Consider the following 57,085-nt stretch of genomic DNA (forward strand, 5'->3'; position numbering starts at 1 on the left):
ACCGCGTATTTGGTGCCCTTGTTTGTTGCCGTCGCAGGTTTCAGCCTGTTGTTCGGCGCGCTTGTGCTGATGCGGATGCGCGCTGCATTGGCGGAGATGCGGATTGAAGCGCGGATGCGCCGGATGGCGCAAGGCTAATGCCCCACGCACCTTTCATCATCGCGTCATTCGCGGTCACGGGCGTCGCTATGATTTGGCTGATCGTTTCTAGCTATCTTTCCATGCGCCGTGCGGAAGCGTCGGCAGATGCATTTAGGGAACAGTCATGAAGCCCAAGCATCAGCGTTGTTGTTGGCCCTAATTGCCGTTGTGGCACTGGTCAGCGCTGGCCAACCGGCAACTCGCCGATCCCGCAAAGGAAGCAGAAGCCATGCGTCTGATGCACGGGCTGCGCTGCATTCAATGTCAGGGGCAATCTATTGCAGATAGCGATGCCGATATGGCCGGCACTATGCGTGCCGAGGTGCGTCAACAAATCACCGCGGGTCAGAAACCACAAGCCATTCGCAGCTGGATGATCGACCGTTATGGTGAATGGGTCAGTTTTGAACCGGATATGAAGGGTGCCGGACTTTTGCTCTGGATCGCGCCCTTTTTGATATTCTTCGCTTCAATTTGGCTTGCCCGCGGATTGTTTCGGAGGCGCACATGAACGGTTGGCTTGCATTAGCGTTGTTATCGCTCCTCAGCCTGTCTGTGCTGGTATATTGCGTGCGGTCGTCAAAGGGATTGTGGCAAGTTGCTGCGGCAGCAGTTTTGTTGGGAATGACCGGCTATGCCCTGCAGGGGCGTCCGTCTTTACCGCCCGCGCCAGCACAGCCGCTGGAGGCCAGTGCAGCCGGCGCAACGCAGCTGGTCGAGATCCGTGCGGATATGGACGAGAGCTTTGGCAGTGCGAAGCGCTGGCTTGTGACGGCGGATTCCTTTGCCAAGCAGGGTGATTATCCTTTGGCTGCGTCTTATATCCAGTCAGGCTTACGCACTGAGCCGCAGAATGCCGATTTATGGTCCGCACTTGGCCTGCAATTGATGCTGGCCAGCGAGGGGCAAATGTACCCGCCCGCAGTATTGGCGTTCGATAAAGCGCGGGCCATTCGGCCTAACTATCCTGCGCCTTATTATTTTGCGGGGCTCGCGCGTTTGTTTGCAGGCGACCTTGATGGGGCGATTTTGCACTGGGAGAAAACCGTTTCACTGGCAACACCGAAAGCCAAATGGAAAACACGGATTGAGTCGCAACTGCAGGCGGCTAAGGCCTTGCAAGCGCAGGCGACAGAATCAGAGTTAAATATCAATTCCAAGTAATTGATTATAAGTTAGTTTTATAGATTTCGAACACAGAATTGCTGTGTTGTGAAGGGCAGTGCTCCATGCTATTGACCGCGCCCCAGTCACGGGAAAGGTGGCGTTTGGGGCATAAGCCGGGGAAACAATATGGTTGGACCGCAAGCAGACGATTTCGGTCATAGCGATCAGGATCACCATCACAGCCATGCCCCAAAAGGGTCGCTGTTGGCCTTATGCGTGGGCACTGTTGGCGTTGTCTTTGGCGACATCGGCACCAGTCCGATTTACGCATTCCGTGAAACCTTTGCTGGCCATCACCCGATAACCCCCGACCCGATGCACATCAAGGGTGTGTTGAGCCTTGTGTTCTGGTCGATGATGATCGTGGTGACATTCAAATATGTCTTCACCATTATGAAAGCCGACAATAAGGGCGAGGGCGGAAGCCTTGCCCTTTTGGCGCTGATCAACCGGCAGACGGCTGGCGCGAAATGGACAGCGCCTTTTGTCATGCTTGGGGTGTTTGCAACCGCGCTGTTTTATGGAGATTCCATGATTACGCCCGCCATGTCGATCTTGTCGGCGGCGGAAGGTCTGAAATATGTGAACGAAGGCTTTAGCGCATGGATATTGCCGATAGCTGTTGTGATTATCGGCGCGTTATTTGCATTTCAGTCACGCGGGACGGCGAAGGTGGGGGCTTGGTTTGGGCCAATCATGCTGGTCTATTTCGCGACATTGGCGGGCTTGGGTCTCATGCATCTGGTTAAGATGCCGTCGATCATCTTCGACGTTTTGAACCCCATGAATGCGTTTTATTTTTTCTATATTGATGGTTTTCGGGCCTTTGTGGCAATGGGCACCGTCGTTCTTGCCGTGACGGGTGCGGAGGCGCTTTACGCCGATATGGGGCATTTCGGACGGCGGCCCATTAAGTTTAGCTGGCTGTTCTTCGTTCTGCCTGCGCTGATGCTCAATTATATGGGGCAGGGGGCAATGATATTGTCCATGACCCCCGAAGAGGCGCAGGTTGCTATCCGCGACCCGTTTTTCCTGATGGTGCCAGAACTGATCAGCACGCCAGTCATTTTTCTCACGATCATGGCCGCCATCATCGCCAGCCAAGCCGTTATTTCCGGCGCGTTTTCGTTAACGCAGCAGGCAATTCAGCTCGGCTTCATGCCGCGCCTCAGCATATTACACACCAGCGAAAAGGCCGCGGGGCAGATTTACATTCCGGCGATTAACTGGGGCCTTGCGGTGATGGTTTTGTTGCTGGTTTTATTCTTCCAGTCATCGTCCAACCTTGCCGCAGCTTATGGTATTGCGGTGACCGGCGCGATGTTCATTGATACCTGTTTGATTGCGGTGGTCCTGCTGTCATTGTGGAAATGGCCAAAGTGGAAAGCGCTGCCGATCCTCGCTTTGTTCTTCATCGTCGACTTTGCCTATTTGGGCGCCAATTTGTTGAAGGTGCCATCGGGCGGATGGGTGCCCTTGGTAATCGGCTTAGTCATCTTCACATTATTGACGACGTGGTCGCGTGGCCGCGCTTTGATGCGCGAACGCATGGCAGAAAGCACGATGCCAATGGAGATTTTCATAAAGTCTGCTGCCAATAGCGCGACCCGCGTGCCAGGCACGGCGATATTTATGGCGTCGGCAGCGAGCGGTGTTCCTTCGGCTTTGCTGCATAACATTAAGCATAATCGTATTTTGCACGAGCGCGTCATCATCCTGACGGTGCAGATTGAGGATGTGCCTTATGTTGTGAGCTCTGATCGCATCATCTGTAAGGATTTGGGTGAAGGTTTCTACCGCGTAAAAATGCGCTTTGGCTTTTTGGAAGAGACCAATGTGCCAGCGACGTTGGACTTAGTTGATTTGTGCGGGCCTAAATTTGACATGATGCACACCAGCTTTTTCCTGTCGCGTCAGACATTGATTGCATCCAAAATGCCCGGCATGGCGATCTGGCGGGAAAAGATATTTGCGTGGATGTTGCGCAATGCCGCCAATGCGATGGAGTTTTTCAAACTGCCCAGCAATCGGGTGGTGGAGTTGGGTAGCCAAGTCGAAATTTAACGCAGCTTGCTGCACCGCTTTTACGGGGCAGCATTTTGCAACAAAATAGATGCTATGCATTTTTGCACTGGACGGATGTTGTTGCAGTTGGCTATCGCAGGACCATAATGAATGTGGCTTTCGACCTTTCGCTTCTACTTCGACTTACACGCCCTTAGGCGTGCCTGTTTTGCTGACCTCGTTCGGCAACCCGCCTAAGGGCCACACCACCGCAAATTTTACCACCGCAAATTTTAATAGCCCGTGAACCGGGCGTCTTAGCGAAGTTGCCACTTATCATGATGCTTTCTGACCCATCACGTAAATACCGCCCTTTTCCCCAAGTTGATCTGCCCGACCGTATATGGCCGACGCGGACTATCGACCGCGCGCCACGTTGGCTTTCCACCGACCTGCGCGATGGAAACCAAGCGCTCATCGACCCCATGGGGACGGAGAAGAAAAAACGCTTTTTTGACCTGTTGCTGAAGGTCGGCGTAAAAGAGATTGAGGTTGGCTTCCCAAGTTCGGGTGCCACGGATTTCGACTTTATTCGCGGGCTCGTCGACAGCGGATGCATTCCGGATGACGTTACGATCCAAAGCCTGACCCAGTCGCGGCGCGACCTGATTGAAAAAACGTTCGAGAGCATGGCTGGCGCGCCGCGCGCAATTGTCCATCTCTACAATGCGGTCAGCCCGGCGTGGCGCGATATCGTCTTCAACCTCGACAAGGCGGGCGTGAAGGCGATCGCTATCGAAGGCGCGCATATCCTGAAAGAGCAAGCGACGAAATATCCGCAAACCGACTGGCATTTCGAATATAGCCCGGAAACATTTTCGACGGCGGAACTCGAATTCAGCCTTGAGGTGTGCGAAGCGGTGATGGACGTGCTGCAACCCACGGCGGCAAAGCCACTGATCCTCAATCTGCCAGCGACGATTGAGGCCGCCATGCCCAATGTCTATGCCGATCAGATCGAATGGATGTGCCGCAACATCAGCGCGCGCGATCATGTCGTCATCAGCCTGCATCCCCACAATGATCGCGGCAGCGGCATCGCCGCCGCCGAGCTGGGCTTGCTGGCAGGCGGTGACCGCATCGAAGGTTGCCTGTTCGGCAATGGTGAACGCACCGGCAATGTCGATTTGGTGACGCTGGCGCTGAACATGTATACCCAAGGATTGAATCCTGGCCTGGATTTTAGCGACATTGACGAGGTCATTCAGACGGTCGAATATTGCAACCAGTTGCCCGTACACCCGCGCCATCCTTATGCTGGCGAATTGGTATTCACCGCCTTTTCAGGGTCGCATCAGGACGCGATTAAAAAAGGGTTCGCGGCACAAGAACGGCAGAATGACGAAATCTGGCGCGTGCCCTATTTGCCCATTGATCCCGCCGATTTGGGCCGCAATTATGAAGCCGTCATTCGCGTCAATTCGCAAAGCGGCAAGGGCGGCGTGGCTTGGGTGATCGAGCAGGACCAAGGTTTGAAGCTGCCCAAACGGATGCAGGCGAATTTTTCGACTACCGTTCAAGCATTGTCCGACAGTACCGGACGCGAACTGACCAGCGGTGATATTTGGGAGGCGTTTGAAAAGCGTTATTATCTAAAGGGCGATGGCCGGTTCCTGTTAATCGATTTCCACGAAACCCAAAGCCAGCGGCAAAAGGACGAACGCATATTTGCGGGTAATATCCGCATAGATGGCGTCGAACAAAGCGTCAGCGGACGTGGTAACGGCCTGATTTCCAGCCTTGCCAACGCATTGGAGGACGCGCTGGGCGGGCGGCTGGATATCATCGACTATAGCGAGCATGCTATTGGCCATGGCACCGATGCCCGCGCCGCTGCTTATGTCGAATGCCGCGTGGGTGACGGACCGATTATATTTGGCGTCGGTATCAGTCAGGATGTGGCCACAGCGTCCGTCAGGGCCATTCTGAGCGCTGCTAACGGCGCTTAGGACAAAATCCACCGCAGCGATGCAGTGTATCTGCGCTGGAGCGCTCCGGTGGTATTTGCCTTCAGGCCTTGCATCTGCAGCTATGGCAAACATTGGGGCGGGGTAAAGCACGCGCGCCGGAGCACCTTACCCTACGGCATAGCCCGTTCAAAAAGGTGGGTTTGACAGCCGCTACGCGCTGTGGCTAACCCGCATTTAATTGATGATTTAACAAGGGATTCGACGCATGGCACTTCCGGCAATTTTTGATAATCTTCGGCTTCCAGTGATCGGCTCACCGCTGTTCATCGTGTCCGGGCCAGAACTGGTCATCGCACAGTGTAAGGCGGGTGTTGTCGGGTCGTTTCCGGCGCTCAATGCACGTCCTGCAAGCCAATTGGACGAATGGCTGCATCAGATTACCGAAGAGCTGGCGGCCCATAATCGTGACAATCCTGATCGTCCCGCCGCGCCTTATGCGGTGAACCAGATTGTCCATAAGTCGAATAACCGGCTGCAGGAAGATATTGCCATTTGTGCCAAATGGCAGGTGCCAATCACCATCACCTCGCTGGGCGCGCAGGAAGAATTGAACAAAGCCGTGCATAGCTGGGGCGGGATTGCGTTGCATGACGTCATCAATGACCGGTTCGCACGCAAGGCAATCGAAAAGGGCGCCGATGGCCTCATTCCAGTTGCCGCTGGCGCTGGCGGTCATGCCGGCGTGACGTCGCCTTTCGCGTTGATGCGTGAAATCCGCGAATGGTTTGACGGGCCTGTCGCTTTGTCCGGCTCTATCGCGCATGGTGCCTCGGTCCTTGCAGCACAGGCCATGGGCGCAGATTTTGGCTATATCGGCAGCGCTTTCATCGCGACCAAGGAAGCGAACGCGGTTGACGGTTATAAGGAAGATATCGTGGACGCGAAGGCCGCCGACATTGTCTATTCCGACCTGTTCACCGGCGTCAGCGGCAACTATCTGCGCCAATCGATTGAGCGCGCTGGGATGGATCCTGACAACCTGCCCAAGGGCGACATTTCTACGATGGACTTCGGTTCCGGCGGCAACAGTGAAGCCAAGGCGTGGAAAGACATTTGGGGCTCGGGCCAAGGCATTGGCGCGGTTAAAGCTGTCAAAACCGTTGCAGAATTCGTTGACCAGCTTGAGGCGGAATATCGCGCAGCGAAAGCCAGCCTTGATACTCGCTATTTGGGGTAAGTGCGCTCCAGCAGTTTAATCACCTACCACTGTCATCCTCGCGCATGGGGATCCATGGCCTGCGGCGGAAGTTTAAAATGACGGGTCAGACCATGGACCTCCGATCACGTCGGGGGTGACAATGTTTTGGGCTGGGATTTCGCTCGGCGATGCAGTCGCCAGACTGCTGCCTGTTTTGTTCTGCCCAATTTTCTCACGCAAAGCCGCAAAGACACAAAGAAGGAGATTCTTCAATTTCCTTATCTTTGCGCCTTCGCGGCTTTGCGTGATGATATTTAGACCTTAGCTGGCTTTTTCAAAGGTGGATTTACGCAGTCCCGGCCCTAATTCTCTTGGATATATTCCACCATTGCACCTCTGAGGCGCTTTTGCTGCTGCCAAATAGGCCTGTCTGGCGCAATTTTATACAGCGCATGCAAATACGCACGATCCCAGATGGTCAGGTTACGTAGCGCCTCTATTCGTGGCTTATCATTGTTAAACATGCCCAAAATCGATGAATTGCCGATAGCTTCCTGCGTTGCGCCGTTAATTTGGGCAAATGCGATCATGGAGATGTAGCTCGCCACAGATTCCAACGGATATCCGTTGGACTGACTTATATCGACGATGATAACCGTAGATTTAAGATCAATCTCGTAGCCGGTGGAAATCAAGCTGGCGACGTTTCCTGTTCGTCTACCCTCTGTAGCGTACCACCATCGCACAGGCTTTTTTGACTGCATAAGCTCGTCAATTTTCCGGATTGGTTGCGCGCCGATTATGGCAGAATATCTGCGTTTCAAAGCCGCCATAAGTGCATCGCCGTCCTTTGAAAACATAACATGTATATTGGGCCGACATCCCTCCGATGCCTCTTTGGGTGCTCTTGCTACTGTTGCAGTTTCCCGAATTTTTTTTCGTATCAAGTCATGATATGCAAGATCAATTCCCACGATCTTGATGCAAAACGGATCATCACGGCGGGAGAATTGGTTTTGTTCTGCTGTATCTGAAATAGTTCTTACGAAATTCAGCGTTTGTTTTTTGAGTTCTTTATGTGCACGCGCTGGCGCAGTGACGATTATGTCAGTCGGTTTTTGATCCGGCGGGGTATTTCCGAGCAAAAGAAACAATAGGGCTGTTCCACGAAATGCGTAGGGCATTGATCGCTCCCAAGACCGTGCGCACGTTATTGCAATACCCGATTGCAATACCCGCTGCGATATTGCCCCGCGAACGTCGGATGCCGAATGGCCATATCCTTGCGAGACCGGGTTTGTTTCGGCTTCACCCAACACAATCATAGGTTTCCCTCTCTGATTAGGCGTTTTGTGGACCGGATGACTAAAATGTTGTTATTTTGGGTTATTGTCAATTTTTTTCTGTAGGGGGAGGACGACGTAGCGCATTTCTTGCGCTTCTTTTGCGGCAACCGACCACTCAATATTTTTATCACGCAAAGCCGCAAAGACACAAAGAAGAAGGTTTTTCAATTTCCTTCCCTTTGCGCCTTCGCGGCTTTGCGTGATAATATTTAGACCTTAGCTGGCTTTTTCAAACGCAACGCTGATGTCCAATGTCACGTCATCCGAGATCATCGGGACGGCATAGCTTATGCCGAATGCGCTGCGTTTGATGACGGAGGTGGCGTGAAAGCCGACGGTGGCTTTCTTGTTGAACGGGTTATTGCCGGCCCCTGAAAATGTGGCGTCCAGAACGACTGGCTTAGTGACGCCGTTCAGCGTGAGGTCGCCCGTGATTTTGGCGCTGGTGCCCGATGCCACCACGCGGGTTGAGACGAATTTGGCATCGGCTGGGGCCGGGCCAAAAAAGTCTGCCTTGCCGCCGTCCTTGCCTGCGCGCAGCAGATGTCCCGTCAGGCCAGCACTTGCGGTCGTGACCTTGCCGACAGGAATAGTGATATCCACCTTGGCAGCATTCGGATTGGCGGGGTCAAGTGTCAGCGTTCCCGTCGCATCGCCGAAAATGCCGAAATAATCATTGAAACCAAAATGGCTCACGCGCCAGCCGATCAATGTATGGCCGGGGTCGGTGTTGTAGGTTCCAGCGGTAACGCGGGCGACGTCCATTGTTCCGGGCATTTGCGGGGCGCTTTGCGCGATCAATGGCACAGCGAACAAGAGGGGAAGGGCACATAAAAGCTTACGCATGAGTCTGCTCCAGATAGCAAAAAGGGGAAGCATCAGTGTCGATGCCTCCCCCAAATGAGTCAAGCTAGGAAAAAGCGATTAGTTCTTCGCCTGATCCACCAACTTATTCTTTGCAATCCATGGCATCATTGCGCGCAGCTGTGCGCCCGTTGCCTCAATGGGATGCGCTGCCGCTGCCTTGCGTGCGGCCTTCAGTTCTGGCTGACCAGCGCGGTTATCGAGCACGAAATTCTTGACGAAACGACCCGATTGAATGTCGGCAAGAACGCGCTTCATTTCCGCCTTGGTTTCGTCGGTAATGATCCGTGGCCCTGTAGTGATGTCGCCATATTCTGCGGTATTCGAAATCGAATAACGCATGTTTGCAATGCCACCTTCATACAAGAGGTCCACAATCAGCTTGGTTTCATGCAAGCATTCGAAATAGGCCATTTCTGGCGCATAGCCCGCTTCGGTCAACGTCTCGAAACCGGCTTGGATGAGGTGCGTGATCCCGCCGCACAACACGGCCTGCTCACCGAACAAATCGGTTTCACATTCTTCACGGAAGTTGGTTTCGATGATGCCGCTACGTCCGCCGCCAACGCCGCTGGCATAAGCAAGCGCAATGTCATGGGCGTTGCCGCTCGAATCCTGTGCAACGGCGATTAGGCAAGGGACGCCGCCACCTTTTTGATATTCGCTGCGCACGGTATGGCCGGGGCCCTTGGGTGCGATCATGATAACGTCAATGTCGGTGCGCGGTTCAATCAGGCCAAAATGGATATTGAGGCCATGGGCAAAAGCCAAAGCCGCGCCGGGTTTCATATTTGCGTGCAGATCATCGGCGTAAATCGCGGCCTGATGTTCGTCAGGCGCAAGCACCATGAGGATATCGGCCCAAGCGGCCGCGTCGGCATTGGCCAAGACTTTGAAGCCAGCAGCTTCCGCCTTTTTGGCTGTTGCCGACCCAGCGCGCAGGGCGATAGCGACATCCGCCACGCCGCTGTCACGCAGGTTTTGTGCGTGGGCATGGCCCTGGCTACCATAGCCTATAATCGCGACCTTTTTGTCTTTGATAAGGCCCAAGTCGCAATCTGCGTCATAATATACTTTCATTCTTCCGTCCTTCTTCGTTGCCGTCACCCTGAACGTGTTTCAGGGTCTTACTTTCAACGGCGTATTTTCAAAACCCTAGAACGCGTTGTGCTTTGCACGGCTTCGGTTCCGGGGTGACGATATCTCCATTAACTCGCGTCGGCTCCGCGCATTAGGCCGACAATGCCAGTCCGACCAACCTCGACCAGCCCAACTTCGCGCATCAACTTTACAAAAGTGTCGATCTTTTCAGGGCCACCCGTGATTTCGAAAATGAAGCTGTTGACCGTGGCGTCGATGACGCGTGCGCGATAAATGTCAGCAAGGCGCATCGCCTCAACACGTTGGTCACCAGTGCCGTGGACTTTTACCAATGCAAGTTCCCGCTCCACATGTGGCCCGGCTTCGGTGAGGTCAGTGACTTTATGCACGGGAATGAGGCGTTCGCATTGCGCAATGATCTGGTCGATCACGGGCGGCGGTCCCTTTGTGACAATCGTGATCCGGCTTGTCGTATGGTCTTCGCTGATATCGGCCACGGTAAGACTATCGATATTGTAGCCGCGCGACGTGAACATGCCGGCGATGCGGGCCAATGTTCCCGCTTCATTATCGACCGTGAGCGTCAGCACATGCCGCTCGGTAAGTTCTTGCTTGATATGCATTATACGAGCGCCTTTGCTTCGTCATCCATGGTGCCCGATACTTGGTCTGCACTCAGGATCATGTCCGTATGGGCTGCGCCCGATGGAATCATAGGGAAACAGTTCGACGTTTTGTGCACGCGGCAATCGAACATTACGGGCCCGTCATATGCCAGCATTTCGGCAATGGCATCATCGAGCTTGGCGGGGTCATCGCACCGAATGCCTTTCCAGCCATAAGCTTCGGCCAAAGCGACGAAATCAGGCAGGCTGTCCGAATAGCTTTCGGAATAGCGGCTTTCATAGGTCAGCTCTTGCCATTGGCGCACCATGCCCATCCATTCATTGTTGAGGATGAAGACCTTCACCGGCAAGCGATACTGCGTTGCTGTTGCCATTTCCTGAATGTTCATCTGGATCGATGCCTCGCCGGCGATATCGATCACAAGCGCGTCCGGATGGCCCATTTGCGCGCCAATTGCGGCAGGCAGGCCATAGCCCATGGTGCCAAGGCCGCCGCTGGTCAGCCACTTGTTTGGCGCATCAAAATGGAAATGCTGCGCCGCCCACATCTGATGCTGGCCAACTTCGGTCGTGATGATCGGCGCTTTATCCTTTGTGGCTTCAAACAGGCGCTCAATCGCATATTGCGGCATGATTTCCTGCGTGCTGCCGGGATAATTGAGGCAATTAACGGCCCGCCAGCCCGTGATGCGTGCCCACCATTCGGTCAGCGGCTGTTTTTTGGTTTTCCGGCCTTTCCAGACATCGATCATCTGCTGCATGGCCGTGCCAACGTCAGCGACAATAGGCAGGTCAACGCGCACAGTTTTATTCATCGAACTGCGGTCGATATCGACATGGATTTTGACGCTATCGGGTGAAAATGCGTCCAAGCGGCCCGTTACGCGGTCGTCAAAACGTGCGCCAAGGCAAACCATGACGTCGCATTGGTTCATGGCCATATTGGCTTCATATGTGCCGTGCATGCCCAACATACCCAACCAAGCGTCACCAGAGGCGGGATATGCGCCAAGGCCCATCAGGGTGGATGTCACGGGCGCACCGGTCAGTTCGGCCAGCTCGCGCAGTGCGGCACTTGCGGCGGGGCCCGAATTGATGATGCCGCCGCCTGTGTACAATATCGGCGCCTTGGCATTGGCAATCAATTCGACCGCGCGGTTGATTTCGGCATAGTCGGCTTCGCCCGCATAAGTGAAGCGCGATCGGGCAGGGCGCTTTACATCGGTACTCGCCGTCGCGACCTGCACGTTTTTGGGAATGTCGATGACAACCGGGCCGGGACGTCCTTTGGTGGCAATGGCAAAAGCCTCTCGCACGACCGTTGCGAGTTCGGCAGGATCTTTCACCAAATAATTATGCTTGGAACAATGGCGCGTTATGCCAACGGTATCGGCCTCCTGAAAGGCGTCGGTGCCGATTAAATTGGTCGCAACCTGACCTGTCAGGACGATCAACGGGATGGAATCCATGAACGCATCTGCAATGCCGGTAACAGCATTGGTGGCGCCGGGGCCGGATGTGACAAGCACAACGCCGGGTTTACCCGTTGCGCGGGCATAACCCTCCGCCGCATGCGCAGCGCCCGCCTCATGCCGGACGAGGACATGTTTAATTTTCTTCTGCTGAAATAAAGCATCGTAAATGGGCAGGACTGCACCGCCGGGGTAACCGAATACGGTGTCCACGCGCTGTTCAACCAGGATATCAATCAAAATTTCGGCGCCGGATTTTTCGGGCACTGGAGAATCCTTATATGTTAAGCCGCTTGCCTATGTTGCACTGCAATAGGGTAAGCAAGAGCGGGCTAGCTAATGATTAGAAAATGACTTGTCAAATACAATCATTGAAATAATATTTCAAAATTATCGATATTTGAATCATTTATTGTGGTTATCTGCTGCCAATCCGCTGGGGCCTGATTGCGGAACCACGTAAACTGCCGCTTTGCATATTGCCGCGTGGCGATTTGGCCGCGCGCAATCGCCTCCGCTCGCGACATCGTCCCTTTCAGATAGGCCGAAATCTCAGGCACGCCGATGGCGCGCATAACGGGTGCATCTTGCGGCAGATTGCGGGCAAGCAATGCTTCTACTTCATCAATTGCCCCGCGCTCCATCATCTGTTCAAAGCGTGTGTCGCAACGGTCGTATAGCCAATCGCGCGGGGGCAAGAGCAGCAACGGCCGCAAACGGATGTCATTGGATATCCCCCCAGTCTTGGTTGCGCGCCATGCCAATATGCTGCGCCCGGTGCTTTGCACGACCTCAAGTGCGCGGGTGATACGGCTGACATCAGTGGGGGCTAAGGTTGCGGCGACTGGCGCATCATATGTTTGAAGCGCAGCATAGGCCTGATCCACCGGCATCGCGCGTATCTCAGCGCGCAATGCAGGATCGACCTCCGGAATGGGCGCAATGCCGTCAAGTAAGGTGCGGATATAAAGACCGCTACCGCCCACCAATATAGGGGTCGCGCCGGCGGCATGGGCCTGCGCAATAATGTCCTTAGCATCTTGTGCCCAGCGCGCGGCGGAGCAGGGTGTGACGCCATCGATATAGCCAAAAAGATGGTGCGGAACGCTGCGTTGCTCGTCGGCTGTGGGCTGGGCGCTCAATAGGGGTAGATCAGAATATACTTGCGCGCTGTCGGCGTTGATAATCTCGAAATTACCGGATTGGGCGAGATGCAGCGCTAATGCCGTCTTGCCGCTCGCTGTCGGACCCGCAATAAGCGCGACCATATTTTGAGGATTCGATATGCCCATTTGCACTCTGATAGCAGCAGACATTCTGGAAAGCGGCAACTTTTCCGAGGCTAAGGATCGATTGGCTGAAGCTGGCTGTATCCCCAAGGCTTTTGACTGGCTCGCAGCGGGTAAAGCCGTCGATATATCGTTTGACGGCGACCTATCTGATGCACGCCTAGCCCTAGAGGGTCTTGAGGACCGCTTCGATATTGCCTTACAAGATGGGGGCACCCGCCGCAAAATGTTGTTGGTGTCCGATATGGACAGCACCATGATTACGGTCGAATGCATTGACGAACTGGCGGACTATGCGGGCATTAAGCCGGAGATCGCCGCGATTACCGAACGTGCAATGGCTGGCGAGCTCGATTTTGCCGACGCGTTAAAGGCGCGGGTCGCTCTGCTGGCGGGGCTGGACGAGAACGTCATTGCACAGTGCCTTCGCGAACGTGTGCAGCCAATGCCGGGGGCCGAAATCCTTGTGCGTACGATGACCAGATGGGGCGCGCATGCGGTGCTTGTGTCGGGCGGTTTTACCAGCTTTACGGGCCCTGTGGCCGATATGCTGGGCTTTCATGAAGTGCATGCCAACCTTCTGGAGATTAAAGACGGCCGACTGACCGGCGCATTAGCGGTTGATATAGTCGATGCGTCGACAAAGCGTGTGGTGTTGCACGCCGCCGCGCAAGCATGCGGTGTTGCCCTCGGGTCGGCGTTAGCGGTTGGTGATGGCGCGAATGACCTGCCGATGATCGCTGCGGCGGTGTCCGGCGGCGGCCTTGGTGTTGGCTATCATCCGCGTCCGCAATTGGCGCAAGCCGCCAACTTTTCCGTGCGGCACAATGATCTGACAGCGTTGTTGTTTGCACAAGGCGTTAAGCCCGACGAATGGGCCGATTGAATGCATGAAACAAATTGAGTGCCGCTCGGTTGATGTTATGCTTTGCCCACCCATCTGGAATCAGGAGAAGAATATGCGTAAGATTTTGCCGATTTTCATCATTCCGATCCTCGCCAGTTGCTCTACCCTGCAATCTATAGAGACAGCCGAGGTGTCCGAAGTACTGACGGCTGATCTCGCCCGTGCCGACGGCAGCTGGGCTGGCGTTGCGACCATTTCGCAGCGGCGCGATGGCGTGTTTTTGATCCTGTCTGCCCAAGCGCCTGCCGCCGGAACATATGGCATGCATCTGCATGCTGTTGGAAAATGCGAAGCACCCGACTTCGCCAGCGCGGGGCCGCATTGGAACCCTGATATGAAGCAGCATGGCCGCGAAAACCCTACGGGCGCGCATGATGGCGATTTGCCGAATGCGAATGCGGGCGCTGATCTTAAAATCACGCTGAAGTATAAATTGACGGATATTACGCTGTCAGGGCCGACCGGTCTAATGGATGCTGACGGCGGCGCGCTTGTCATTCACGAGAAAGCCGATGATTATAAAACCGACCCAAGCGGCAATAGCGGGAAACGGATTCTGTGTGGCGTATTCAAATCAGGCAACCGGAGCTGAGATCACACCTTATCAGCGTATAACAGGCATCCGGGGGCCACACGCTCGAGGATTATGTTTATGTCATCCTTGGCAAAGGCGAAGCAGCCTTGGCTGCGGCCAATCTTGCCTTGGTCGTGAATGAGCGACTGGTTCACATACCAAGCAGGGTGAATGACGATCGCGCGGGCCTCGGCTTGGTCATTCTGCGCATCAAGCCCGATTAACCGGCGGGATTCGCCATATTGACCAAAATAGGTCTCACCGACGAGATAGCTGCCCGCTGAGGTCGCTTCCGACCCATGCACATTGGAGAATTGTTGCACCCAGCCGCTATGGCTTGGGTCCGAACCCTTGCCATGGGCGACGAGGAACGTTTCGGATTGACCGCTGCGCAGATCGACAATGTAAAAGCGTGGGTCGCGCGATGGCTTGGAAAAGTCAGCTATTGCAAGCAAATCATGGTTACGAATGCGCGCCTTATGCGCGGCCAATGCCGCCTTTGCGCGGCCAAGCAATAAAGGCGATGGGCCGCCCGTTTCGGTGCCTATGCCTGGCCGAAAGACGATGTCGGCCGCCTTTGACGGGACGGTGAGCAGGCTCGCGCCTAAAACTGCGGAATGAATGAATTGCCTGCGACCTATTTCCATGCCCTTCAGATAAGGACCAAATCTTTACATAAACAGGCCTCCAAAAGCATTTGAGCGCAAAAGGAGGACGGTTAGGCGCATCATGTCGGAACTTATGAGCCGCAACCTAATTTATACAGCTGCGGGAAAATTGACGTCGAATTTTCATGTTGATGATGGTATGCTGCACCGGCTGCTGTTTTGTGCGGCACATTATCCGGTAGTTAGGGCAATTTCATGGGTTTCGGCGCGGGCATCCGCAAAATGCAGGGCATAATTGCGCTTTTGTTGATGAGTGCGGTGCCGGCCACGGCTGGAGCGCAAATATTGGGGCAGGCGCAATCTGCGCCTATCCAGCAAGGTCCATTGCCTGAAGTAGGTCCGGCGGATGCGGCGTTGGCCACGCCACCAGCGCAAACGCAATCAGGCGCTGTGCCGCCTACGGCAACACCACCCACAGTGAATCCTCCGATTCCAACGCCGGCAGCAAAGCCCCGCAAAAAAGGACCCGTTGATGCGCTCAAGCCTGGACAGTTTTTTTGGGTGAAGCAGGACGTTTATGAAGGACCAATGAAAATCGTCATCGTGCTCGATACGCAGCGGATCTATGTGTTTCAGAATGAACAGCTTATTGGTTTTAGTACGATTTCGTCAGGGAAAAAGGGCAAGGAAACGCCGACGGGTATTTTCAACATTTTGCAGAAAAATGTCGACCATAAATCCAACCTCTACAGCAATGCACCAATGCCTTTCATGCAGCGCCTGACATGGGATGGTATTGCTGTCCACGGGGGTGATTTGCCGGGATATCCAGCGTCGCATGGTTGCATCCGTTTGCCCATTGTCTTTGCCAAGGCTTTGTTTGGCGTCACGCAAATGGGACAGGAGGTCGTCGTTCTTCAAGATACGTCAACTCCGGTTAAGCGGCCAGCACCGCAGCCGCCCTCAGATTCTGTGGCAGGGTCAGCGGATGCGACCGCTGACCCCGCGCTGGCCCCGCCGGTACTTGCGCCAAACCCCGCAGAAGCATTTCCGCTCGAGCCATCCGTTTAACCTGCTATATTTCCTACCGCAGTTGTAACTTCCCCGATTGACGTTTACGCTAACGTAAACTAGTGACCTTAGGGCAATCAAGAGGGAAGGCGCTATGGAATCTGGAACGCGCGACGAAAGGCGGACCGATGCCACTATTGACACGCCCGACGCACATAATCGGGATTCGTTTACGATATCCGACCTATCAGTCGAATTTGAGGTAACCGCGCGGGCATTGCGTTTCTACGAGGATCAGGGTCTGATTTCGCCGGAACGTATGGGCTTGGCGCGCATTTATTCGAAGCGCGACCGGGCCCGGTTGGCGTGGATATTACGGGCAAAGCGCGTCGGGTTTAGCCTGGCCGAAATCCGCGAGATGATCGATCTATATGACCTCAATGACGGCCGCAATATTCAGCGCCGCGTGACTATTGAAAAATGCCGCGACCGTATCAATCTTTTGAAGGCCCAGCGCGACGATATCGAAAGCGCAATCAACGAGTTGACCGAATTTGTTTCAACGGTGGAACAGGTCGAAGCGGCGGAAAAATCCGCTGCGGCCTGAGACCACTTCACTGCTATTTTAAGGACCGAAAATGCCAAGCTATACCGCCCCCGTTCGCGATATGCAGTTCATCCTCAACGAAGTTCTGGGTATCGAGCGCTATGCCAATCTGCCCGGGTTTGAAAATGCCAGCGCTGACATGATCGATGCGATCCTGACCGAAGGCGCAAAGTTTGTGGAAAACGTGCTTTTCCCCCTGAACCAAGTCGGTGACCTGCAAGGCTGCACCCGCCATGAGGATGGCAGCGTGACCACTCCTGATGGTTTCAAGGAAGCCTATAAGCTATATTGCGAAGGTGGCTGGGGCACATTGTCTGGCCCCGTGGAGTTTGGCGGGCAGGGCATGCCGCATATCGTTTCCATGGCCTTTGAAGAGCTGATGTCGAGTTCCAACATGGCGTTTGGTATGTACCCCGGTCTGACGCAGGGCGCTGTATCCGCGATTTTGGTCAAGGGCAGCGAAGAACAGAAGGTCAAATATGCGACGAACATGATTTCGGGCAAATGGGGCGGGACAATGAACCTGACCGAGCCGCATTGTGGAACCGACCTTGGCCTTATTCGGACCAAGGCTGAACCCAATGGAGATGGCAGCTTTGCCATTTCCGGGACCAAGATTTTCATCTCGTCGGGTGAGCATGACCTTACTGAGAATATCATTCATCTGGTGCTCGCAAAAACACCAGGTGCACCGGACAGCGTGAAAGGTATATCGCTGTTCATCGTACCGAAATTCCTTGTAAATGACGACGGATCGCTTGGTGCACGCAATGCATTATCCTGTGGTTCGATTGAACATAAAATGGGCATTCACGGCAACGCCACCTGCGTCATGAATTATGACGGTGCCACCGGCTATTTGGTTGGCGAAGAGCATAAGGGCCTTGCGGCGATGTTTATCATGATGAATATCGCGCGGCTTGGCGTCGGGCAGCAGGGCTTGGGCATTGCAGAAGTCGCTTACCAAAATGCGGTTCATTATGCCCAAGACCGCCGTCAGGGCCGTGCACTGACTGGCCCGCAGGATTTGGACCAAAAAGCGGACACGTTGTTCGTCCACCCCGATGTGCGCCGCATGTTGATGGATGCAAAGTCGTTTACCGAGGGCATGCGCGCTTTGTGCCTGTGGGGCGCGTTGCAGGCCGATTTGCTGCATCATGCGCAAACCGAAGAAGAGCGGCAGACCGCCGACGATTTACTGTCTTTGCTGACACCCGTGATCAAAGGGTACGGCACGGACAAGGGCTATGAAGTCGCGACCAATGCGCAGCAGGTCTATGGCGGCCATGGCTACATCGCCGAATGGGGCATGGAGCAATATGTCCGCGATGCCCGCATTGCGATGATCTATGAAGGCACAAACGGTGTTCAAGCCATGGATCTCGTTGGCCGGAAACTCGCGCAAAATGGTGGCCGCGCCATTCAGGCGCTTTTCAAGATTGTGGATGAGGAATGCGCTGCTGCCAAGGATGGGCCGCTGACGGACTTGGCCATTCGTCTTGAGAAGGCCAATGGCGATTTGAAGGCGTCAACCATGTGGTTCATGCAAAATGGCATGGCCAATCCGAACAATATCGGCGCGGGCGCGCATCATTATATGCACATCATGGGCATCGTTGCGCTTGGCCTGCAATGGCTACGTATGGCGCAAAGCGCGCAAAAGGCATTGGATGCAGGCACAGGAAACGCGTCATTTTACCAAACCAAGCTGGTGACGGCGCGTTATTTTGCGGAGCGTCACATGCCGGATTGTGGCGCGCTGCGTCGCAAGATTGAAGCGGGCAGCGAAGCGATCATGGCGCTAACGCCGGAAATGTTCGCTGCGGCGTAAACACGCACTGCACCGTCAGAAAACAAAATGCCGGGAAGCTGTGTCCCGGCATTTTTGGTTTATTCAACCGGCAAGAAATCCGGAACTGATAGATAGCGTTCGCCGGTATCATAGTTGAAACCAAGTATGCGGCTTCCGGCGCGGAGTTCGGGCAGTTTCTGGGCAATCGCAGCCAGCGTTGCGCCCGATGAAATGCCCACCAACATGCCCTCTTCGCGCGCGGCGCGGCGGGCGGTTTCTTTGGCATTTTCGGGATCGACCTGAATGACCCCGTCAAGCAAAGCCGTATGTAAGTTTGCCGGTATAAACCCTGCGCCAATTCCTTGGATCGCATGTGGACCCGGTTGCCCGCCGCTGATGACGGGGGACAATGTTGGCTCAACCGCAAACACTTTCAGATTTGGCCACGCCTTTTTCAAAACTTCTGCGCAACCCGTGATATGCCCACCTGTGCCGACGCCCGTAATCATGACGTCGATGGGGGTGTCGGCAAAATCTTCTAATATCTCCAGCGCGGTTGTGCGCACATGGACGTCGATATTGGCGGGGTTTTCGAATTGCTGTGGCATCCATGAATTTGTGGTTTGTGATACCAGTTCAAGCGCGCGTTCAATCGCGCCCTTCATGCCCTTTTCACGTGGGGTGAGGTCAAACGACGCGCCATAAGCCAGCATCAAGCGGCGACGCTCCAGCGACATGGATTCGGGCATGACGAGGATAAGTTTGTAACCCTTGACCGCTGCCACCATGGCAAGGCCAACGCCCGTATTGCCGGAGGTCGGTTCAATGATTGTGCCGCCGGGTTTAAGGCTACCGTCTTTTTCGGCTGCTTCTATCATGGCCAAGCCAATGCGGTCCTTAATCGACCCACCGGGGTTTGACCGTTCCGATTTAATCCAGACCTCTGCATTCGGGAACATACGTCCCATGCGAATATGCGGACTATTCCCAATGGTTTCGAGGATCGATTGTGCTTTCATGGACTTTTTCCTCTATATTGTGGTTCGAAACTGCGGGCGTTTTTAAGCTCGGGGAATAACCCTGCCCAAATGGCTGTAACGAATATGGCACCAGCGCCACCAAATACAACTGCGCCGACGGGACCAAGCACCGCTGCGGCCAAACCGGATTGTAATTCGCCCAATTCGTTGGACGCGGAAATGGCGAGGCCGGACACTGAACTCACGCGGCCGCGCATTTTGTCCGGTGTGTTGAGTTGCACGAGGGATGAGCGCACATAAACGGACAGCATGTCCGACGCGCCAAGCACGATGAGCATGACCAAAGCGACTGCCATGCCGGCCCCCATGTTCAAGAAGCCAATTTCAGCATTGCCAAACACGCGCGCGCCGATTTCATGGCTCAGGCCGAAGCCAATGGTCGCAATCCCGAATATGACCACGGCCCACAGCATTTTAGCGCCAACATTATGGCGCAGCGGGCGGAAGGTGAGCAGGAGTGCCACCACTGAAGCGCCTATAGCAGGTGCCGCGCGCAATTGGCCAAGCCCGTCCGGTCCCACCATTAATATGTCGCGCGCATAGACGGGAAGCATGGCCGTTGCGCCCGCCAGCAACACCGCAAACAGGTCAAGCGTTATGGCCCCCAATAAGAAGCGTTCCGACCACGTATAACGTATGCCATCGATCATTTGGCGGATGGGGTGGATCTTCTTTTCCATCGGCGGCGGGTAGACTGGCCGAACGCAGCTGAGGCTGATGGTCGCCATCAACATGAGGCCAGCCGATGCAAAATAGGGCAGTGACGGATGTGCGGCGAACATCAGGCCGCCTGCCGCAGGGCCGATCACGGAACCGATCTGCCAAGCAATGGAGCTTAAGGCAATCGCGCGCGGTAGGGATGCGGGCGGCACGATGTTGGGGCCAATCGCCGACATGGACGGCCCGACAAAAACGCGTGCGACGCCGTGCAAGGCTGCAAATAGGAAGAGGAGTGGCAGGGTCAGTCCGTCAATGAAGGTGAACCAACCCAAAGCAAGCGCGACCATCATATCTATGCTATTGGCGAGCCGCGCCACAGTCCGCCGTTCCCAGCGATCTGCGGCCCATCCCGCCACCGGCGTCAGCAGCGCCAGCGGAACGAACTGCACCAGCCCCAATAGGCCCAGTTGCAACGAAGCCTCGCGAATGGACATGCCATAATCGCTGCGTGCGATATCATAGGCCTGATAACCGATGACAACGACCATCCCCATCGTCGCAAGCACCGCCATAAACCGCGCCATCCAGTAAAAGCGGAAGTCCGCAATTTTAAGCGGGTGGATTTCAGCAGGTGTGTCGGACATGTTCTGAGCGCCTATCGGCTTGCGCAAGCAAGTGCAAGGCGCGGACGTTTATTCGCTGACAAAGCTGTATTTATATGCTGCGCCGACTAACCCGCATCTTCCGGAACGCCGTGATAATCATTGATCGTTTCGAATATCGCCGTCAGCGCGGCGCGTTCGTCCAACGATATTTCAGGACGCCAAATTTCGAACAGCAAAATGACCCGCGTTTCGTCGCTTTTATTCCATGCCTCATGTTCAAAACTGTCATCGAAAATCAACGCTTCGCCTGCACGCCAGCTTCGTGTCTCATTGCCGACGCGAAGGGCGCAACCCTGCGGGACGATTAACGGAATGTGGCAGATGAGGCGGGTGTTCAACAGGCCATGATGCGGCTGAATATGCGTGTCTGGTTTCAGTAAGGACCATAATGCAATCGGTGACCTCTGGTCGATCAGCGGCATCGGCGCATGTGCCAAAGCCTGCATAGTAACGGGACAGCGCGCAGCGTTTTCGGGCACAATTGCGCCATTACGCCAAAAATAATACGCCCCCCATTTGGGATCGTTCATCAGCGGATTGGCCGCAAGCGGCCGGTCCGCATGTGCCTCCACATAAGGTGCAAAATCATTGCCATCCGCCAACACAGCGCGCAGTTCAGCTTGCATTTCTGGCACGGCGGCCTCGATTTCCGTCAGCCACGGGAATTCATCGCGCTCGTAAAATTGCCGTTGCGGCAGTCCTGGAAAATAAAAGCTTGAAGGCTGCTGCAGATAAAGCTGCTTTCGGCCCAGCAGCATATCGACGGCAGTTCCGACCCTGCCATCGCGCGTGAGGCCAGCCTGTTCCAGCCCGTCAATCAAATGCTGTTCAAACTTGACCTGCACTTGCCCGATAAAATCGCGCGCACGGTTGAGCATTGGGTGGAAAGCGGTCGGCACGTTCGGGGTGGTTGCCGCTTGATTGAGCGCGGCTTGAAAGAAGGCATTCGCCGCGCGGTCATCGCCCATCCGCGCCTTTAACTCGCCCGACAAGATCAATGCAGGCAGGTTGCGTGGTTCCAATAGCAGCAGGCGCTGTAATGCTGCCTCTTCGTCTATCACGTTGCCGAGTAGGTTGCATGCCTGCGCCAGCAGCAACCAAGGCATTTCACTTTCCGGAAGCTCCGCCAGCAAGCGTTGCGCACGCGCGCCGTCGCGCCGCTGAACCGCCGCTCTGGCGTCATTGATGAGATTGGAATTCCCTGCCATGCGTCACTTTAACCGCAAGCAACGCGCCTTTACCAGCCTTATCATGGACCTATTCACCCCAAGCTGACAAAGCTGTCCATTACCCGCTTACGGCCAGCTTGTTCAAAATCGATCTCCAACTTGTTGCCCTCAATCAAGATAATTGCGCCATAGCCGAATTTTTCGTGGAAAACGCGCAGACCAATGCCGAGGTCGCTTCGGCCCATGTTCCCAAGACTGACGGCGCTGCGGGTATTTTCGGCTATGCGCTGCGGGCGGGGGTTGAAGCCACCCGAGGTAGCGGCGCGTTGCCAGCCTGGGCCGCGCGCATTGCTTCGCCCTTGGTTGGCGGCGGCCAGATGCGCGAACGGGTCGGTCTGTTCGCTCCAGTTCGCCCGCCATAAGGATGCGCCGCCCGTCATGGTCTGTTCAGCTTCGATATGGTCGATCGGCAACTCTTCAATAAAACGGCTTGGGATGCTGCTGGTCCATTGGCCATAAATCCGGCGGTTTGCGGCATGGATGATGGTGCATTTGCGCTTGGCGCGGGTGATCGCGACATAAGCCAAGCGGCGCTCTTCCTCCAATGACGCAAGGCCGCCTTCGTCCAACGCGCGTTGCGATGGGAAAATGCCTTCTTCCCACCCGACCAAGAAGACATTGTCATATTCAAGGCCCTTGGCGGCGTGGATGGTCATGATGGTGACACTGGCGCCTGTGTCGCCGCGATCATTGTCCATGACAAGGCTGACATGTTCAAGGAATTCGCCCAGGGTCTCATATTCTTCCATCGCGCGGGCAAGTTCGTTCAGATTTTCTAGGCGGCCCGATGCCTCAACGCTGCGTTCAGCTTGCAAGACGGCGGTATAGCCGCTCTCGTCCAATATTAGCCGTGTCAGATTGGCCGGCGACATCGTCGCGGCCTCGTCCCGCCAGCGGGCAATGTCGACCACAAGGTCCGCAAGCGATTTGCGTGCCTTGCCCGTCAGTTCGTCGGTTCCGACCAGACGCGCGGCAGCAACCGACAAAGGCGCACGTTCTGCGCGGGCCACGATATGGATTTTTTCGACCGCCTTGTCGCCAATGCCGCGCTTGGGCACGTTGACGATCCGTTCGAACGCAAGGTCGTCGGCGGGCTGATTAACGATGCGTAAATAGGCAATGGCATCGCGAATTTCGGCACGTTCGTAGAAACGAAAACCACCGACGATCCGGTAATTAACGCCAATTTGTATGAAGCGGTCTTCAAATTCACGGGTCTGGTGCTGCGCGCGGACGAGAATGGCGATGCTGTCCAGACTTTCGCCCTTATACTGGATGGCCTCAATTTCTTCACCGACGCGGCGGGCCTCTTCAGGGCCGTCCCAAACGCCGATGATCCGAACCTTTTCGCCATCGTCCAATTCGGTCCATAACGTCTTGCCAAGCCGTGTGCTGTTGGCATCGATCAGGCCTGATGCAGCCGCAAGAATATGCGGTGTGCTGCGGTAATTCTGTTCCAGCTTGATTGTCTTTGCGCCCGGGAAATCCTTTTCAAAGCGCAAAATATTCGCAACTTCCGCGCCGCGCCATGAATAGATGCTTTGGTCATCATCGCCGACACAGCAGATATTTTTGCGCTTCTGCGCCAGCAATCGCAGCCAGAGATATTGGACGGCGTTTGTGTCCTGATATTCGTCGACGAGGATATATTTGAACTGCGCCTGATATTTTTCGAGAATGTCCCGGTTGTTCTTCAACAGGTTCAGGCCATGCAACAACAAATCGCCAAAGTCGCAGGCATTCAATGCCAGCAACCGCGCCTGATATAGCGCATATATATGCTGCCCTTTGCCGTTGGCGAAAGCTTCATTATCGGCGGCATCCAAATCAGCAGGGGATTTGCCCGCATTCTTCCATTTGTCGAGCAAGCTCGCAAGTCCGCGCGCGGGGAAGCGTTTCTCGTCCAAATCCTCAGACTGAATGAGCTGCTTTAACAGCCGAAGCTGATCATCTGTATCGATGATCGTAAAGTTGCTTTGCAGGCCAATGACTTCGGCGTGGCGGCGCAGCAGTTTTGCGCCAATGCTGTGAAAGGTGCCAAGCCACGGCATCCCCTCGACTGCGGAACCCACCATTGCGCCAATGCGCTCCCGCATTTCGCGCGCTGCCTTATTGGTGAAGGTGACGGCAAGGATTTCCGACGGCCATGCTTTGCGTGTATATAATATCTGAGCGATACGAGCGGTCAGCGCGGCCGTTTTGCCCGTGCCTGCGCCCGCCAGCAGGAGCAGTGGGCCTTCGGTCGTCAGCACAGCTTCACGCTGCGGCGGGTTTAACCCGCGCAACCAAGGTGGTTCCGTTTGCGGCGGCTCAGTCTGGACCTCAATTTCGGACATGTGCGAACAGGTAGGGAACAACGCGACGAACTGCAAGCGCTGTTCGATTAGCTGGCTGAACTATAATGCGCCGCAAGGCGCGCGCGCCGTTAAATGGCCGCAGGCCGCAATAATGTTAGTTTTGCCTTGCCGACATTGCGAACGGTGTCGATCGTGAAACCCTTCACATCAATTTCTTCTTTTATGCTGGTTTCGACGCTGATCCATGCAGATGGGGCAAACCAGCCAAAGCGGACCAATTTATCGAGCGCGACTGAACCCGCGCCGCTCAAATAAGGCGGATCCATCAGGACAATATCAGCTGGCTTTATTGCGGTGCCGAGCGACAATACCGAGGATTTACGCACGTCGCTTTGGTCTTTTGCGCCAAGTTTGTTGATATTTACGGCAAGCGCGTCGAGTGCGAGTGCATCCTGCTCCACAAAGGTGCAGTGTACCGCGCCGCGCGACAATGCTTCAAGCCCGAGCGCGCCAGACCCGGCAAATAGGTCCAATACACGCAAATCTTCAAAAGACCCCAGCCGACTGGTCAGCATGGAGAATAATGTCTCCCGCGTGCGGTCTGCGGTTGGGCGGGTGGTATCGCCCTTTGGTGCTATCAATGGGCGAGAGCGCCACTGGCCGGAAATGATCCGCATGTTTATGCCTCCCTATCGACTTGCGATGGGGAGGTGGCAGCCGGAGCGGAAGCTCCGGATGACGGAGGGGCGCTCTTCCTACGCATTTCAAGGAAAATCACTTCAACGTCTTTCGAAATTCAATCAGGTCCACGCGGCGCACTTCGCCGACGGTGCCCGGCGCAAGCTCGCCCAGCACGAACGGGCCATAACGCGTGCGGATCAGGCGGCTGACTTCAAGTCCCAAATGTTCCAGCACGCGGCGGACTTCGCGGTTCTTGCCTTCCGTCAACGTCATTTCGACCCAGCCATTGCGGCCCGTACGGCGTTCCAGATTGGCGTCGATCTTGCCATATTTCACGCCCTCAATCTCGATACCGTGAATGAGTTCCTCAAGCTGTTCCTGACTGACATCGCCAAAGCAACGCGCGCGATAGGTGCGTTCAACACCGGTGGACGGCAATTCCATCTGGCGTTTGAATTCGCCATCATTGGTCAGCAACAATAAGCCTTCGGTGTTGAGATCGAGCCGGCCAATCGGCATCAGGCGCGGCAAGTCTTTTGGCAGAACATCATAGATCGTCTTGCGCCCGCTAAAGTCACGTTCGGCGGTCAAGCAGCCTTCGGGTTTGTGGAACATGTAAAGCTGCGTTGGCGCAGGCTGACCCACGGCCTTGCCATCCACCGCAACCCCGTGCAGCGATTTCAGCAGGGTTGCGGGCGTTTCCACCTTTTCATTGTTCAGCGTGACACGGCCATCGGCAATCATGCGTTCGATTTCGCGCCGCGACGCAACGCCCGCGCGCGCGAGCAGCTTTGCAATGCGTTCCTCACCATCCTTACGTTCCAAAGCGCCCTTGCTAGGGCCAGCATTTGGGTTGGGTTTACGCGACGGTTTACTGTCCCAACGCAGACGCGGTGGCTTGGCGGGACGGGCAGGTGCTTTTGACGGAGGTTTAACCATGTCCGCGCCTTTGACGCATATTGCGTCAAAAGTCACTGGCCATTCAGGAAAATGCCGTTAGTCATCGTCGCAATAATTTCGGAGGGGCCAAATGTCAGTCGATTTGCTGCGGTTTATCATTTTTGCGGCTATTTTGCTCGCTCTGCCATTGATCGCGCTGACTGTTCCGGCTTTCCGGCCCTATTTACGCAAAAACCCCGTCATTACGTTTCTGCTGGGCATTTCCAGCGGCTTTCCGTTGACGTTGCTTGTCGCGACAATGACATTTTGGTTGGCAAAGGTTGGCATTGACACCGCGACCATCGGTTTTGCGGTGGCATTGGGCATTCCGTACACGATAAAATTCCTGTGGGCGCCGTTGGTCGACAAGCTGCATCTTCCGGTTTTGACCAAATTGTTCGGTCAACGTCGTAGCTGGCTGTTTTTCATCCAAGCGTTGCTGTTCGTTTCGATCTGGCAGTTGGGTGCGACTAACCCACAACCGGGTGACATGGGGATGTTCGCGATTTGGGCGCTGATCACCGCGTTTCTATCGGCCACGCAGGATATCGTGATTGACGCCTATCGTATTGAAATTTTGGAAGAAGAAGAATTCGCGCACGGCACGGCGACAAACCAGTTTGGGTATCGCACGGGCAATTTGATCGCGGGCGCAGGGACCATCTATTTTGCCTCGCAAGAAGGGCTGGGTCTTGGCTGGTCAACGGCTTATGGCCTGACCGCATTTTGCATCATTCCGGCCATCATTGGCGCGTTATGGGCGGGGCCTGGCAAGTTTGTGGATCGTTTCGCCCATGTGGAGGGCATGAAGCCTAAGCAATGGCTGACCGAGGCGGTAGTCAATCCGTTCCGCGAATTTTTAACGCGCCATGGCGCGTTCCTCATCCTTGGCTTTGTCCTTGTGTATAAGGTGGGCGATGCGATGGGGCAGGCGATGTTAAGCCCGATGATTGTCGATCTGGGCTTTTCCGATCTGGATTATATTTCCGCCAATAAATTATGGGGCTTCGGCGCGTTGATTGTGGGTTCGGCCTTAGGCGCGCCTTTTATCTTGTGGCTCGGCATGGGCCGCGCTTTGCTGATTTCGGGCCTGTTGATGATGTTCTCCAACATCATGTTCATGATCTTGGCCGCCACGGGCAATAATTACTGGATGATGGTCGCCGCAATTTGCACGGAGAATTTAACAAGCGGTATTGGCCTCACCGTGTTCGCAACCTATTTGTCTGGCTTGTCGAGTATCGCTTATACCGCGACACAATTTGCGTTGCTGTCGTCCTTTGCTGGGGTTGGCCGGACGTTCATGGCCGGGCCTGCGGGCATTGTTGCGGAAAATATAGGTTGGGTTGGCTTTTGGGGCTTCACCGTTGTTGCTGCGATCCCAGGCATGGTTTTGTTATGGCTGTTGTGGAGCAAGGGCTATGTGGTCCAAAGCATCCATCAGGTTAAGGCTGTCGATGAAAAGGCGATGAAGGATCCGGTCGGGCCGATACGCATCCTTGGCTTCTTGCTCGTGGTGGCGGGACTGATTGGGTTGCTGCTGGCCAAGCCGCTGGAGTTTGCAACCAATCTCACATGGGCTTTTGCTGGTGTGTTCGTTGCTGGTGGACTGCTGGCATGGAAGGGACAGCCCAAAAGGGTAGCACAAGGCTGACTAAGTCTCGTAGAACCCTTGTCATCCCCGACTTGATCGGCGATCCATGGTCTGACCCCAAGTTTTAAGGTGGGTAGCGGATTAGCTGAACACGTAGACCATGGATCCCCGCCTTCGCGGGGATGACAAAATCTAGTCAGGGACCTGATCGTTCAGCCGTAACACTTCGCCAGCCAAATATAGCGATCCGCAGATCAGGACATTGGCGGGCGCTTGCTGCCCCGCCAACTGCCCGAGCGCGGTTACAATGTCGCCTGCTGTCCGTGCGTCCGTGATGTGCAATTTGGAACGCGCGAGGTCGCACAATTCGCTTGGCGTATGATGTTCATGCCCCGCTATTGGCACTGCAATCAGCGTTTCAATTTTGTGCGCAAATGGGGTGAGGAAACCAAGCGCGTCCTTATTCTGCAACATGCCGATGATGACAATCACGGGCGCGCCGTTTTCCAGTGTTTTGGCAATCGCTGCCCCTGCGTCGGGGTTATGGCCACCGTCCAACCAAATATGTGAACCATCGGGCAATAATTCGGTCAGGGGGCCTGCCGCCAGTAATTGCATCCTTGCGGGCCAGCGCGTCCACTCCATCGCGGCGGACAAGGCGGCTTCGGGAACCGAAATTGCCGTTTGATGCCGCAGCATCGCCACCGCCAAGGCCGCATTATCGACCTGATGCGCGCCCGGCATGCGGGGCAGGGGCAGGTTCAACTTTCCAGCCGCGTCACGATAATGCAGGCGGCCATCATATACCGCCGCATCCCAGCCTTCGCCGCGCGCATGTAACACGGCCTTGTGCAACGATGCTTGCGCGGCAACGGTGTTTGCCATGGATGCGCTATATTTCTGCGTTACTAAAGGCGAACCGGACTTGGCAATGCCCGCCTTTTCAAAGGCGATCCGGTCCAGCGGCGGCAACTCGGGCACGCCGTCCTCTGCCGCCAACAAAAATGCCTCATGATCCAACCCCAGTGAGGATATGCCGCACGCTACGGGCTTGGTCAGAACATTGGTGGCGTCCAACCGTCCGCCAAGGCCAACTTCGACAATGCAGGCATCGGCCTTCGTCCGCGCAAAGGCGCAGAAGGCAACGGCGGTGGTGACTTCAAAAAAGCTCGCCTCCAACCCTTCTGCATGGTCGAGAACTTCGGACAGGAGTGCAGACAAAGTAAAATCATCAATCAACCGCCCTGCCACCCGGATACGTTCGTTAAAGCGCACCAGATGCGGGCTGGAGTAAACATGCGCAGTCAGCCCCGCCGCCTCAATCGCGCCACGCAGAAAGGCACAGGTCGAACCTTTGCCGTTGGTGCCAGAAACATGGAAAACGGGCGGGAGATGATGATGCGGGTTGCCAAGCCGATCCAGCAAGGTTGCGATGCGTCCAAGGCCCAATATGTCCTTGCCTGGCGACAGCATCGTCAACCGGTCAAGCTGCGCCTGAACGGCAGGGTCAGTGGAGGTCGCGTGGTCAGGCATGCGCTTGTCCTTTGTCATTCCCGCGCACGCGGGAATCCATGGTCTGCTTTATCGGTTCAAATCGAACCATAAGTCGCGCCATTGGGGGTTGCTTCGTTCAATGAGTTCTATTTTCCATGCGCGGTTCCACTTTTTCATCTGCTTCTCGCGCTTGATTGCCTCTCGGACATCGGCATATGGTTCAAAATGTACCAGCCTTTTGGTCCGGTTGCGCGCGGAAAAGCCGGGGCGTAAGTTTTCCCGATGCTCGTAAGCTCGACGCACTAAGTCGTTGGTCACACCGATATATGTGGTGCCGTTTCGCTGACTGGCCATGATGTAGACATAGTAAACGGGTGACATATTTCAGACCATGGATTCCCGCTTTCGCGGGAATGACAAAAGTGGTTTTTGCGAGTTTGGGTCAAGCCGCCTTTTTCTCCGGCGCGAGATAGCCGATGAGTTGCGACAACACACCGCGTAGGTCGTGGCGATGCGTGACCATGTCGATCATGCCATGCTCCAACAAATATTCGGCGCGCTGGAAACCTTCGGGTAGTTTTTCACGGATGGTCTGTTCAATCACGCGCTGTCCAGCAAAGCCAATCAAAGCGCCGGGTTCGGCAATCTGCACGTCGCCCAGCATCGCATAAGATGCGGTGACGCCGCCCGTGGTCGGGTCAGTCAGCACCACGATATAGGGCAATCCTGCATCGTGCAGCATCTGGATCGCTACGGTTGAACGCGGCATTTGCATCAGGCTCAATATGCCCTCCTGCATGCGCGCGCCGCCAGCAGCGGTGAAGATGACATAAGGGCATTTGGCGCGGATTGCGGCCTTTACTGCGTCGATGAACGCTTCACCAACCGCCATGCCCATGGATCCGCCCATAAAGGCAAAGTCTTGGACGCTGACAACAACCGTCTGGCCGTCGACTTTGCCTTTGGCCGAAATCATCGCATCGGTCTCGCCCGTGGCAAGGCGCGCGGCCTTTATACGGTCGACATATTTTTTGGTGTCTCGGAACTTCAACGGGTCTTCGCCAACGACGGGCGGTTTGAGAATGTCATAGCTTTCGTCATCGAACAGAGCGGCAAAGCGTGTCGCCGGGCCAATGCGGCCATGATGATCGCATTTGGGGCAGACAGACTGATTTTCCTCAAATTCCTTAAGGAAGATCATCGCCTGACAGCCCTTGCATTTATGCCAGAGCGTTTCAGCGGTCTCGCGCTTAGTGATGAAGGGAATGGCGTTACGGACGCGGGTGACCCAGTTCATGTTCAGACCTTTCTGGCTGCAACAATGGCTTGCTTTAAGGATGCCACATAATCGCGGACAGGGCCAGCGGCGCTCGCGCCATGCTGGGCAACCAGTTCAACAATGGCAGAGCCAACCACCACGCCATCGGCGACACGCGCGATGTTGGCGGCTTGTTCGGGGGTGCGGACGCCAAAGCCGACGGCGATGGGCAGGTCGGAGTGGACCTTGAGGCGCGCAACAGCTTCATCAATGCTCGTCTGTGCCGCGACTTGCAGGCCAGTGATGCCAGCGACGCTGACATAATATAGGAAACCCGACGCCCCGTTGAGGACCGTGGGCAAGCGTGCAGCGTCCGTTGTCGGTGTCGCCAAGCGGATGAGGTCAATGCCAGCATTGCGCAACGCAGGGCCAAGCTCGGGGTCTTCTTCGGGCGGAATATCGACGCAGATGACGCCGTCGACGCCCGCCTTGTTGCATTCGGACGCAAACCAGTCACCGCCACGAATTGTCATCGGGTTGGCATAGCCCATTAATACCAAGGGCATGTCGGGATGGCGTTTGCGGAAAGCGGAGGCGAGGGCGAAGATGTCTGCGGTGGTCGTGCCCGCGTTCAGGCTGCGGATATTCGCCTCTTGAATAACGGGACCGTCGGCCATCGGGTCGGTGAACGGCATGCCAAGTTCAATGACATCCGCCCCGCCCGCAACCAGCGCGTCGAGATTGGCAGCCGTATCGCCATCGCCCGCAGTTATGAAGGCGACGAGCGCAGGATGGGGTTTGGAAAAGGCGGCGGAAAGGCGGGTCATTGTCCGGAAGACTTTCGAAGCCAGCCAATGAAGAATGTATTCAGTAAACTGCCAAAGAGCGCCAATATGACGATCCATGAAAAGCTCTGTGGTGGCATTTTTGATATCGACAACGAAAAGCTGTGATCTGCGCCGAGATGATAAGCAATTACTCCGATTACGATTAACGCTGCCCAAAATAAAAGCATTTTGATCAGCACAGATAACTGCCTCATATCAGCGTCCCTCCCGCATCGTCACCCTGAACTCGTTTCAGGGTCTTACTTTGCGACGATGAAAAGTAGGATGCTGAAACAAGTTCAGCATGACAATCGGTCAGTTTCATATCTTCGTCCCCAGCGCCTCAGCCACGGTGAAAATATCCTTGTCACCACGCCCACACAAGTTGGCCAAGATAATCTGGTCGCGGTCCATCTTCTTCGCTTCGCGCTCAACGGCGGCAATGGCGTGGGCAGGTTCCAGTGCCGGGATGATGCCCTCGGTGCGGCACAGCAACTGGAACGCAGCGAGCGCATCGGTGTCCGTCACGCTATCATACCGCACGCGGCCGATTTCCTTCAGCCAGCTATGTTCCGGACCAATGCCAGGATAATCCAGGCCAGCGGAAATTGAGTGCGCCTCGGCAATCTGGCCGTCTGCATCCTGCAGCAAATAGGTTTTGTTGCCGTGGAGGATACCGGGGCGACCGCCCGCAAGACTTGCGGCATGTTCGGCGTCAAGGCCATGACCCGCCGCTTCAACGCCGAGCATCGCCACGTCTTTGTCGTCGAGGAACGGGTGAAACAGCCCTAGAGCGTTTGAACCGCCGCCGATGCAGGCGACCAGCAAATCGGGCAAGCGGTTGATCCGGCTCAGCATTTGTGCGCGCGCTTCTTTACCGATCACGCTTTGGAAATCACGCACCAGTTCAGGATAAGGATGTGGACCTGCCGCCGTGCCGATGATGTAGAATGTGTCATGGACATTGGCGACCCAGTCGCGCAGCCCTTCATTCATCGCGTCCTTCAACGTGCCTGCGCCGCTGGTCACCGGAACGATCTCCGCGCCCAACAATCGCATGCGGAACACATTGGGCTGCTGCCGCTCAATATCCTTCGCGCCCATGTAAATAAAGCAAGGTAGGCCAAAACGCGCGCAGACAGTTGCAGTGGCAACGCCATGTTGGCCAGCGCCGGTTTCGGCGATAATGCGCGTCTTGCCCATCCGAATCGCGAGTAAAATCTGACCAACGCAGTTGTTGATTTTATGCGCGCCGGTATGGTTCAACTCATCGCGCTTAAACCAGATTTGCGCGCCTTTGCCCGCTGGTGCATCCTTGCGGACTTCCTCGGTCAAACGCTCGGCATAATATAGCGGCGATGGGCGGCCGACATAATGTTCCAGCAGGTCATCGAACTGCGCGGCAAAGGCCGGGTCCTGTTGCGCCGCACGATATTCGCGTTCCAGATCGAGCACGAGCGGCATAAGCGTTTCGGCGACATAGCGTCCGCCAAACTGACCAAAATGGCCGCGTTCGTCGGGTTGGTTGCGGAAGGAGTTCGGGGTGCGATCAGTGATTGTCATAGTCCCGCACCGCTTGGCAGAAGGCCGCAATCTTGTCCACATCCTTGATGCCGGGCGCGGATTCGACGCCCGAAGATGTGTCGACCAATTGCGCACGTGTTTGGCGCAAGGCTTCCTTTACGTTGTCCGCGGTCAGCCCGCCCGCAAGGCCCCATGGAAGCTTATGTTTATGCTCAGTTAGCAAGGACCAATCAAAACGCATGCCCGTGCCGCCCGGCAAAGCTTGCGCAGGCGCATCGAACAGGATGAGATCGGCGGCATCAACATATTCATCTGCATTTTTAAGCGATGCCGCATCCCGAACGCCAAAGGCTTTCCAAATTTCGATGTCCACGGTGCTTTTCAGCGCACGGAGCCATAATGCGGTTTCCGATCCATGAAATTGCACAATGTCGGGCTTGATGACTTCAATTGCCTTGGTTGTAAGGTCCGGCTCGGGGTTCACGAGTAACAAGACGACCTTTAGCGAAGCTGGCGCACGCATCCGCAGGGCGGCGGCTTGTTCCAAGCCAACATGGCGCGGGCTCTTGTCAAAATGGACAAGGCCAATGTGCGATGCACCCGCTTTGGCGGCGGCATCAACGCTGGCTTGGGTGCTCAGGCCACAGATTTTGATGTGCGTGTTCATAACGGGCGCAATAGCCGACCAATTCACTTCCGTCATGCTGAACTTGTGTTGGCTGTGCCAGCCTTCGGCTCCCGCATAACGAACTGCCGCTGTTGCGTGTTATCCCGAAACAAGTTCGGGATGACGATATCTGGGATGGTCCTCGCAACTCCCCAAGTTTAGGGGCGCACGAATGAACGAGCCGTAACGGCTAAAGCGTGCCCATAATCGCCCGTGCAGCGTCGTCAGGGCTTTCTGCTTTCGTGATCGGTCTTCCGATAACCAAAATGCTCGCGCCATCGTCACGGGCCTGTCTGGGCGTTACGGTGCGTTTCTGGTCGGCGGCGGTACCGCCAGCGGGGCGAAGGCCGGGGACGACGAAGAAACCATCCTTCCACGCCTTTTTCGCGGCCTTCACTTCATGCCCTGAACAGACAATACCGTCGAGGCCAGCCTCTTGCGCAAGCGCGGCCAAGCGGGCGACCTGAAGCTCTGGACTGTCGGGTACACCCACACGGTTGAGATCATGATCATCCAAACTGGTTAGCACAGTCACCGCAACCACTTTGGTATGCAAGCCCGCAGCCGCTTTGGCATCCTCCATCATCGCGCGGCCACCGGCGGCATGGATTGTCACAATGGCGGGTTCAAGCACGTTGATCGCCTGCATCGCTTTGGCAACGGTATTCGGAATGTCATGCAATTTGAGGTCGAGGAAAATTGGTAGGCCCAATTTCTGCACCTCATGCACGCCATGATGGCCATTGGCGCAGAAAAATTCGAGGCCGAGTTTCACTCCGCCAACCTGTCCCTTGATCCGGCGGGTCAATTCCAGCGCGTCGTCCAGATAGGGCGTATCGATGGCGACGAAGATTGGGTTGGTCATATCGAATCCACAGCCGTGTAAGCAGGGGGAGGAGAGGCAGGCGGCGGCAAAGCCGATGCGCGCTGGTTGCCCTCAAGCGTTAATATGCGCCGCTTCATGCGCCATATCTGTGTACGGTGCACAAGGTATAACGGCAAAAACCCAAGCAGGAATGCGACAATAACCAAGGCTGACAATTTGGTGTCCAAGCGCAGGCCGCCCCAAAGGCTGACCGATACAGGGTCCCAATTGTTGGTTGCGAACACAATCAACCCGACAATGATCGTCACCCAAATCAGCGTTTTTAGAACTCGCATCGTGCGGCTTCTCCTTTATGCACGTAGCTTAAGCAAACTTTCCCCCTTTGGGTAGGGGATAGTTCTTATTCGTCACCGCGCATTGAATAGGGGCTGCAAGTCTAGCCGAATACCCGTTCAAAAATTGTGTCGATGTGCTTGAAATGATAGTCAAGATTGAAACGATCTTCGATTTCCGACGCAGTCATTTTTGCGGTGACATCTGGGTCGGCTTTCAACAATTCCATTAACGATTCTGCGCCATCCGACTCCCAAACCTTCATCGCATTGCGTTGCACAATGCGGTAGCTGTCTTCGCGGCTGATACCCGCTTGCGTCAGTGCCAACAGGACGCGCTGTGAATGCACAAGCCCGCCCATGCGGTCGAGATTCTTTTGCATCCGCTCGGGGTAGATCAGCAACTTGTCGATGACACCGGTCAGGCGGCCCAACGCAAAGTCGAGCGTGATGGTGGCATCAGGTCCGATATAGCGTTCAACGCTCGAATGGCTGATGTCGCGTTCATGCCATAAAGCGACATTTTCGAGCGCGGGTGTGACATAGCCGCGCACCATACGGGCAAGGCCCGTCAGGTTTTCGGTCAAAATCGGGTTGCGCTTATGCGGCATGGCCGAGCTGCCTTTTTGACCCGGCGAAAAATATTCCTCTGCCTCCAGCACCTCTGTGCGCTGCAAATGACGCACTTCGGTCGCCAGGCGCTCAATGGACGAGGCGATGACACCCAGTGTCGCAAAATACATGGCGTGACGATCACGCGGGATGACTTGGGTGGAGACAGGCTCAACCGCAAGGCCAAGCTTGGCGGCAACATGCGCCTCAACCTCTGGGTCAATATTGGCGAAGGTACCGACAGCCCCCGAAATCGCGCAGGTTGCGATTTCGGCGCGTGCCGCAACCAGCCGTTCGCGGCCGCGTGCAAATTCGGCATAAGCTTGCGCTAGCTTCATACCAAAGGTGACAGGTTCGGCATGAATGCCATGGCTGCGGCCGATTGTCGGGGTGAACTTATGTTCCATCGCGCGGGTTTTGATGGCGGCGAGCAGCGCATCCATATCCGCAAGCAAAAGGTCGGTCGCTTGCGTCAATTGGACGGCTAGGCAGGTGTCGAGCACATCGGACGATGTCATGCCCTGATGCATGAAGCGCGCCTCGTCGCCTACTTGTTCGGCAACCCATGTCAGGAACGCGATAACATCATGCTTGGTGACGGCTTCGATTGCGTCAATGGCCGCGACGTCGATAGCGGGGTTTGTATTCCACCATTTCCATAGGGCTACGGCGGCTGATGCCGGAACAACCCCGCGTTGGGCCAATGCGTCCGTCGCATGCGCCTCAATTTCGAACCAAATGCGGAAACGGTTTTCCGGCTCCCAAATCTTGACCATGTCGGGGCGGGAATAACGTGGGATCATAAAAAACGCTTTCGGCTGATATCGGGAGTCGTGGTTCCGTTAGCAGGCGTAAGGTTGGGCGTCAAAACGCGTGGCAAAAAAGAAGGGCGCGGGTTTTACGCCGCGCCCTGCTTATTCAAATTCTTAAACGATTAGAAATCGATTGATACGCGGCCATATAGGAAGCGACCGCTGAAACCGAATGGCGATTGCGAACTGTACGGCAAGAAGGAGTTGTTAAAGCCATAGCTAACGCCATCCACGGTACCAAAGGGTAGGCGGTCTGGATATGTGTCGAGAAGGTTGTTTGCACCAAATGCCACAGAGACAGATTCAATTGGTTTAAAGCGGAACTCGAGATCTGTTACCCATTTTGGCGACAAGAAGATGTCCCCTGGAACAGAACCGGGCGCAAGCGCGATGTTGTTGTTATTGGCTGCCGTCGAGAAGCCGCTCGGCAAGAACACTTCACCATAACGGTTGGTGCGCAGCGTCAGACCGAAATTATCATAATCCCAATCAATACCAACGTTCAGCTTGTTCTTGGGCTGCCCTTCGGTGAGACGGAAGCTTTCCTGACGTGCGAACAGGCGTTGCGCGGTGAAACCGGAAAACACCCGGCGATCCGTGATTTTCGTATCATTCAAGTTATAGCCAACGCTGACACGGAATTGGCCGAGACCGAATTCGGGTACGCGGTAGCTCGCGACGATATCGAGTCCAGTGGTCTTGGTATCGATACCATTGATGAAGAAGCGTGCCGAGCTAACGCCAGTGACGCCTGCTGCGGTCAGTAACGCCAGAACGTCTGTACCGGTGAGGTTTTCCGTGAGCGTGATGCGGTCGCTAATCTCAATATTGTAATAATCGGCGGTGATGCTCAGTCCGCTAAATGGCGTAAGGGTAACGCCTGCGCCCAGATTGATGGATTTTTCGGGCTTGAGGGGCTGTGCGCCCAAAGCGATAGCAACTGGTGATGAGACAGGGAATGTCCCGATTTCAATCAAGACGCCGCCGACATTGTTCGTGGATGTCGCGGCATAGGATTGTTGCGCAAGGCTTGGGGCGCGGAAGCCGGTCGAAACCGAACCACGCAAAGCAACGCCATCAATCACTTCAAAACGCGCGGCGGCTTTACCATTGATGGTGTCGCCAAAGTCGCTGAAATGTTCATAACGGCCAGCTAATTGAACCGTCAACTGGTCGGTAAGATCCGCATCGAGTTCGGCGTAGCCAGCAAAGCTGTCACGCGATACGTCGGTTTCGTTGGCCGGACGGAAACCGGGGAAAACCTGCGCGCCGCCAGCCGCGTTGAATGGCGCTGCTGAAAACGGCCCATTGACGTAGCTTTGCAGTTCGCCCGCAACGATCTTGTAGTTTTCGTTGCGATATTCACCACCAAAAGCGAACGAGACGCTCTTGCCGATGCCGATGTTCAAATCACGGCGCATATCGAGGTTAATCGAGGTCTGGCCGGACCGCAGTCCGCCTGAATCAAAACGACGCGCGCTAGCTACGCCGCCGAGCGACGTGTTGACGGTGTTTTCGATCGTGTAATCCAAACGGTTGGATCCATAGACCGCCGAGAGGTCATAGTCCCACCCGCTCATTACGCCACGAAGGCCCGCCGCCGCAGAAATGTCGACAATATTGCTGGCGATCAATGGCAAGAAGCCGTCTGCGTACAAAGGAACGAAACTGGTCGTCGATGCCGCCCAGTCGCGGTTGCGCACGTCGGATGAACGGCGGTAGAAACCCGCGCCATTACCGTCGCGGACGCCATAGCTGCCGAAGGTATAGAATTCGGCGGTATCAGAAAACTCGTAACCCGCGTTCACGAAGAAGTTCAGGTCTTTGGATACACCATCGCCATAACGGTGGGCATAACGGTTGAACGTCGCTTCGCGTGGGTCGCCCGCTGCGAAATAATTGCGGCGGATATCCGGGCCGGAACGGTTGGTGGGTGAACGATCCTTATATTCCGCCGTGAGGTTCACATAACCGCTTTCACCCAATGGCAGGCCAAAGTTTGACGCGAATGTATAAGTGTCGCCATCGTTGCGTTTGCGGTCTTCGCCGGTGTACGTAATATTTGGGTTGTCAGACAGCCCAGTCGTCAACGACACGGTATCGACCTGACCAACATCTTCCATTTTAGTTGTATATTTGCCAAATGTTGCCTGCGCGCGGCCGCCCATGCCTTTTTTCAATTGGACGTTGATGACGCCAGCAATAGCGTCGGAACCATATTGCGAGGCGGCACCGTCACGCAGCACTTCGATGCGCTCAATGGCCAAGGGCGGAATGGTGTTGAGATCGACTGCGGTCGACCCACGGCCAACCGAACCGTTCAAGTTCACGAGCGCCGATTGGTGACGACGCTTGCCGTTGATGAGCACCAGAACTTGATCGGGCGCAAGGCCGCGCAATGTTGCAGGGCGCAGGGAGTCCGTTCCATCCGTCAGCGACGGCTGCGGGAAGTTGAACGATGGTACAAGCTGGTTCAGCAATTTGTTTGTTTCGGTCTGGCCGCTGTTCAACAACGCATCAGCCGAAATGATGTCAACAGGCACTGTACTGTCGGCAACGGTACGGTCCGTACGGCGCGTGCCGGTGACGATAATGGCGTCTTGGCCAGTTGCTTCTTCAACCGCCGCATCTTGCGGGGCGCTGTCTTGCGCAGAGGCTGGATTTGCCGCGGCTACAAAAAGAGCAGTGGTCGAAACCGTTACTGCCAGTGCTGAAATGAACTTAAGCGTCTTCATATAAAATCCCCGGATGTATGCGCATATTTTGATTACTGCCGTAAATCTGGCACTTTAAGATATAAAGTCCAGTAAAGTCGTAAAATTGAAATATTTTGCCATCGATATGTGGCTTTGTGGCAACGCACTTCATATTGGCAAAATTACATTTAGCTGTGGATTGCTGAAATCGTTGCTTTGCGACGGCGGGCTGGCCCGCTATCGGCCTAATCATGCCTGATATTGTTGATGCTCCAGCAGAAGATCCCTTTGACGCGATAGTCGATGCGCCGTTTGATGCGGCTTTGTCGGAACGTTATCTGATCTATGCAATGTCGACTATAACCGCGCGCTCTTTACCAGATTTGCGCGACGGGCTGAAACCGGTACATCGGCGTCTATTGTGGGCGATGCGCCTGTTGAAGCTTGATCCGGCCAGTGGCTACAAGAAATGCGCGCGGGTTGTCGGTGATGTGATCGGTAAATATCACCCGCATGGTGACCAGTCGGTATATGATGCGATGGTCCGCCTCGCGCAGACATTTTCCCTGCGCTATCCATTGGTCGATGGACAAGGCAATTTTGGCAATATCGACGGCGATAATGCGGCTGCTTACCGGTATACCGAAGCGCGGCTGACCAAGACGGCAATTGAGCTCATGAACGGGCTTGACGAAAACGCGACCGATTTTCGGCCAACCTATAATGGCGAAGATGAAGAGCCAGAGGTCATGCCCGGCCTGTTCCCGAACTTGCTGGCCAATGGGGCAAGCGGCATTGCCGTGGGCATGGCGACAAGCATTCCGTCGCATAATGCCGCCGAGATTATTGACGCGGCTATGCTGTTGATTGACAATCCACAGGCCAGCCATGAACAATTGATGGAAATCGTACGTGGTCCGGATTTTGCGACCGGTGGCGTATTGGTGGATAGCCATGCCGTCATTAGCGCCGCTTATGCAAGCGGCCGTGGCGCCATGCGTGTGCGTGCGCGTTTCTCAAACGGTTGGCAGGATGACAGCGGCTGGGAACCGACAGGCGTTGAAAAACTGCCCGGCGGCACATGGCAATTGGTTGTCTCTGAAATTCCCTATCAAGTGCAAAAGGGCAAGCTGATTGAACAAATCGCGCAGCTCATTGCCGATAAGAAATTGCCCATTCTCGATGATATTCGCGATGAAAGCGATGAGCAGGTCCGCATTGTGCTTGTGCCGAAAAGCCGCAATGTGGATCCTGAAGACCTGAAAAACGCCTTATTCCGCCTGACCGATTTGGAAACGCGTTTCTCGTTGAACATGAACGTGTTGGATTCCGACCGCACGCCCAAGGTCATGGGTTTAGGCGAAGTCTTGCTGCACTGGTTGCGGCATCAGATAGACGTGATCGTCCGCAAATCCCAGCACCGGCTTGAGAAGATCGACGGGCGGCTGGAGTTGCTGCAAGGCTATATCATCGCCTTTCTTAATCTTGACCGCATTATCGAGATTATCCGTACGGAGGATGAGCCCAAGCCCGTGATGATGATGGAATTCCAATTGAATGACCGTCAGGCTGAGGCCATTCTTAATATGCGTTTGCGGTCCTTGCGTAGGCTTGAGGAAATGGAACTGCGCCGCGAGCTTGAGGCGTTAGAGGCGGAGCGTGAAGACCTTGTAAAATTGATCGACAGCCCGGCGCTGCAAAAGAAGCGTTTGAAAAAAGACCTGTCGGCACTGCGTAAGAATTACGCCGAAGAAACGGCGCTTGGCCGCCGCCGGACAAGCTTGGAAGAAGCAGGGCAGGCGCGCGAGATTTCGCTTGAGGCCTTTGTGGAACGCGAACCGGTGACCGTGATCATGTCAAAACGCGGCTGGATCAAGGCGATGAAGGGGCATGCGGACCTCTCCGCACGCGCGGACTTTAAGTTCAAGGAAGGGGACGGCCCTGCTTTCGCCTTCCATGCCCAAACGACGGACAAGATCCTTATCGCCACCGCCAATGGCCGTTTCTATACCTTGGGAGCGGATAAGCTTCCCGGTGCGCGCGGTTTCGGTGACCCTGTGAGCACGATGATCGACATGGAAGCTGGTAACGATATTATTGCCGTTTTCCCGGCTACTGCCGATGGCCGGATGTTGCTGGCAGCGACCACCGGAAAAGGCTTTATTGCGCGCATAAGCGACGTTATTGCGGAGACACGCAAAGGACGCGGCGTTGTGACAATGAAGCCTGGCACGCAGTTGAAAGTCGTCCGCCTCGCGCCTCCGGAAACTGCGGACGAGGCCGCCTTGCGCGACCAATATGTCGCCGTTGTGGGCGATAATCGGAAACTGGTCGTTTTCCCAATGACCGAAATCCCTGAAATGTCCAAAGGGCAGGGCGTAACCTTGCAGCGATATAAGGATGGCGGGCTTGCAGATGCCATTTGTTTCCGCATGAGCGAGGGCCTTAGCTGGGCCATGGGCGGCGACAGCGGGCGGATGCGGACAGAGAATGACATGTCATTATGGCGTGTCGCGCGCGGCGCTGCTGGCCGATTGCCGCCGCAGGGATTCCCGCGAAACAATCAATTTGATTGATTGAGGTCAGCTAAAACCGCGTTGACCGCTTGTTCCGCCATTTCGCGCTGGCGAGCGGCATCGGGAAAGCCCTCCTCTATCCAGGCCGCTTCAATGGCTTGTAGCGTTTTTGCCACGAGCGGACCGGGCGGTAGGCCCATGTTGATCAATTCGCCGCCCTTGATCGAAAGCGTTGGAATGTCCCATTGCTCCAGCTGCGCAAGACATTCCGGCACATCTGCATCAACGGCATATAGCAGCACGGCGTCGCGTGCAGTGTCGATATCGGCCCGATAAGCGATCGCGCGGACAGTAAAGGGTGTCGGGACGCCCGCACGCAACCTTTGGGCAAAGCCCTCACGCATTTTGTTGGACAGCTTCAACCGCGCCGCAACCTTATCGACCGCAACAATGTCATCGGTTAACAGCGCCAGAAAGCGCGCAGCCAGCGCAACAGGCTGCGCATATTGCACTTCGCGTTCCACAAGGTGCAGCAGGTCATCGGCGGCGCTTTTGGACAGTTCGGGCAGAAATGGCGTAAAGATACCATTTGCGATCATCAGTTCAATTGATGCAACGGGATTTTTCAATCCCAATATGCGGGTCAGTTCCTGCGCGATGCGTTCGCGCGATAAGGCGGTCAGCCCATGCGCGCCAACTGCGCATGCCCGAATGGCGTCGGCGTCAATCTGCCCGCCTCCATATCGGGCAAGGAACCGGAAATAGCGCAATATCCGCAAGAAATCCTCAGCGATCCGTTGATTGGCATCGCCAATAAACCGCAGTCTGCGGGCCTCCAGATCGCTGAGCCCTTCAAAATAGTCGAAGACTTCGCCGCTTTTGGGGGCAGCATATAAAGCGTTGATCGTGAAGTCGCGTCGTGCCGCGTCCTCTTGCCAATCTGTAGCAAAAGCAACCGTGGCGCGGCGGCCGTCGGTTGCAACATCGCGCCGCAATGTGGTGATTTCGTAATTTTTACCATCCACAGCGGCGGTCACGGTGCCATGTTCAATGCCAGTCGGAATGGCCTTAATGCCCGCAGTGTCCAAACGGTTGATGACTTCATCTGGCAATAACGCCGTTGCGATATCAACATCGGATACCGGCAAACCAAGCAGCGTGTCGCGCACCGCGCCGCCCACATAACGCGGACCGCCATAAACATCATCCAGCGCAGCCAAAACCCGTTTCAGGCCATCATTATGCTGCCATTCGGCATCGGGCAAGCGCACCGACGTCATGCCAGCCGCCGCACGAGATTGGCGATGATCCCCGCTGTCACGCCCCATATCCGTCTTTCGCCCCATTGCATGTCATAATAGCTGCGTTGTTGCCCATTCCAAGCGGCCTCTTTTCGAACCGAATTGGCAGGATCAAGCAAGAAGGCAAGCGGCACTTCGAAATAGTCTTCGACCTCTTGCGGGTTGGGCCGCATGACAAGGTCAGCGGGAATGAAGCCGATAACGGGCGCGATGCTGTATCCGCTGCCGGAGAAATAGGTGTCAGCCACGCCAATGACCTCAACCTGTGTAGGCAGGATGTCTAATTCTTCATGCGCCTCACGCAAGGCCGCCGCGATCGCGCTTTCGTCGCTTTCGTCAACCTTGCCTCCCGGAAAGGCCACCTGGCCTGCATGGCTGCGCAACCACAAGGGGCGCTGGGTCAAGATGACACCCGGTTCCGCCCGATCCGTTATGGGGATCAGGACGGCTGCTGCGCGGTGGGTGTCGACGGCAAAATGCCGTTCGTCCTCAATTTCTATGCTGAGCGCTGGATCAAGCGCCGCTTGCAACCTGTGCCGCCAATTCATGCAGGCGCCGCCAGTTGGAATTGCGCACCTTTACTCCAAATGCATGGGTTTTCGGCATTTTCCGCCAGCGCCAAATTGGCAAGTTCATAATAGACTGGGCGTGCAAGCTTCGCCAACATCCCGCCGCGCACATGCACATATAACATCCCGCCGCGCATTTCGATGGCGTGATCGGCATCGGCAAAAACGAGATCGTCGCTGTTGAGCCGGAACGCGAGGCTGCGCTCTGGTCCTGCGCCTTCGCTTTGCAATTCGACCGCGATGAACGGGACGTCGTCGACCATGATCGACAGCTTTTGCTGCGGCGTCACAAGCCAATATTGTCCATCGGCATCGCGGCGCAATAGGCTGGAAAAGGCGCGGACCATGGCTGGCCGCTTAATTTCCCCGCCCTGATGAAACCATTTGCCGTCCGACGCGATCCGCATTTCACTGTCGCCGATATTGGCCGGTTCCCAACTTTCGACAGGTGGCAGTTTTCGCGTCGCAACAAGCGCCGCAATATCGGACAGACTAAGCTTTGCGAGATCAGGTGCTTCATAAGGCATGAGAACGCGATACGTCCAATCAGGCCAATCGTCAAAGCTTAGTCAGTTGGGCCAAGCATGCCATGCGTTGGCAAGGCAACCTTTTGGACATTGCGCAGCAGCAAACGCCGTGGTTCCCAAGGTCCGGGCAAGGTCCAGCCAGATGTGCCCTTGGCTTCAAAACCAAAACGGCCATAATATTCCGGATCCCCAATCATCACCATTGGCGCATCCTGCGGCGTTGCGGCATTGAGCATCAATTGCATCAATTCTGTGCCAAGCCTTTCATTCTGGCGGTGGCTGGCGACCGCCACTGGCCCGACCAAGATCAGATCGGCCATTCCAACGCGCACTGGCCAACATTGAATGCTCGCCATCAGTGTACCATCGTCCAAAATCCCAAAGGACAGATGGTCAATGGCGGTCATGCCTTTGCGCAGCAAATAGGCCGTGCGCATATGCCGGTCCGTCCCAAACGCATCATCGAGTAAAGCGTTCAACGCATCTGCGGCTATGCCTGAAAGGGGGGTATTATGCATATTGAACTGGCCGAGAATGGGACTTATTAGCGGCGTCCCCTGTCATTGCGGGCGATGTTTGTCCAATCGAATATCATGTTGCCGACAATAAAGCCGGGGTAAATTGCCTTTCAACGGAACTTCCATTAACAACTGTCGCTTAGATGGTTTCGTCACGCAGGAGAGAGAATTTGACCGATCAGCAAACGCCCCATGCGGCAACAGACGCCACATCGTCACATGCTTCGGTGCAACCGCGTACCCAAAAAGATATATTTGGCTATCTGGTTTTGATTGCAGGCGTTGGTGCTTTGGTCTGGGGCGCGGTTGCGGCGGTTGGCACAGCTTGGGATTTTTGGGCATATACATCGGGGCTGAAGGGTGTTGCGGGGGCCTTTCTTTTGGGGATAGCCGCCCTTTTGATTGGTCTTGTGCAAGAGTGGCGCGTGCGTAAATCCACCACCCCACCCCTGCGCGCACGGCGCTGGGTCGGGATGCTGGTTGCTTTAGTCTATGTAGGCTGGGTCGGAACATTCCTTGTGAAGGCGCTAACTGTGCCTGCTATTCATGACATATCGACTGACCTTGCGGATCCTCCGGCCTTTCAGACATTGCAAATGCGCGCCGATAATCTTGATAATGTTCCCGGTGCGGACGATGCGAAAATGCGCGGCCTGACGCCGGAGCAACGTTGGGCCATGGTGCATCAAAAAGCCTATGGCGATATCCGTTCGGTGCGCGTGAACGAACCGGTGGCGACAGTGATTGCCAAGGCGGAGCGTCTGGCCAAAGCGCGTGGCTGGGATGTCGCTATGTCCTTGCCCGAAGAGGGGCGTTTGGAAGCGACTGAAACCAGCGCGTTTTTTCAATTTAAGGATGATGTCATATTGCGCGTCCGTCCTTCGGACACGGGCGCGGGGAGCATTGTCGATATGCGCTCCGTCAGCCGCGTCGGACAAAGCGACTTGGGCATGAATGCCAAGCGCGTCCGGTCTTTTCTCGCCGATCTAACCGGAACAGTAACGGCGGCGCGTTAAAGCGCCGCCGCCAGTTGTGTTACTTCTTGGGGGTCAGCTTCAACAAGCGGCCCTTTGAGCCCGCACGTTCGTCTTCAAGCAGCCAGATAGCGCCATCAGGACCCTGTTCGACTTCGCGGATCCGCGCGCCCATGTCCCATTGGTCTGCCTTAGTAGCCTTTTCGCCGTCCAGCTTCACGCGCACCAAAGCCTTTGCACCAAGGCCGCCAATAAATGCGCTGCCTTTCCAAGCTTTGAACATGTCGCCAGAATAAATCATCAGGCCGCCCGGAGAAATGGCGGGGTTCCATGAAACCTTCGGCGCTTCAAAACCATCGCCTGCCATATGGTCAGGAATGTTTCGGCCGTCATAATGATCGCCATTGGATACGGTCGGATAGCCGTAATTGGCGGCCTTTTTGACAAGGTTTAACTCATCACCGCCAGCGGGGCCCATTTCTTGGTTCCACAAACGGCCCTTTGCATCAAAGGCAATGCCAAGCGGATTACGATGTCCGTAAGACCAGATTTGCGACTGTACACGGCCTTGGTCATAAAAGGGGTTGTCCGATGGGACCATGCCGCTGTCGGTCAAGCGCACAATTTTACCGAGATTTTGGTTGAGATCCTGTGCAGGGTCGAACTTCTGCCGCTCGCCGCTGCTGATATACAACATGCCGTCCGGACCGAAGGCGAGGCGATGACCATAATGGCCTTGGCCGGACACTTTAGGCTCCTGACGCCAAATGATTTGAACGTCAGTCAGCATCGGCTTTGTGCTTGAGAGGTTCAGCCTGCCTCTGACCACTGCTGCGCCAAAACCACCTTCGCCGGCCTCGGCAAAGCTGAGATAGACAAATTTGTTATTGGCAAAGTCTGGGTGGAGGATCACATCACCAAGTCCGCCTTGACCACCATAAGCAACTGCGGGAACGCCTTCGACATCGACAATGGGGCCTTCATTCTGCCACAGCTTGAGCTTTCCCTTCTTCTCGGTCACGAGCGCATAAGGCGTTCCGGGGACGAATGTCATGGCCCAAGGTTCTTCGAAATCTGCAACGACAGCGGTGTCAAATGGCACAGCGCTGGTGTCTGTAGGGGCGGCATCACTGACCGAAGGCTGGCAGGCGGCGGCCAGAAAGGATGCGCCTATCAGGAAAGACAATTTTGACATGATCCAAAGCTCCAATTTATAATTGCCCCAATCAATTGGTGGGTGAGGGCGCGATGTGCAAGACACTTGCATATGAAAGTTTTCGAAGCTATAGGAGCGACATCCTTACATTGTGAGAATTTGGAAGGGCTGGCGCCACTGGGGCCGGCGCAGAATATCATTGCATGTCGAATAAGAAAGTCTGATTTTGCCTGATCTGGATAAGCTGAGCAATTTGATTGCGCCCGAGGCGGAGGCGCTTGGCTTTGCCTTGGTCCGCGTTGCGTGGTTTTCCAACGGCGCGCAGGGTAGTGACGAGCCGACCTTGCAAGTGATGGCCGAACGTCCTGAGACACGGCAGCTCAACATTTATGATTGTGCTGCGCTCTCGCACCGCATCTCCGATCTGTTTGACGAACTTGACCCCATATTAGAGGCTTATCGCCTTGAAGTCAGTTCGCCCGGGATTGACCGGCCATTGACGCGTCTTGCCGATTTTTCCGATTGGATAGGGCATGAGGCCAAGATCGAACTGAGCGAGCCGATGGATGGCCGCAAGAATATGCGCGGTGACCTTGCCGGAGTCGATGGCGAAAATATTCATGTCGATGACCGCAAGGCAGGTCGCCTTACCTTCCCATTTTCCGCACTTGGCCATGCCAAGCTGCTCTTGACAGACCGCCTGATTGCGTCGACTGCCCCCATCAACAGCGATGGGGCGGACGAAGTCGAGGCTGAACCCATTCACGACGAAGCACAGGAAGACTAGAACATGGCCAGTAGTATTGCCGCCAACAAGGCTGAATTGCTTGCAATCGCCAACGCGGTCGCCACCGAAAAGATGATCGACAAGTCGATTGTTATTGAAGCGCTTGAAGAAGCTATTCAGCGTGCTGCTCGGGCGCGTTATGGAGCCGAAAATGACATCCGTGCTAAGCTCGATACCCAAACCGGTGACTTGCGCCTGTGGCGCGTTGTGGAAGTTGTCGAAGATGTCGAGGATTATTTTAAGCAAGTCGACCTGAAGCAGGCGGATAAGCTGCAAAAGGGCGCCGTTGTCGGCGATTTCATCGTTGATCCGCTTCCCGCTGTGGATTTGGGTCGTATTGACGCGCAGTCCGCCAAGCAGGTCATCTTTCAAAAGGTGCGCGATGCAGAACGTGAGCGCCAGTTTGAAGAGTTTAAGGACCGCACCGGTGAAATCATCACAGGCGTCGTAAAGTCGGTTGAATTTGGTCATGTCGTCGTTGATCTTGGTCGCGCAGAAGGCGTTATTCGCCGCGATCAGCAAATCCCGCGCGAAGTCGTCCGCAGCGGAGACCGCGTCCGCGCGCTTATCATGAAGGTGCAGCGTGAAAATCGCGGGCCACAGATATTGTTGAGCCGTGCGCATCCCGATTTCATGAAGAAATTATTCGCGCAAGAAGTGCCCGAAATCTATGACGGTGTCATCGAAATCAAGGCTGCTGCCCGTGACCCGGGCAGCCGTGCCAAGATTGGCGTCATCAGCTATGACAGCAGCATTGACCCCGTCGGCGCCTGCGTCGGCATGAAGGGTAGCCGCGTTCAGGCCGTCGTGCAGGAAATGCAGGGCGAAAAGATCGACATCATTCCATGGTCCGAAGATACTGCGACATTCATCGTGAACGCGCTTCAGCCAGCAACGGTCAGCCGCGTTGTCATCGACGAAGAAGAGGGCCGGATTGAAGTTGTCGTTCCTGACGATCAATTGAGCCTCGCCATTGGCCGCCGCGGACAGAATGTCCGTTTGGCCTCGCAGCTTACGGGTCGTGGCATCGACATCATGACTGAAGCGGAATCGAGCGAGAAGCGTCAGAAGGAATTTGTCGAGCGTTCCGAAATGTTCCAGCTAGAGCTGGATGTGGACGAAACGCTTGCGCAATTGCTGGTCGCCGAAGGCTTTAGCGAATTGGAAGAAGTCGCATATGTCGATTCTGCCGAAATCGCCGCCATCGAAGGCTTTGATGACGGTTTGGCCGAAGAACTACAGAGCCGCGCACAAGAAGCGCTGGATCGCCGCGAAGAGGCAAACCGGACCGAGCGCCGCGCGCTTGGTGTTGAAGATGCCGTCGCTGAATTGCCCATTTTGACCGAAGCGATGTTGGTCGTTCTGGGTAAAGCGGGCATCAAGACGCTTGACGATTTGGCGGACCTTGCCACCGATGAATTGATCCAGAAAGCGCGTGAGCCGCGTCGCAATGAGCGGAGCGATCGCGAAGTGCGGCGCAACCGTACCGAAGATAAGGCCGGCATATTGGCGACCTTTGGCTTGTCCGAAGAGCAGGGTAACGAAATTATCATGGCTGCTCGCGCGCATTGGTTCGAAGAGGAGGACGCGGTTGCAGCGGACGACTCTCAATGAGAACCGACACTCCCCAATAAGGAAGTGTATATTGTCAGGTGAGCATGGGACACGCGCCCAGCTCATCAGGCTTGCGCTCGGCCCCGATGGTAGTATCGCACCTGACCTATTCGCAAAAGCGCCCGGTCGCGGCGCGTGGATTGGCGTTTCTAGTGCAGAATTGTCCAAGGCTCTGGCCAAGGGCAAGCTCGCCGGATTGCTGCGTCGGGCGTTCAAAACGGACAAGATTGATATCATCGATGACCTGACGGGCCGCATTGATCGCGGCTTGGAAAAGGCGTTTCTGGACCGGCTCGGCTTGGAAGCGCGGGCAGGGCATCTTATCTTGGGTGCCGAGAAGATCGATTCCGCGTCACGCAGTGGACAGGTGAAGCTGTTGCTGCATGCATCGGATGCAAGCGCCGATGGTAGCGGTAAACGCGACCAAGCATGGCGGGTTGGCGAAGACGCAGAGGGCACTGGAAAAGGTGGCGTGAAGCTGCCTGTGGACCGAGATGCCTTATCGGCAGCGCTTGGACGGCAAAATGCTGTGCACGTTGCATTGATTAACCAAAAAGCGGCGGAGCGGGTGATGCATCATCTTGGACGCTGGCTAAATTTCAAAGGATGCAGTACTGCGCCATTCGATTCCGCTGCTTCGGCTGCGGACTTGCGGGGCAATAACGCTGACATCTCCGCAATTGACTGAGTAAGGACGGGTTCTGTTTCGATGAGTGATGAAAATGATAATAAGCCGACTTTGACGCGCAAGCCGCTCACTTTGAGCCGCTCGCTTGAGTCAGGCGAAGTGAAACAGACCTTCAGCCATGGCCGCACCAACAAGGTTGTGGTTGAGGTGAAGCGTAAAAAGCTTGTTGGTAAGCCCGGTTATGTACCTGAGCCCGAAGTGGCTGCACCCCCGCCACCGCCGCCGCCCGCAGCGGCGCCAGTAACTGCGGCGCCTGCACCTGCGGCCGCGCCAGAACCAAAGCCACGCCCCACGGGCAATGACATGCTCAGCCGTCAGGAGCGTCAGGCAAAGCTGTTGCGTGAGGCCGAAGAGGCACGCTTGGCTATGCTCGAGGAAAGCAGCCGCCGTGAAGCGGAGCAACGCGCACAGCGCGCCGAAGAAGAGCGCCACCGCGCCCAATCTAACCGTGAGGAAGCGGCTGCATCGCCGCCGCCACCGCCTGCAGCCCCCGTTGAGGCAGTCGTTCCGGCGGCAACCGATGCGGACGAACCCGTTGCGGAAGAAAGTAATACAGACGATGCCGCGCCTGCGCCGCGTCGCTTTACACCCGTAGAAGCACCCAAGCGCCCAGAGCGCGAGCGTGAAGAAATCAAAAAGGCTCCACACCGCCCAACGCGTGGTGCAGCCGATGACCGCCGCCAATCTGGCAAGCTCACCGTTACGCGCGCACTTGAGGGTGATGACGGCGCGCGCGCTCGATCACTGGCCGCGCTGAAACGTGCGCGTGAGAAAGAAAAGCGTCTGCATGGTGGCGGTAGTCGTCAGGCACAGGTTAAGCAAACCCGCGACGTGGTTGTGCCGGAAACCATCACGGTGCAAGAACTTGCCAACCGTATGGCGGAAAAAGGCAGCGATCTGGTAAAGGCATTGTTCAAAATGGGCATGCCTATCACGATCAACGAAACCATTGACCAAGACACGGCAGAATTGCTGGTCGAAGAGTTTGGCCACAACATCACCCGTGTGTCGGATGCCGACGTCGACATTTTCCATGATGACGATGTAGACGGCGCCGAAACCATGAAGCCGCGTCCACCGGTCGTGACCGTCATGGGCCATGTCGACCATGGTAAGACGTCCTTGCTGGATGCCTTGCGCGGTGCGAATGTCGTATCGGGCGAAGCTGGTGGCATAACGCAGCATATCGGCGCATATCAGGTAAAGGCAAAGGATGGCTCGGTCATCACCTTCCTCGATACACCGGGCCATGAAGCCTTCACGCAAATGCGTCAGCGCGGCGCGTCGGTAACCGACATCGTCATTCTGGTGGTGGCCGCCGATGACGGCCTGATGCCGCAGACGATTGAAGCCATTAAGCATGCCAAGGCCGCAAATGTGCCTATGATCGTTGCGATCAACAAGATCGATAAGGAAGGCGCAAATCCACAAAAGGTGCGCGAGCGTTTGCTGGAGCATGAGGTCGTAGTCGAAGCTATGGGCGGCGACGTTCAGGACGTTGAGGTTTCAGCGTTGAAGAAGACGGGTCTTGATACTTTGCTTGAAAAGCTTGCATTGCAGGCCGAAGTCATGGAGCTGAAAGCCAATCCAAACCGCGCCGCAGAAGCCGTTGTGGTCGAAGCGCAGCTCGATAAGGGGCGCGGTGCTGTCGCAACTGTGCTGGTGAAGCGCGGAACGCTGAAGCGCGGAGATATTTTTGTTGTCGGCGCGCAAAGCGGTAAAGTCCGTGCCTTGGTCAACGAAAAGGGACAGCAAGTGGCCGAGGCTGGCCCCGCAACCCCCGTCGAAGTGCTTGGCCTGACGGGTGTTCCATCGGCAGGCGACGTTCTGACCGTCGTTGAAAATGAAGCGCGCGCCCGTGAAGTTGCCTTGTACCGCAAGGAACAATCGACCAAGGTCCGCACGGCCCAAGTCACGCCAAATCTTGAAAATCTGTTTGATAACCTGTCCGCCACACGCGCGATGGAATATCCAGTGGTCATCAAGGGCGATGTGCAAGGTTCGGTCGAAGCGATCGTTACCGCGCTCAACAATATCTCGACCGACGACATCAAGGTCCGCGTATTACTGGCGGGCGTTGGCGGCATCACCGAATCCGACATGTTGCTGGCGGCGGCGTCTAATGCGCCACTTATAGGTTTCAACGTGCGTCCCAATGCCAAGGCTGCGGCTTTGGCGAAGCGTGACCGGGTGCGTTTGAAGTATTTCGACGTGATCTATCACCTGACCGCCGACATCGCCAAAGAAATGGCGGGCGAATTGGGACCAGAAATCATCGAAACCGTTGTTGGACGCGCCGAGGTCAAGGATGTGTTCAAGTCCGGCAAACGCGACAAGGCGGCTGGTCTGTTGGTTACCGAAGGGACAATCAAAAAGGGTCTATACGCCCGTCTTACCCGCGAAGATGTCATCGTATCGAAAACCACAATCGCATCGCTCCGCCGTTTCAAGGACAATGTCGACGAAGTCCGCGCCGGTATGGAATGTGGCGTCGTCTTGGCAGACACCAACGATGTGAAGGCGGGCGATATGCTGGAAGTCTTCGAGGTCGAGGAGCGTGAACGGACGTTGTGATTTAGGTGGTCTTGACCCTAAATCGGTCCTGAACGGGGAATATCATGGCTAAACATAACGACACGGGCCCCGAAGGCCGCTCGGTCCGCCTGCTGCGCGTGGGTGAGCAATTCCGGCATATATTGTCCGAATTGCTCGCGCGCGATGAAGTGCATGATGATGTCCTCAACAGCCACAGCGTAAGCGTGACCGAAGTGCGTATGTCCCCGGATCTGCGCCATGCAACGGCTTTCATTAAACCGCTATTGGGTGCAAATGAAGAAAAGGTGCTTAAGGCCCTGCGCACCAACACTGCCTTTTTTCAAAAGGAAGTCGCGTCGCGGGTGAGCATGAAATATGCGGCGAAGTTGAAGTTCCTCGCAGATGACAGTTTTGATCAGGCAACGCATATTGACGGTCTGTTGGCGCAGCCTAAGGTCCAGCAGGACTTGGCCGACAGCGAGGATTGACAGTCGGAAAAGTAAGACGTATCTTACCGACTATGAGCCAGCAAACTACCGTATCGTCAAAAGGCCAAGTCGTCATACCTAAGGATGTGCGCGATAGGCTAAAGCTAGTGCCTGGGACTGCCTTGGATATCATCGAATCTGGCGGTGGTATGTTCCTAAAAATAGCTTCTGGTTCCCAAAAGCGCAGTTTTGCCGAATGCGACGCGGCCGTCCGTCAAGCCATTCAATATAAAGGGCCTCGCTTTACGGATGAACAGGAAAAGCAGGCCATCGCTGACATGTTCAAAAAATCACCCCAGTTTGACGATTAATGGACGCTGTCGATACGAACATTCTGGCCAGATATTTTCTGGACGACGACGGCGAACAGTCGCCGCGAGCACGTGCAATATTAATGCACGGGGCATTTGTTAGCAATTCGGTGATATTGGAAACCGCGTGGCTTTTGCAATCCCGATACAATCAATCGCCAAAGGCGATTTCGTCGGCATTGCTTGCGCTTATTGCGATGCCAGACGTTGTTGTGTCTGATCTTGCCCGCCTATCGTGGGCCTTGACACGCTATGCAGACGGCGCGGATGTTGGTGACATGCTTCATTTGGTTGAAGCGGCGGGTCATGATTGTTTCCTGACCTTTGATCGCAAGTTCGCAAAACAGGCTGGCGATGCGGCGCCCATTCAAGTCAAGGACGCTGGCAAATAATGGCCAAGCTCTATTTCTATTATGCCTCGATGAACGCAGGCAAATCGTCGACCTTGTTGCAAGCGGCATTTAATTATGGCGAGCGCGGCATGAAAGTCATGCTCTGGACGGCGGCCATTGATGATCGGCCCGGCTTCGGCGCGATCAGCTCGCGTATCGGCCTCGCAGGCGACGCCAGCCGGTTTGAACCGACGACCGATATCGAAAAAGCGGTGCTTGCCCAGCACCATGAAACGCCCTTGGCGTGCGTCTTTATCGACGAAGCGCAGTTTTTAAGTAAGGAACAGGTTTGGCAGGCGGCGCGCCTGGCCGATGACGCTGGCATTCCCATTGTGTGTTACGGCCTGCGTACGGATTTCCAAGGCGAGTTGTTTCCCGGTTCCGCCGCCTTGCTGGGCATAGCAGACAGTCTTGTTGAGCTTAAGGGCGTGTGCGATTGCGGACGCAAGGCGACGATGAACTTGCGCGTGGACGAGTTCGGAAAAGCAGTGGTCGACGGCGCCCAAACCGAAATTGGTGGGGATGACCGCTACATCGCCATGTGCCGCAAGCATTTTAATGCGGCGCGGGCAGGGCCATAGGTCAGCATGCATGGCTGGATAATCCTCGATAAACCGCTTGGGTTGGGTTCAACGCAGGCTGTCGCAGCCGTAAAGCGCAATTTGCGCAGCGCTGGCTTTGGCAAGGTCAAGGTCGGCCATGGCGGAACGCTTGACCCTTTGGCCACTGGCGTCCTGCCCATTGCGCTGGGCGAAGCGACCAAATTATGCGGGCGTATGCTGGACGCATCGAAAACCTATGATTTTACAATCTGCTTTGGGACAGAGACTAGCGGTTTGGACGCAGAAGGGGAGATCGTCGCGACCTCCGACATCCGCCCGAGCCTGGCGCAAGTCGAAGCGGTGCTTACCCAGTTTACCGGTCCCATCGAACAAATTCCGCCTGCTTTTTCGGCGATAAAGATAGACGGTAAACGGGCCTATGACTTGGCGCGGGCAGGTGCGGTCGTGGAGATGAAATCGCGGGCTGTGACCGTTTACGCTCTCTGCGTCTCTGCGCCTCTGCGTGAACACAATGATGTCACACCGGGTTGCGACGCCACGCCAGAGGTTATTGATGAAATTACGCTAACCGCTGACGTCTCCAAAGGCACTTACATCCGCAGCCTCGCCCGCGACATCGCCTACGCCCTTGGCACTGTTGGTCATGTCGCGATGCTCCGCCGCACGCGGGCAGGGCCGTTCAACCTGGAAAGCGCGATTTCGCTAGACAAACTGAATGCATTCGGCCAAGAAGCCGCCCAAGAAGACATTATCTTGCCGATAGAGGCAGGGCTGGTCGACATCCCGGCTCTTAATCTCTCCCCGGAACAGGCAAGGGCGGTCCAACAAGGCCGCGTCTTGACCGGGATTGCCATGAAAGATGGGCTACATTGGGCGAGGGGCGCAGATTTGCGGCCTATCGCGTTGGTGCAGAACGTCGACGGGATATTGAAAACCGTCCGTGGCTTTAACCTTACTTTATGATGTTCGAAGGAAAAATATGTCTATTACTGCAGAACGTAAAGCCCAGGTCATCAAAGAGCACGCACGCGAGCCTAACGATACCGGGTCACCAGAAGTGCAAGTTGCAATCCTGACGGATCGTATCAATGCCCTGACGTCCCATTTCAAAGACCACCACAAGGACAATCACTCGCGTCGTGGTCTTCTTCAAATGGTCAACAAGCGTCGTTCGCTTCTCGACTATCTGAAAAAAATTGATGGCGGGCGTTATGCCGCCCTCATCGCGAAGCTTGGTCTTCGTAAGTAAATTCACTCTCGGCCCGCTTTGGCGGGCCGTTTGCGTATTGGGTCATCCTGAACTTGTTTCAGGATCCAAAAATTCCGTCTCATGTCATTCTTTAACAATTTTAGGGTGATATGTTCGGTAGAAGGGCATTCCAGCAATGAGGCTGGACTGTCATCGGGGCGCGAAAATGCCCCATCCGCGGCGGATCGGTATTTCCGCAACTCAAGAGGCCCCGCATCGCATTGGGCATGCGGGTCAAAGGAAAATCTATGTTTAATACGAAAACTGTATCAATCGAGTGGGGCGGACAAACCCTAACACTCGAAACGGGCAAAGTTGCCCGTCAAGCTGACGGCGCTGTTATGGCATCGCTTGGCGAAACTGTTGTGCTTTGCGCGGTTACCGCCGCAAAGTCGGTGAAAGATGGTCAGGATTTCTTCCCGCTCACCGTTCACTATCAAGAAAAATATTCCGCAGCCGGCCGTATTCCGGGTGGCTTTTTCAAACGTGAACGTGGTGCGACCGAAAAGGAAACGCTGGTTTCGCGTTTGATCGACCGCCCACTTCGCCCGCTGTTCCCAGAAGGTTTCTATAACGAAATCAACGCAATTGCGCAGGTTCTTAGCTATGATGGCGAGAATGAGCCTGATGTATTGGCGCTTGTTGCTGCTTCGGCCGCAATGACCATTTCGGGCGTTCCATTCATGGGCCCCATCGGCGCAGCACGCGTGGGTTACCTGAACGGCGAATATATCCTGAATCCAACAGACGCGCAGGTTGCCGAAGGCGACCTCGATCTGGTTGTGGCCGCGACCTATGACGCGGTGATGATGGTGGAATCCGAAGCCAATGAGCTTTCGGAAGAAATCATGCTCGGTGCCGTCCTGTTTGCGCATGACGCATGTAAGGAAGTCGTTAAGGCAATCGTCAAGCTTGCAGAGCAAGCCGCGAAAGAGCCTTGGGCCATGGCTGAGCAGGCTGATTTGTCAGCCGCCAAGGATAAGCTGAAGAAACTTATCGGTAAGGATATTGCCGCTGCGTACAAGTTGACTGACAAGTCGGCACGTTCGAACGCTCTGAATGTCGCGCGTGCAGCGGCAAAGGAAGCTTTCACCGACGCAAGCCCGCAGGATCAGATGGCCGCAGGCAAGCTGATGAAGAAGCTGGAAGCGGAAATCGTTCGTGGCGCCATCCTGAAGGACGGCACGCGTATCGACGGACGTACCACAACGCAAATTCGTCCGATTCTGGCAGAAACGCATTTCTTGCCACGGTCACATGGTTCGGCGTTGTTCACCCGTGGTGAAACGCAGACTATCGCAACCTGCACCTTGGGCACCAAGGACGCAGAGCAGATGATCGATGGCCTTGGTGGTTTGCATTATGAAAACTTCATGCTGCATTATAACTTCCCACCGTACAGCGTTGGTGAAGTGGGTCGCTTCGGCGCACCAAGCCGCCGTGACATCGGTCATGGTAAGCTTGCATGGCGCGCGCTGCACGCCGTACTGCCAACCAAGGACGAGTTTCCATACACCATCCGTATCACCAGCGACATTACCGAATCCAATGGTTCGTCGTCGATGGCATCGGTTTGCGGCGGAAGCCTTGCGATGATGGACGCTGGCGTTCCCATCAAGCGTCCGGTTTCGGGTATCGCAATGGGCTTGATCCTTGAAGGCAAGGATTTCGCCGTCCTGTCGGATATCTTGGGTGACGAAGATCATCTTGGCGATATGGATTTCAAGGTAGCAGGTACATCTGAAGGCATCACCACGATGCAAATGGACATCAAGATTGCCGGTATTACCCGCGAAATCTTTGAAGCTGCATTGAACCAAGCCAAGGAAGGCCGCGCGCATATCTTGGGTGAAATGGCCAAGGCATTGGGCGAAGCGCGCGGCGAACTGTCCGCGCATGCGCCGCGTATCGAAACGATGCAGATCGACAAAGCGAAGATCCGCGACATCATCGGCACCGGCGGCAAGGTCATTCGTGAAATCGTCGCCACCACCGGTGCAAAGGTCGACATTGATGACGAAGGTCTCATCAAGATTTCATCGTCCGACATTGCGCAGATCGAAGCCG

Annotated in this window: 54 protein-coding genes and 1 pseudogene (1 of these 55 cut by a window edge); 26 read left to right on the plus strand and 29 right to left on the minus strand. The window is 55.5% G+C overall.

Features of this window, described 5'->3' with window-relative positions:
• From Q0O07_RS06115 to Q0O07_RS06145, 7 genes and pseudogenes are all read left to right on the plus strand, one after another.
• Positions 1 to 138, plus strand: a pseudogene (locus Q0O07_RS06115) (heme ABC transporter permease); the annotation flags it as partial.
• Positions 138 to 269, plus strand: a complete 132-nt coding sequence (gene ccmD / locus Q0O07_RS06120; protein ID WP_295491637.1) for a heme exporter protein CcmD — start codon at positions 138 to 140, stop codon at positions 267 to 269. The pseudogene Q0O07_RS06115 and the gene ccmD, both read left to right, overlap by 1 nt.
• A gap of 101 nt (positions 270 to 370) precedes the next feature.
• Positions 371 to 652 (plus strand): cytochrome c-type biogenesis protein, encoded by a 282-nt coding sequence (locus tag Q0O07_RS06125; protein ID WP_295491640.1) that lies wholly within the window; start codon positions 371 to 373, stop codon positions 650 to 652.
• Positions 649 to 1,305, plus strand: coding sequence for a hypothetical protein (locus tag Q0O07_RS06130; RefSeq protein WP_295491643.1), 657 nt, complete (start codon positions 649 to 651; stop codon positions 1,303 to 1,305). The genes Q0O07_RS06125 and Q0O07_RS06130 overlap by 4 nt, the downstream gene beginning before the upstream one ends.
• Before the next feature lie 129 nt (positions 1,306 to 1,434).
• Positions 1,435 to 3,372: a potassium transporter Kup gene (locus Q0O07_RS06135; protein ID WP_295491645.1), complete on the plus strand. Its 1,938-nt coding sequence runs from the start codon at positions 1,435 to 1,437 to the stop codon at positions 3,370 to 3,372.
• A gap of 278 nt (positions 3,373 to 3,650) precedes the next feature.
• Complete coding sequence (gene leuA / locus Q0O07_RS06140; RefSeq protein WP_295491648.1) at positions 3,651 to 5,321, plus strand: 2-isopropylmalate synthase; 1,671 nt, start codon at positions 3,651 to 3,653, stop codon at positions 5,319 to 5,321.
• A gap of 226 nt (positions 5,322 to 5,547) precedes the next feature.
• Positions 5,548 to 6,519: a nitronate monooxygenase family protein gene (locus Q0O07_RS06145; RefSeq protein WP_295491651.1), complete on the plus strand. Its 972-nt coding sequence runs from the start codon at positions 5,548 to 5,550 to the stop codon at positions 6,517 to 6,519.
• A 323-nt stretch (positions 6,520 to 6,842) separates the two neighbouring features.
• Here the strand turns inward: Q0O07_RS06145 and Q0O07_RS06150 are convergent, their stop codons facing one another.
• From Q0O07_RS06150 to miaA, 7 genes are all read right to left on the minus strand, one after another.
• Positions 6,843 to 7,664, minus strand: a complete 822-nt coding sequence (locus Q0O07_RS06150) for a hypothetical protein (protein ID WP_295491653.1) — start codon at positions 7,662 to 7,664, stop codon at positions 6,843 to 6,845.
• Positions 7,665 to 7,856: 192 nt separating this feature from the next.
• Entirely contained in the window at positions 7,857 to 7,994 is a 138-nt protein-coding gene (locus tag Q0O07_RS06155; protein WP_295491656.1) for a hypothetical protein, read from the minus strand.
• Positions 7,995 to 8,042: 48 nt separating this feature from the next.
• Positions 8,043 to 8,672 carry a YceI family protein gene (locus tag Q0O07_RS06160; RefSeq protein ID WP_295491659.1) on the minus strand — a complete coding sequence of 210 codons (630 nt, stop codon included), beginning with the start codon at positions 8,670 to 8,672 and terminating at the stop codon, positions 8,043 to 8,045.
• Positions 8,673 to 8,750: 78 nt separating this feature from the next.
• Positions 8,751 to 9,770, minus strand: a complete 1,020-nt coding sequence (gene ilvC, locus Q0O07_RS06165) for a ketol-acid reductoisomerase (protein ID WP_295491661.1) — start codon at positions 9,768 to 9,770, stop codon at positions 8,751 to 8,753.
• Between the two features lie 128 nt (positions 9,771 to 9,898).
• The gene (gene ilvN, locus Q0O07_RS06170) at positions 9,899 to 10,414 is read right to left on the minus strand and encodes an acetolactate synthase small subunit (RefSeq protein ID WP_295491663.1); all 516 of its coding nucleotides are present in this window, start codon (positions 10,412 to 10,414) and stop codon (positions 9,899 to 9,901) included.
• Positions 10,414 to 12,156 (minus strand): acetolactate synthase 3 large subunit, encoded by a 1,743-nt coding sequence (locus Q0O07_RS06175; protein WP_295491666.1) that lies wholly within the window; start codon positions 12,154 to 12,156, stop codon positions 10,414 to 10,416. Before Q0O07_RS06175 ends, ilvN begins: the two co-directional genes overlap by 1 nt.
• A gap of 101 nt (positions 12,157 to 12,257) precedes the next feature.
• Positions 12,258 to 13,157: a tRNA (adenosine(37)-N6)-dimethylallyltransferase MiaA gene (miaA, locus tag Q0O07_RS06180; RefSeq protein WP_295491667.1), complete on the minus strand. Its 900-nt coding sequence runs from the start codon at positions 13,155 to 13,157 to the stop codon at positions 12,258 to 12,260.
• A 16-nt stretch (positions 13,158 to 13,173) separates the two neighbouring features.
• Between miaA and serB the strand changes: the two genes are divergently transcribed.
• Together serB and Q0O07_RS06190 are read left to right on the plus strand one after the other, a co-directional pair.
• Entirely contained in the window at positions 13,174 to 14,064 is an 891-nt protein-coding gene (gene serB, locus Q0O07_RS06185; RefSeq protein WP_295491670.1) for a phosphoserine phosphatase SerB, read from the plus strand.
• 73 nt (positions 14,065 to 14,137) lie between these two features.
• Positions 14,138 to 14,677, plus strand: coding sequence for a superoxide dismutase family protein (locus tag Q0O07_RS06190; protein ID WP_295491672.1), 540 nt, complete (start codon positions 14,138 to 14,140; stop codon positions 14,675 to 14,677).
• 2 nt (positions 14,678 to 14,679) lie between these two features.
• Here Q0O07_RS06190 and Q0O07_RS06195 read toward each other — a convergent pair whose 3' ends face one another.
• Entirely contained in the window at positions 14,680 to 15,306 is a 627-nt protein-coding gene (locus Q0O07_RS06195; protein ID WP_295491675.1) for a murein L,D-transpeptidase catalytic domain family protein, read from the minus strand.
• 216 nt (positions 15,307 to 15,522) lie between these two features.
• Here Q0O07_RS06195 and Q0O07_RS06200 point away from each other — a divergent pair, with 216 nt between their 5' ends.
• The 3 genes from Q0O07_RS06200 (at position 15,523) to Q0O07_RS06210 (ending at position 18,716) form a co-directional block, all read left to right on the plus strand.
• A complete protein-coding gene (locus tag Q0O07_RS06200) occupies positions 15,523 to 16,338 on the plus strand; it encodes a L,D-transpeptidase family protein (protein WP_367271051.1) in 816 nt (271 codons plus the stop codon).
• Positions 16,339 to 16,432: 94 nt separating this feature from the next.
• Positions 16,433 to 16,885, plus strand: a complete 453-nt coding sequence (locus Q0O07_RS06205; RefSeq protein WP_295491677.1) for a MerR family DNA-binding transcriptional regulator — start codon at positions 16,433 to 16,435, stop codon at positions 16,883 to 16,885.
• Between the two features lie 31 nt (positions 16,886 to 16,916).
• On the plus strand, positions 16,917 to 18,716 hold the full coding sequence (locus tag Q0O07_RS06210; RefSeq protein ID WP_295491680.1) for an acyl-CoA dehydrogenase C-terminal domain-containing protein: 1,800 nt from the start codon (positions 16,917 to 16,919) through the stop codon (positions 18,714 to 18,716).
• Positions 18,717 to 18,775: 59 nt separating this feature from the next.
• Here the strand turns inward: Q0O07_RS06210 and cysK are convergent, their stop codons facing one another.
• The 6 genes from cysK to Q0O07_RS06240 all read right to left on the minus strand — a co-directional run bounded on the left by cysK (position 18,776) and on the right by Q0O07_RS06240 (position 26,188).
• Entirely contained in the window at positions 18,776 to 19,696 is a 921-nt protein-coding gene (gene cysK, locus Q0O07_RS06215) for a cysteine synthase A (RefSeq protein ID WP_295491682.1), read from the minus strand.
• Positions 19,693 to 21,021 (minus strand): MFS transporter, encoded by a 1,329-nt coding sequence (locus Q0O07_RS06220; protein ID WP_295491684.1) that lies wholly within the window; start codon positions 21,019 to 21,021, stop codon positions 19,693 to 19,695. Before Q0O07_RS06220 ends, cysK begins: the two co-directional genes overlap by 4 nt.
• 86 nt (positions 21,022 to 21,107) lie before the next feature.
• Positions 21,108 to 22,250, minus strand: a complete 1,143-nt coding sequence (locus Q0O07_RS06225; protein ID WP_295491686.1) for an aspartyl/asparaginyl beta-hydroxylase domain-containing protein — start codon at positions 22,248 to 22,250, stop codon at positions 21,108 to 21,110.
• A 53-nt stretch (positions 22,251 to 22,303) separates the two neighbouring features.
• Positions 22,304 to 24,607: an ATP-dependent helicase gene (locus tag Q0O07_RS06230; protein ID WP_295491688.1), complete on the minus strand. Its 2,304-nt coding sequence runs from the start codon at positions 24,605 to 24,607 to the stop codon at positions 22,304 to 22,306.
• A gap of 89 nt (positions 24,608 to 24,696) precedes the next feature.
• Positions 24,697 to 25,245 (minus strand): 16S rRNA (guanine(966)-N(2))-methyltransferase RsmD, encoded by a 549-nt coding sequence (gene rsmD, locus Q0O07_RS06235; protein ID WP_295491690.1) that lies wholly within the window; start codon positions 25,243 to 25,245, stop codon positions 24,697 to 24,699.
• Positions 25,246 to 25,342: 97 nt separating this feature from the next.
• Positions 25,343 to 26,188: a pseudouridine synthase gene (locus tag Q0O07_RS06240; RefSeq protein WP_295491692.1), complete on the minus strand. Its 846-nt coding sequence runs from the start codon at positions 26,186 to 26,188 to the stop codon at positions 25,343 to 25,345.
• Between the two features lie 91 nt (positions 26,189 to 26,279).
• Here Q0O07_RS06240 and Q0O07_RS06245 point away from each other — a divergent pair, with 91 nt between their 5' ends.
• The gene (locus tag Q0O07_RS06245) at positions 26,280 to 27,842 is read left to right on the plus strand and encodes an MFS transporter (RefSeq protein ID WP_295491694.1); all 1,563 of its coding nucleotides are present in this window, start codon (positions 26,280 to 26,282) and stop codon (positions 27,840 to 27,842) included.
• A 132-nt stretch (positions 27,843 to 27,974) separates the two neighbouring features.
• Here the strand turns inward: Q0O07_RS06245 and Q0O07_RS06250 are convergent, their stop codons facing one another.
• From Q0O07_RS06250 to Q0O07_RS06295, 10 genes are all read right to left on the minus strand, one after another.
• Positions 27,975 to 29,315 carry a folylpolyglutamate synthase/dihydrofolate synthase family protein gene (locus Q0O07_RS06250; protein ID WP_295491695.1) on the minus strand — a complete coding sequence of 447 codons (1,341 nt, stop codon included), beginning with the start codon at positions 29,313 to 29,315 and terminating at the stop codon, positions 27,975 to 27,977.
• Positions 29,316 to 29,363: 48 nt separating this feature from the next.
• The gene (locus Q0O07_RS06255; protein ID WP_295491697.1) at positions 29,364 to 29,657 is read right to left on the minus strand and encodes a GIY-YIG nuclease family protein; all 294 of its coding nucleotides are present in this window, start codon (positions 29,655 to 29,657) and stop codon (positions 29,364 to 29,366) included.
• Between the two features lie 61 nt (positions 29,658 to 29,718).
• Entirely contained in the window at positions 29,719 to 30,573 is an 855-nt protein-coding gene (gene accD, locus Q0O07_RS06260) for an acetyl-CoA carboxylase, carboxyltransferase subunit beta (protein WP_295491698.1), read from the minus strand.
• 2 nt (positions 30,574 to 30,575) lie between these two features.
• Positions 30,576 to 31,361 (minus strand): tryptophan synthase subunit alpha, encoded by a 786-nt coding sequence (gene trpA / locus Q0O07_RS06265; protein ID WP_295491700.1) that lies wholly within the window; start codon positions 31,359 to 31,361, stop codon positions 30,576 to 30,578.
• 321 nt (positions 31,362 to 31,682) lie between these two features.
• Positions 31,683 to 32,924 (minus strand): tryptophan synthase subunit beta, encoded by a 1,242-nt coding sequence (gene trpB, locus Q0O07_RS06270; RefSeq protein WP_295491702.1) that lies wholly within the window; start codon positions 32,922 to 32,924, stop codon positions 31,683 to 31,685.
• Positions 32,911 to 33,588, minus strand: a complete 678-nt coding sequence (locus tag Q0O07_RS06275) for a phosphoribosylanthranilate isomerase (protein ID WP_295491704.1) — start codon at positions 33,586 to 33,588, stop codon at positions 32,911 to 32,913. The genes trpB and Q0O07_RS06275 overlap by 14 nt, the downstream gene beginning before the upstream one ends.
• A gap of 154 nt (positions 33,589 to 33,742) precedes the next feature.
• Positions 33,743 to 34,417, minus strand: a complete 675-nt coding sequence (pyrF, locus tag Q0O07_RS06280; protein ID WP_295491706.1) for an orotidine-5'-phosphate decarboxylase — start codon at positions 34,415 to 34,417, stop codon at positions 33,743 to 33,745.
• On the minus strand, positions 34,414 to 34,713 hold the full coding sequence (locus tag Q0O07_RS06285) for a LapA family protein (RefSeq protein ID WP_295491708.1): 300 nt from the start codon (positions 34,711 to 34,713) through the stop codon (positions 34,414 to 34,416). The genes pyrF and Q0O07_RS06285 overlap by 4 nt, the downstream gene beginning before the upstream one ends.
• 101 nt (positions 34,714 to 34,814) lie before the next feature.
• The gene (gene purB, locus Q0O07_RS06290; protein ID WP_295491710.1) at positions 34,815 to 36,125 is read right to left on the minus strand and encodes an adenylosuccinate lyase; all 1,311 of its coding nucleotides are present in this window, start codon (positions 36,123 to 36,125) and stop codon (positions 34,815 to 34,817) included.
• Positions 36,126 to 36,256: 131 nt separating this feature from the next.
• Entirely contained in the window at positions 36,257 to 38,869 is a 2,613-nt protein-coding gene (locus tag Q0O07_RS06295; protein WP_295491712.1) for a TonB-dependent receptor, read from the minus strand.
• 212 nt (positions 38,870 to 39,081) lie between these two features.
• On the opposite strand from Q0O07_RS06295, the gene parC reads away from it, so the two are divergent.
• On the plus strand, positions 39,082 to 41,406 hold the full coding sequence (parC, locus tag Q0O07_RS06300) for a DNA topoisomerase IV subunit A (RefSeq protein WP_295491714.1): 2,325 nt from the start codon (positions 39,082 to 39,084) through the stop codon (positions 41,404 to 41,406).
• Here parC and Q0O07_RS06305 read toward each other — a convergent pair.
• From Q0O07_RS06305 to Q0O07_RS06320, 4 genes are read right to left on the minus strand one after another with little or no spacing between them, the layout of a single operon-like run.
• Positions 41,394 to 42,674 (minus strand): CCA tRNA nucleotidyltransferase, encoded by a 1,281-nt coding sequence (locus Q0O07_RS06305; protein ID WP_367271052.1) that lies wholly within the window; start codon positions 42,672 to 42,674, stop codon positions 41,394 to 41,396. The two genes, parC and Q0O07_RS06305, sit on opposite strands and share 13 nt — an antisense overlap.
• On the minus strand, positions 42,623 to 43,195 hold the full coding sequence (locus tag Q0O07_RS06310; RefSeq protein ID WP_295491716.1) for a CoA pyrophosphatase: 573 nt from the start codon (positions 43,193 to 43,195) through the stop codon (positions 42,623 to 42,625). Before Q0O07_RS06310 ends, Q0O07_RS06305 begins: the two co-directional genes overlap by 52 nt.
• Positions 43,192 to 43,743 carry a DUF1285 domain-containing protein gene (locus Q0O07_RS06315; RefSeq protein ID WP_295491718.1) on the minus strand — a complete coding sequence of 184 codons (552 nt, stop codon included), beginning with the start codon at positions 43,741 to 43,743 and terminating at the stop codon, positions 43,192 to 43,194. The genes Q0O07_RS06310 and Q0O07_RS06315 overlap by 4 nt, the downstream gene beginning before the upstream one ends.
• A gap of 38 nt (positions 43,744 to 43,781) precedes the next feature.
• Positions 43,782 to 44,261 carry a GNAT family N-acetyltransferase gene (locus Q0O07_RS06320; protein WP_295491720.1) on the minus strand — a complete coding sequence of 160 codons (480 nt, stop codon included), beginning with the start codon at positions 44,259 to 44,261 and terminating at the stop codon, positions 43,782 to 43,784.
• A gap of 170 nt (positions 44,262 to 44,431) precedes the next feature.
• On the opposite strand from Q0O07_RS06320, the gene Q0O07_RS06325 reads away from it, so the two are divergent.
• A complete protein-coding gene (locus Q0O07_RS06325) occupies positions 44,432 to 45,277 on the plus strand; it encodes a DUF1499 domain-containing protein (RefSeq protein ID WP_295491722.1) in 846 nt (281 codons plus the stop codon).
• A gap of 19 nt (positions 45,278 to 45,296) precedes the next feature.
• Here the strand turns inward: Q0O07_RS06325 and Q0O07_RS06330 are convergent, their stop codons facing one another.
• Positions 45,297 to 46,430 (minus strand): PQQ-dependent sugar dehydrogenase, encoded by a 1,134-nt coding sequence (locus tag Q0O07_RS06330; RefSeq protein WP_295491723.1) that lies wholly within the window; start codon positions 46,428 to 46,430, stop codon positions 45,297 to 45,299.
• Positions 46,431 to 46,617: 187 nt separating this feature from the next.
• Between Q0O07_RS06330 and rimP the strand changes: the two genes are divergently transcribed.
• From rimP to pnp, 11 genes are all read left to right on the plus strand, one after another.
• Positions 46,618 to 47,178, plus strand: coding sequence for a ribosome maturation protein RimP (rimP, locus tag Q0O07_RS06335; RefSeq protein WP_295491724.1), 561 nt, complete (start codon positions 46,618 to 46,620; stop codon positions 47,176 to 47,178).
• Between the two features lie 3 nt (positions 47,179 to 47,181).
• Positions 47,182 to 48,792, plus strand: a complete 1,611-nt coding sequence (gene nusA / locus Q0O07_RS06340; RefSeq protein ID WP_295491725.1) for a transcription termination factor NusA — start codon at positions 47,182 to 47,184, stop codon at positions 48,790 to 48,792.
• 31 nt (positions 48,793 to 48,823) lie between these two features.
• Complete coding sequence (locus Q0O07_RS06345) at positions 48,824 to 49,480, plus strand: DUF448 domain-containing protein (protein ID WP_367271053.1); 657 nt, start codon at positions 48,824 to 48,826, stop codon at positions 49,478 to 49,480.
• A gap of 21 nt (positions 49,481 to 49,501) precedes the next feature.
• On the plus strand, positions 49,502 to 52,054 hold the full coding sequence (infB, locus tag Q0O07_RS06350; protein ID WP_295491727.1) for a translation initiation factor IF-2: 2,553 nt from the start codon (positions 49,502 to 49,504) through the stop codon (positions 52,052 to 52,054).
• Between the two features lie 44 nt (positions 52,055 to 52,098).
• Positions 52,099 to 52,503 (plus strand): 30S ribosome-binding factor RbfA, encoded by a 405-nt coding sequence (rbfA, locus tag Q0O07_RS06355; RefSeq protein ID WP_295491728.1) that lies wholly within the window; start codon positions 52,099 to 52,101, stop codon positions 52,501 to 52,503.
• A gap of 32 nt (positions 52,504 to 52,535) precedes the next feature.
• A complete protein-coding gene (locus Q0O07_RS06360; protein WP_295491729.1) occupies positions 52,536 to 52,814 on the plus strand; it encodes an AbrB/MazE/SpoVT family DNA-binding domain-containing protein in 279 nt (92 codons plus the stop codon).
• Positions 52,814 to 53,206, plus strand: coding sequence for a type II toxin-antitoxin system VapC family toxin (locus Q0O07_RS06365; protein ID WP_295491730.1), 393 nt, complete (start codon positions 52,814 to 52,816; stop codon positions 53,204 to 53,206). Before Q0O07_RS06360 ends, Q0O07_RS06365 begins: the two co-directional genes overlap by 1 nt.
• On the plus strand, positions 53,206 to 53,787 hold the full coding sequence (locus Q0O07_RS06370; protein WP_295491731.1) for a thymidine kinase: 582 nt from the start codon (positions 53,206 to 53,208) through the stop codon (positions 53,785 to 53,787). Before Q0O07_RS06365 ends, Q0O07_RS06370 begins: the two co-directional genes overlap by 1 nt.
• Before the next feature lie 6 nt (positions 53,788 to 53,793).
• On the plus strand, positions 53,794 to 54,732 hold the full coding sequence (truB, locus tag Q0O07_RS06375; RefSeq protein WP_295491732.1) for a tRNA pseudouridine(55) synthase TruB: 939 nt from the start codon (positions 53,794 to 53,796) through the stop codon (positions 54,730 to 54,732).
• 16 nt (positions 54,733 to 54,748) lie between these two features.
• A complete protein-coding gene (gene rpsO / locus Q0O07_RS06380; RefSeq protein ID WP_295491733.1) occupies positions 54,749 to 55,018 on the plus strand; it encodes a 30S ribosomal protein S15 in 270 nt (89 codons plus the stop codon).
• A gap of 248 nt (positions 55,019 to 55,266) precedes the next feature.
• Positions 55,267 to 57,085, plus strand: the 5' portion of a protein-coding gene (gene pnp, locus Q0O07_RS06385; RefSeq protein ID WP_295491735.1) for a polyribonucleotide nucleotidyltransferase. It continues 518 nt past the right edge of the window; 1,819 of the gene's 2,337 nt are visible here — the first part of the coding sequence; the start codon lies at positions 55,267 to 55,269; its stop codon lies beyond the right edge, outside the window.

Origin of the sequence: Sphingorhabdus sp. EL138 (genome assembly GCF_945890115.1) — a bacterium.
In the GTDB taxonomy this organism is placed as follows: Bacteria; Pseudomonadota; Alphaproteobacteria; order Sphingomonadales; family Sphingomonadaceae; genus Sphingorhabdus_B.

What these genes read in the sequence shown, in the direction of transcription:
- ccmD (WP_295491637.1), top strand. Translation starts at nt 138, where the DNA reads ATGCCCCACGCACCTTTCATCATCGCGTCATTCGCGGTCACGGGCGTC.
- Q0O07_RS06125 (WP_295491640.1), top strand. Translation starts at nt 371, where the DNA reads ATGCGTCTGATGCACGGGCTGCGCTGCATTCAATGTCAGGGGCAATCT.
- Q0O07_RS06130 (WP_295491643.1), top strand. Translation starts at nt 649, where the DNA reads ATGAACGGTTGGCTTGCATTAGCGTTGTTATCGCTCCTCAGCCTGTCT.
- Q0O07_RS06135 (WP_295491645.1), top strand. Translation starts at nt 1,435, where the DNA reads ATGGTTGGACCGCAAGCAGACGATTTCGGTCATAGCGATCAGGATCAC.
- leuA (WP_295491648.1), top strand. Translation starts at nt 3,651, where the DNA reads ATGATGCTTTCTGACCCATCACGTAAATACCGCCCTTTTCCCCAAGTT.
- Q0O07_RS06145 (WP_295491651.1), top strand. Translation starts at nt 5,548, where the DNA reads ATGGCACTTCCGGCAATTTTTGATAATCTTCGGCTTCCAGTGATCGGC.
- Q0O07_RS06150 (WP_295491653.1), bottom strand. Translation starts at nt 7,664, where the DNA reads ATGCCCTACGCATTTCGTGGAACAGCCCTATTGTTTCTTTTGCTCGGA.
- Q0O07_RS06160 (WP_295491659.1), bottom strand. Translation starts at nt 8,672, where the DNA reads ATGCGTAAGCTTTTATGTGCCCTTCCCCTCTTGTTCGCTGTGCCATTG.
- ilvC (WP_295491661.1), bottom strand. Translation starts at nt 9,770, where the DNA reads ATGAAAGTATATTATGACGCAGATTGCGACTTGGGCCTTATCAAAGAC.
- ilvN (WP_295491663.1), bottom strand. Translation starts at nt 10,414, where the DNA reads ATGCATATCAAGCAAGAACTTACCGAGCGGCATGTGCTGACGCTCACG.
- miaA (WP_295491667.1), bottom strand. Translation starts at nt 13,157, where the DNA reads ATGGTCGCGCTTATTGCGGGTCCGACAGCGAGCGGCAAGACGGCATTA.
- serB (WP_295491670.1), top strand. Translation starts at nt 13,174, where the DNA reads ATGCCCATTTGCACTCTGATAGCAGCAGACATTCTGGAAAGCGGCAAC.
- Q0O07_RS06190 (WP_295491672.1), top strand. Translation starts at nt 14,138, where the DNA reads ATGCGTAAGATTTTGCCGATTTTCATCATTCCGATCCTCGCCAGTTGC.
- Q0O07_RS06195 (WP_295491675.1), bottom strand. Translation starts at nt 15,306, where the DNA reads ATGGAAATAGGTCGCAGGCAATTCATTCATTCCGCAGTTTTAGGCGCG.
- Q0O07_RS06200 (WP_367271051.1), top strand. Translation starts at nt 15,523, where the DNA reads ATGGGTTTCGGCGCGGGCATCCGCAAAATGCAGGGCATAATTGCGCTT.
- Q0O07_RS06205 (WP_295491677.1), top strand. Translation starts at nt 16,433, where the DNA reads ATGGAATCTGGAACGCGCGACGAAAGGCGGACCGATGCCACTATTGAC.
- Q0O07_RS06210 (WP_295491680.1), top strand. Translation starts at nt 16,917, where the DNA reads ATGCCAAGCTATACCGCCCCCGTTCGCGATATGCAGTTCATCCTCAAC.
- cysK (WP_295491682.1), bottom strand. Translation starts at nt 19,696, where the DNA reads ATGAAAGCACAATCGATCCTCGAAACCATTGGGAATAGTCCGCATATT.
- Q0O07_RS06220 (WP_295491684.1), bottom strand. Translation starts at nt 21,021, where the DNA reads ATGTCCGACACACCTGCTGAAATCCACCCGCTTAAAATTGCGGACTTC.
- Q0O07_RS06225 (WP_295491686.1), bottom strand. Translation starts at nt 22,250, where the DNA reads ATGGCAGGGAATTCCAATCTCATCAATGACGCCAGAGCGGCGGTTCAG.
- Q0O07_RS06230 (WP_295491688.1), bottom strand. Translation starts at nt 24,607, where the DNA reads ATGTCCGAAATTGAGGTCCAGACTGAGCCGCCGCAAACGGAACCACCT.
- rsmD (WP_295491690.1), bottom strand. Translation starts at nt 25,245, where the DNA reads ATGCGGATCATTTCCGGCCAGTGGCGCTCTCGCCCATTGATAGCACCA.
- Q0O07_RS06240 (WP_295491692.1), bottom strand. Translation starts at nt 26,188, where the DNA reads ATGGTTAAACCTCCGTCAAAAGCACCTGCCCGTCCCGCCAAGCCACCG.
- Q0O07_RS06245 (WP_295491694.1), top strand. Translation starts at nt 26,280, where the DNA reads ATGTCAGTCGATTTGCTGCGGTTTATCATTTTTGCGGCTATTTTGCTC.
- Q0O07_RS06250 (WP_295491695.1), bottom strand. Translation starts at nt 29,315, where the DNA reads ATGCCTGACCACGCGACCTCCACTGACCCTGCCGTTCAGGCGCAGCTT.
- Q0O07_RS06255 (WP_295491697.1), bottom strand. Translation starts at nt 29,657, where the DNA reads ATGTCACCCGTTTACTATGTCTACATCATGGCCAGTCAGCGAAACGGC.
- accD (WP_295491698.1), bottom strand. Translation starts at nt 30,573, where the DNA reads ATGAACTGGGTCACCCGCGTCCGTAACGCCATTCCCTTCATCACTAAG.
- trpA (WP_295491700.1), bottom strand. Translation starts at nt 31,361, where the DNA reads ATGACCCGCCTTTCCGCCGCCTTTTCCAAACCCCATCCTGCGCTCGTC.
- trpB (WP_295491702.1), bottom strand. Translation starts at nt 32,924, where the DNA reads ATGACAATCACTGATCGCACCCCGAACTCCTTCCGCAACCAACCCGAC.
- Q0O07_RS06275 (WP_295491704.1), bottom strand. Translation starts at nt 33,588, where the DNA reads ATGACGGAAGTGAATTGGTCGGCTATTGCGCCCGTTATGAACACGCAC.
- pyrF (WP_295491706.1), bottom strand. Translation starts at nt 34,417, where the DNA reads ATGACCAACCCAATCTTCGTCGCCATCGATACGCCCTATCTGGACGAC.
- Q0O07_RS06285 (WP_295491708.1), bottom strand. Translation starts at nt 34,713, where the DNA reads ATGCGAGTTCTAAAAACGCTGATTTGGGTGACGATCATTGTCGGGTTG.
- purB (WP_295491710.1), bottom strand. Translation starts at nt 36,125, where the DNA reads ATGATCCCACGTTATTCCCGCCCCGACATGGTCAAGATTTGGGAGCCG.
- Q0O07_RS06295 (WP_295491712.1), bottom strand. Translation starts at nt 38,869, where the DNA reads ATGAAGACGCTTAAGTTCATTTCAGCACTGGCAGTAACGGTTTCGACC.
- parC (WP_295491714.1), top strand. Translation starts at nt 39,082, where the DNA reads ATGCCTGATATTGTTGATGCTCCAGCAGAAGATCCCTTTGACGCGATA.
- Q0O07_RS06305 (WP_367271052.1), bottom strand. Translation starts at nt 42,674, where the DNA reads ATGGGGCGTGACAGCGGGGATCATCGCCAATCTCGTGCGGCGGCTGGC.
- Q0O07_RS06310 (WP_295491716.1), bottom strand. Translation starts at nt 43,195, where the DNA reads ATGAATTGGCGGCACAGGTTGCAAGCGGCGCTTGATCCAGCGCTCAGC.
- Q0O07_RS06315 (WP_295491718.1), bottom strand. Translation starts at nt 43,743, where the DNA reads ATGCCTTATGAAGCACCTGATCTCGCAAAGCTTAGTCTGTCCGATATT.
- Q0O07_RS06320 (WP_295491720.1), bottom strand. Translation starts at nt 44,261, where the DNA reads ATGCATAATACCCCCCTTTCAGGCATAGCCGCAGATGCGTTGAACGCT.
- Q0O07_RS06330 (WP_295491723.1), bottom strand. Translation starts at nt 46,430, where the DNA reads ATGTCAAAATTGTCTTTCCTGATAGGCGCATCCTTTCTGGCCGCCGCC.
- nusA (WP_295491725.1), top strand. Translation starts at nt 47,182, where the DNA reads ATGGCCAGTAGTATTGCCGCCAACAAGGCTGAATTGCTTGCAATCGCC.
- infB (WP_295491727.1), top strand. Translation starts at nt 49,502, where the DNA reads ATGAGTGATGAAAATGATAATAAGCCGACTTTGACGCGCAAGCCGCTC.
- rbfA (WP_295491728.1), top strand. Translation starts at nt 52,099, where the DNA reads ATGGCTAAACATAACGACACGGGCCCCGAAGGCCGCTCGGTCCGCCTG.
- Q0O07_RS06360 (WP_295491729.1), top strand. Translation starts at nt 52,536, where the DNA reads ATGAGCCAGCAAACTACCGTATCGTCAAAAGGCCAAGTCGTCATACCT.
- Q0O07_RS06365 (WP_295491730.1), top strand. Translation starts at nt 52,814, where the DNA reads ATGGACGCTGTCGATACGAACATTCTGGCCAGATATTTTCTGGACGAC.
- Q0O07_RS06370 (WP_295491731.1), top strand. Translation starts at nt 53,206, where the DNA reads ATGGCCAAGCTCTATTTCTATTATGCCTCGATGAACGCAGGCAAATCG.
- truB (WP_295491732.1), top strand. Translation starts at nt 53,794, where the DNA reads ATGCATGGCTGGATAATCCTCGATAAACCGCTTGGGTTGGGTTCAACG.
- rpsO (WP_295491733.1), top strand. Translation starts at nt 54,749, where the DNA reads ATGTCTATTACTGCAGAACGTAAAGCCCAGGTCATCAAAGAGCACGCA.